This is a genomic window from Alteromonas sp. ABH4_454, assembly GCF_056311775.1.
Genome location: NZ_CM149972.1, coordinates 1,211,101 through 1,268,771 on the forward strand (window position 1 = coordinate 1,211,101; position 57,671 = coordinate 1,268,771).

The 57,671-nt window shown below is 44.8% G+C and carries 46 protein-coding genes and 2 pseudogenes (2 of these 48 only partly in view); 21 read left to right on the forward strand and 27 right to left on the reverse strand.

Annotated features, from left to right (window positions below):
• Positions 1–4, reverse strand: the 5' portion of a protein-coding gene (locus tag ACYX4W_RS05305) for a hypothetical protein (RefSeq protein WP_269918149.1). Its footprint begins 281 nt before the window's first position; only the first 4 of its 285 coding nucleotides appear in the window; its start codon is at positions 2–4; its stop codon lies beyond the left edge, outside the window.
• A 375-nt stretch (positions 5–379) separates the two neighbouring features.
• The gene (locus tag ACYX4W_RS05310) at positions 380–1,303 is read right to left on the reverse strand and encodes a DUF808 domain-containing protein (protein WP_476074909.1); all 924 of its coding nucleotides are present in this window, start codon (positions 1,301–1,303) and stop codon (positions 380–382) included.
• Positions 1,304–1,469: 166 nt separating this feature from the next.
• Between ACYX4W_RS05310 and ACYX4W_RS05315 the strand changes: the two genes are divergently transcribed.
• A complete protein-coding gene (locus ACYX4W_RS05315; protein WP_476074910.1) occupies positions 1,470–2,210 on the forward strand; it encodes a helix-turn-helix domain-containing protein in 741 nt (246 codons plus the stop codon).
• Positions 2,211–2,285: 75 nt separating this feature from the next.
• Here ACYX4W_RS05315 and ACYX4W_RS05320 read toward each other — a convergent pair whose 3' ends face one another.
• Positions 2,286–3,140 (reverse strand): hypothetical protein, encoded by an 855-nt coding sequence (locus ACYX4W_RS05320; protein WP_476074911.1) that lies wholly within the window; start codon positions 3,138–3,140, stop codon positions 2,286–2,288.
• A 242-nt stretch (positions 3,141–3,382) separates the two neighbouring features.
• On the opposite strand from ACYX4W_RS05320, the gene glnK reads away from it, so the two are divergent.
• From glnK to ACYX4W_RS05340, 4 genes are all read left to right on the forward strand, one after another.
• Complete coding sequence (gene glnK / locus ACYX4W_RS05325) at positions 3,383–3,721, forward strand: P-II family nitrogen regulator (RefSeq protein ID WP_012516988.1); 339 nt, start codon at positions 3,383–3,385, stop codon at positions 3,719–3,721.
• 32 nt (positions 3,722–3,753) lie between these two features.
• Entirely contained in the window at positions 3,754–5,001 is a 1,248-nt protein-coding gene (locus ACYX4W_RS05330) for an ammonium transporter family protein (RefSeq protein ID WP_476055168.1), read from the forward strand.
• Between the two features lie 283 nt (positions 5,002–5,284).
• Positions 5,285–6,976, forward strand: a complete 1,692-nt coding sequence (gene ggt / locus ACYX4W_RS05335) for a gamma-glutamyltransferase (protein ID WP_476074912.1) — start codon at positions 5,285–5,287, stop codon at positions 6,974–6,976.
• A 182-nt stretch (positions 6,977–7,158) separates the two neighbouring features.
• Positions 7,159–8,085 carry a Dyp-type peroxidase gene (locus tag ACYX4W_RS05340; RefSeq protein ID WP_474809115.1) on the forward strand — a complete coding sequence of 309 codons (927 nt, stop codon included), beginning with the start codon at positions 7,159–7,161 and terminating at the stop codon, positions 8,083–8,085.
• 85 nt (positions 8,086–8,170) lie between these two features.
• On the opposite strand, the gene ACYX4W_RS05345 is transcribed toward ACYX4W_RS05340, so the two are convergent.
• The 4 genes from ACYX4W_RS05345 to ACYX4W_RS05360 all read right to left on the reverse strand — a co-directional run bounded on the left by ACYX4W_RS05345 (position 8,171) and on the right by ACYX4W_RS05360 (position 12,516).
• On the reverse strand, positions 8,171–9,247 hold the full coding sequence (locus ACYX4W_RS05345; protein ID WP_474809113.1) for an adenylate/guanylate cyclase domain-containing protein: 1,077 nt from the start codon (positions 9,245–9,247) through the stop codon (positions 8,171–8,173).
• Between the two features lie 166 nt (positions 9,248–9,413).
• Complete coding sequence (gene hemL, locus ACYX4W_RS05350; RefSeq protein WP_476074913.1) at positions 9,414–10,694, reverse strand: glutamate-1-semialdehyde 2,1-aminomutase; 1,281 nt, start codon at positions 10,692–10,694, stop codon at positions 9,414–9,416.
• 4 nt (positions 10,695–10,698) lie between these two features.
• Positions 10,699–11,712: an aspartate carbamoyltransferase gene (locus ACYX4W_RS05355; RefSeq protein WP_474809341.1), complete on the reverse strand. Its 1,014-nt coding sequence runs from the start codon at positions 11,710–11,712 to the stop codon at positions 10,699–10,701.
• A 150-nt stretch (positions 11,713–11,862) separates the two neighbouring features.
• Positions 11,863–12,516, reverse strand: coding sequence for a TetR/AcrR family transcriptional regulator (locus ACYX4W_RS05360; protein ID WP_476055163.1), 654 nt, complete (start codon positions 12,514–12,516; stop codon positions 11,863–11,865).
• A 129-nt stretch (positions 12,517–12,645) separates the two neighbouring features.
• Between ACYX4W_RS05360 and ACYX4W_RS05365 the strand changes: the two genes are divergently transcribed.
• From ACYX4W_RS05365 to ACYX4W_RS05375, 3 genes and pseudogenes are all read left to right on the forward strand, one after another.
• Complete coding sequence (locus tag ACYX4W_RS05365) at positions 12,646–13,785, forward strand: efflux RND transporter periplasmic adaptor subunit (RefSeq protein ID WP_476074914.1); 1,140 nt, start codon at positions 12,646–12,648, stop codon at positions 13,783–13,785.
• Positions 13,785–16,932: pseudogene (locus tag ACYX4W_RS05370) on the forward strand (efflux RND transporter permease subunit). The gene ACYX4W_RS05365 and the pseudogene ACYX4W_RS05370 overlap by 1 nt, the downstream one beginning before the upstream one ends.
• A gap of 164 nt (positions 16,933–17,096) precedes the next feature.
• Positions 17,097–17,804: a DUF2982 domain-containing protein gene (locus ACYX4W_RS05375; protein WP_476074915.1), complete on the forward strand. Its 708-nt coding sequence runs from the start codon at positions 17,097–17,099 to the stop codon at positions 17,802–17,804.
• A 29-nt stretch (positions 17,805–17,833) separates the two neighbouring features.
• On the opposite strand, the gene ACYX4W_RS05380 is transcribed toward ACYX4W_RS05375, so the two are convergent.
• Positions 17,834–20,953, reverse strand: a complete 3,120-nt coding sequence (locus tag ACYX4W_RS05380) for a hybrid sensor histidine kinase/response regulator (protein ID WP_476074916.1) — start codon at positions 20,951–20,953, stop codon at positions 17,834–17,836.
• Positions 20,954–21,312: 359 nt separating this feature from the next.
• Between ACYX4W_RS05380 and parC the strand changes: the two genes are divergently transcribed.
• From parC to ACYX4W_RS05395, 3 genes are all read left to right on the forward strand, one after another.
• On the forward strand, positions 21,313–23,598 hold the full coding sequence (gene parC / locus ACYX4W_RS05385; RefSeq protein ID WP_476074917.1) for a DNA topoisomerase IV subunit A: 2,286 nt from the start codon (positions 21,313–21,315) through the stop codon (positions 23,596–23,598).
• Between the two features lie 63 nt (positions 23,599–23,661).
• Positions 23,662–24,093 carry a heme NO-binding domain-containing protein gene (locus tag ACYX4W_RS05390; RefSeq protein WP_476074918.1) on the forward strand — a complete coding sequence of 144 codons (432 nt, stop codon included), beginning with the start codon at positions 23,662–23,664 and terminating at the stop codon, positions 24,091–24,093.
• 120 nt (positions 24,094–24,213) lie between these two features.
• On the forward strand, positions 24,214–26,382 hold the full coding sequence (locus ACYX4W_RS05395; RefSeq protein ID WP_476074919.1) for a putative bifunctional diguanylate cyclase/phosphodiesterase: 2,169 nt from the start codon (positions 24,214–24,216) through the stop codon (positions 26,380–26,382).
• A 63-nt stretch (positions 26,383–26,445) separates the two neighbouring features.
• Here the strand turns inward: ACYX4W_RS05395 and ACYX4W_RS05400 are convergent, their stop codons facing one another.
• From ACYX4W_RS05400 to rpe, 8 genes are all read right to left on the reverse strand, one after another.
• Positions 26,446–27,252 carry a 2-oxoadipate dioxygenase/decarboxylase family protein gene (locus ACYX4W_RS05400; protein WP_476074920.1) on the reverse strand — a complete coding sequence of 269 codons (807 nt, stop codon included), beginning with the start codon at positions 27,250–27,252 and terminating at the stop codon, positions 26,446–26,448.
• A 115-nt stretch (positions 27,253–27,367) separates the two neighbouring features.
• Positions 27,368–28,837, reverse strand: coding sequence for a succinylglutamate-semialdehyde dehydrogenase (gene astD, locus ACYX4W_RS05405; protein WP_476074921.1), 1,470 nt, complete (start codon positions 28,835–28,837; stop codon positions 27,368–27,370).
• Between the two features lie 13 nt (positions 28,838–28,850).
• Positions 28,851–29,888, reverse strand: a complete 1,038-nt coding sequence (astA, locus tag ACYX4W_RS05410) for an arginine N-succinyltransferase (protein WP_474809096.1) — start codon at positions 29,886–29,888, stop codon at positions 28,851–28,853.
• Positions 29,889–29,908: 20 nt separating this feature from the next.
• Positions 29,909–31,117: an aspartate aminotransferase family protein gene (locus ACYX4W_RS05415; RefSeq protein ID WP_179982152.1), complete on the reverse strand. Its 1,209-nt coding sequence runs from the start codon at positions 31,115–31,117 to the stop codon at positions 29,909–29,911.
• Positions 31,118–31,635: 518 nt separating this feature from the next.
• Positions 31,636–32,802, reverse strand: a complete 1,167-nt coding sequence (locus tag ACYX4W_RS05420) for an HDOD domain-containing protein (RefSeq protein ID WP_476074922.1) — start codon at positions 32,800–32,802, stop codon at positions 31,636–31,638.
• Between the two features lie 292 nt (positions 32,803–33,094).
• On the reverse strand, positions 33,095–33,679 hold the full coding sequence (locus ACYX4W_RS05425; RefSeq protein WP_474809094.1) for an anthranilate synthase component II: 585 nt from the start codon (positions 33,677–33,679) through the stop codon (positions 33,095–33,097).
• A gap of 92 nt (positions 33,680–33,771) precedes the next feature.
• Positions 33,772–34,779 carry a tryptophan--tRNA ligase gene (trpS, locus tag ACYX4W_RS05430; protein WP_179982153.1) on the reverse strand — a complete coding sequence of 336 codons (1,008 nt, stop codon included), beginning with the start codon at positions 34,777–34,779 and terminating at the stop codon, positions 33,772–33,774.
• Positions 34,780–34,816: 37 nt separating this feature from the next.
• Positions 34,817–35,494 (reverse strand): ribulose-phosphate 3-epimerase, encoded by a 678-nt coding sequence (gene rpe / locus ACYX4W_RS05435; RefSeq protein WP_269918168.1) that lies wholly within the window; start codon positions 35,492–35,494, stop codon positions 34,817–34,819.
• A 397-nt stretch (positions 35,495–35,891) separates the two neighbouring features.
• On the opposite strand from rpe, the gene ACYX4W_RS05440 reads away from it, so the two are divergent.
• From ACYX4W_RS05440 to ACYX4W_RS05450, 3 genes are all read left to right on the forward strand, one after another.
• Entirely contained in the window at positions 35,892–36,620 is a 729-nt protein-coding gene (locus ACYX4W_RS05440; protein WP_476074923.1) for a TorF family putative porin, read from the forward strand.
• A gap of 175 nt (positions 36,621–36,795) precedes the next feature.
• Positions 36,796–37,104 (forward strand): hypothetical protein, encoded by a 309-nt coding sequence (locus ACYX4W_RS05445; RefSeq protein WP_039217648.1) that lies wholly within the window; start codon positions 36,796–36,798, stop codon positions 37,102–37,104.
• A 9-nt stretch (positions 37,105–37,113) separates the two neighbouring features.
• Complete coding sequence (locus ACYX4W_RS05450; RefSeq protein WP_474809090.1) at positions 37,114–37,311, forward strand: DUF2970 domain-containing protein; 198 nt, start codon at positions 37,114–37,116, stop codon at positions 37,309–37,311.
• A gap of 75 nt (positions 37,312–37,386) precedes the next feature.
• On the opposite strand, the gene ACYX4W_RS05455 is transcribed toward ACYX4W_RS05450, so the two are convergent.
• The 9 genes and pseudogenes from ACYX4W_RS05455 to pilM all read right to left on the reverse strand — a co-directional run bounded on the left by ACYX4W_RS05455 (position 37,387) and on the right by pilM (position 46,571).
• Positions 37,387–38,271 carry a Dam family site-specific DNA-(adenine-N6)-methyltransferase gene (locus ACYX4W_RS05455; protein ID WP_474853322.1) on the reverse strand — a complete coding sequence of 295 codons (885 nt, stop codon included), beginning with the start codon at positions 38,269–38,271 and terminating at the stop codon, positions 37,387–37,389.
• A gap of 227 nt (positions 38,272–38,498) precedes the next feature.
• A complete protein-coding gene (locus ACYX4W_RS05460; RefSeq protein WP_476074924.1) occupies positions 38,499–40,016 on the reverse strand; it encodes an SPOR domain-containing protein in 1,518 nt (505 codons plus the stop codon).
• Positions 40,017–40,137: 121 nt separating this feature from the next.
• Positions 40,138–41,205 (reverse strand): 3-dehydroquinate synthase, encoded by a 1,068-nt coding sequence (gene aroB / locus ACYX4W_RS05465; RefSeq protein WP_474809085.1) that lies wholly within the window; start codon positions 41,203–41,205, stop codon positions 40,138–40,140.
• Between the two features lie 30 nt (positions 41,206–41,235).
• Complete coding sequence (gene aroK / locus ACYX4W_RS05470; protein ID WP_118490478.1) at positions 41,236–41,751, reverse strand: shikimate kinase AroK; 516 nt, start codon at positions 41,749–41,751, stop codon at positions 41,236–41,238.
• 269 nt (positions 41,752–42,020) lie between these two features.
• Positions 42,021–43,796: a type IV pilus secretin PilQ gene (locus tag ACYX4W_RS05475; protein WP_476074925.1), complete on the reverse strand. Its 1,776-nt coding sequence runs from the start codon at positions 43,794–43,796 to the stop codon at positions 42,021–42,023.
• A gap of 2 nt (positions 43,797–43,798) precedes the next feature.
• Positions 43,799–44,326 (reverse strand): pilus assembly protein PilP, encoded by a 528-nt coding sequence (locus ACYX4W_RS05480; RefSeq protein WP_474853330.1) that lies wholly within the window; start codon positions 44,324–44,326, stop codon positions 43,799–43,801.
• Positions 44,323–44,935, reverse strand: a pseudogene (locus ACYX4W_RS05485) (type IV pilus inner membrane component PilO). Before ACYX4W_RS05485 ends, ACYX4W_RS05480 begins: the two are co-directional and overlap by 4 nt.
• Positions 44,932–45,516, reverse strand: coding sequence for a PilN domain-containing protein (locus tag ACYX4W_RS05490; protein WP_474853334.1), 585 nt, complete (start codon positions 45,514–45,516; stop codon positions 44,932–44,934). The pseudogene ACYX4W_RS05485 and the gene ACYX4W_RS05490 overlap by 4 nt, the downstream one beginning before the upstream one ends.
• Entirely contained in the window at positions 45,504–46,571 is a 1,068-nt protein-coding gene (gene pilM, locus ACYX4W_RS05495; RefSeq protein WP_476074926.1) for a type IV pilus assembly protein PilM, read from the reverse strand. Before pilM ends, ACYX4W_RS05490 begins: the two co-directional genes overlap by 13 nt.
• Positions 46,572–46,707: 136 nt before the next feature.
• Between pilM and ACYX4W_RS05500 the strand changes: the two genes are divergently transcribed.
• From ACYX4W_RS05500 to yghU, 4 genes are all read left to right on the forward strand, one after another.
• Entirely contained in the window at positions 46,708–49,371 is a 2,664-nt protein-coding gene (locus ACYX4W_RS05500) for a penicillin-binding protein 1A (protein ID WP_476074927.1), read from the forward strand.
• Positions 49,372–49,449: 78 nt separating this feature from the next.
• On the forward strand, positions 49,450–51,141 hold the full coding sequence (locus ACYX4W_RS05505; RefSeq protein WP_474809073.1) for an NAD-dependent malic enzyme: 1,692 nt from the start codon (positions 49,450–49,452) through the stop codon (positions 51,139–51,141).
• Positions 51,142–51,449: 308 nt separating this feature from the next.
• Positions 51,450–51,707 (forward strand): hypothetical protein, encoded by a 258-nt coding sequence (locus ACYX4W_RS05510; protein WP_476074928.1) that lies wholly within the window; start codon positions 51,450–51,452, stop codon positions 51,705–51,707.
• A 279-nt stretch (positions 51,708–51,986) separates the two neighbouring features.
• A complete protein-coding gene (gene yghU, locus ACYX4W_RS05515; protein ID WP_476074929.1) occupies positions 51,987–52,844 on the forward strand; it encodes a glutathione-dependent disulfide-bond oxidoreductase in 858 nt (285 codons plus the stop codon).
• Positions 52,845–52,880: 36 nt separating this feature from the next.
• Here yghU and ACYX4W_RS05520 read toward each other — a convergent pair whose 3' ends face one another.
• Complete coding sequence (locus ACYX4W_RS05520; RefSeq protein ID WP_476074930.1) at positions 52,881–53,408, reverse strand: hypothetical protein; 528 nt, start codon at positions 53,406–53,408, stop codon at positions 52,881–52,883.
• 509 nt (positions 53,409–53,917) lie between these two features.
• Between ACYX4W_RS05520 and ACYX4W_RS05525 the strand changes: the two genes are divergently transcribed.
• The gene (locus tag ACYX4W_RS05525) at positions 53,918–55,393 is read left to right on the forward strand and encodes a catalase (RefSeq protein WP_476074931.1); all 1,476 of its coding nucleotides are present in this window, start codon (positions 53,918–53,920) and stop codon (positions 55,391–55,393) included.
• 51 nt (positions 55,394–55,444) lie between these two features.
• On the opposite strand, the gene ACYX4W_RS05530 is transcribed toward ACYX4W_RS05525, so the two are convergent.
• Positions 55,445–56,023, reverse strand: coding sequence for a TetR/AcrR family transcriptional regulator (locus ACYX4W_RS05530; protein WP_476074932.1), 579 nt, complete (start codon positions 56,021–56,023; stop codon positions 55,445–55,447).
• Positions 56,024–56,147: 124 nt separating this feature from the next.
• Between ACYX4W_RS05530 and ACYX4W_RS05535 the strand changes: the two genes are divergently transcribed.
• Together ACYX4W_RS05535 and ACYX4W_RS05540 are read left to right on the forward strand one after the other, a co-directional pair.
• On the forward strand, positions 56,148–57,563 hold the full coding sequence (locus ACYX4W_RS05535; RefSeq protein WP_476074933.1) for an NAD(P)-binding protein: 1,416 nt from the start codon (positions 56,148–56,150) through the stop codon (positions 57,561–57,563).
• A gap of 16 nt (positions 57,564–57,579) precedes the next feature.
• Positions 57,580–57,671: the 5' end (the start) of a DUF2855 family protein gene (locus ACYX4W_RS05540; protein ID WP_476074934.1), read on the forward strand. 1,021 nt of this gene lie beyond the right edge of the window; only the first 92 of its 1,113 coding nucleotides appear in the window; it begins with the start codon at positions 57,580–57,582; its stop codon lies beyond the right edge, outside the window.

Consider the following 57,671-nt stretch of genomic DNA (forward strand, 5'->3'; position numbering starts at 1 on the left):
ACATAGTAATCTCCTAAAAAAGTAAGTTAGACACTGCACTTGAACATACTGCGTGGCAGCTATCATGTTGCTAAAGGTTTCGATAATAAGTCGTTATCAATTAACAATTAGTTTATAGCGAGGGATGTGCCAACTCGTTAAAATTGATTATGTTATTGAAATTGTTGAGCTTTAATTTTATTGGGGAAATGAGCGAAAAGTTGATTTATTACAAAAACACTAAAATTTAGTGCTTTTCATATGGGGGTGGTCAAAATGACTAATGCAGCGTTTTTGATATTCGCGCAGCGACACTGGTTACTCTAAAATAGGTCAAAAAAGAGGGGCGCTAGTCCATAAAAAAGAACAGCGCCGCCAATGTATAAAAGAGAGAATAGGTCTAGGACGTTTTACTTCTAAACTGTGAAACCATTGTCACTACTAGCGCAATGATCACACCAGCAGCAATACCAACAACACCATCAGCAAGTATAGACATAACCAGCGATGCGTCTGGGATAAGCGCGATAAACCAGTCGGTAAAAATATGTAAAAAGCCTATGCTGTGAGTAAGAATTCCGCCGCCCACTAAGAACATGGCCACCGTACCTACTACCGCAAGGGTTTTCATTAGTGCGGGCGCGGCAACCAGCAATGCTCTGCCGACAAATCGTTGGAGGGTGTTCATTGAACCTGTTAGTGACTTGCGAAGCATGTAAAGGCCCACATCGTCCATTTTAACTAAGCCAGCGACTAGTCCATATACGCCAAGGGTAATCGCTAAGCTTAGTGCCACTAACACGCCAATTTGCGTTGTAAGCGTGGCATCTGTCACGGTACCTAACGCGATAACAATGATTTCAGCGGAGAGTATGAAGTCCGTGCGTATAGCGCCTTTGATTTTATCTTTCTCAAAAGCTACCATGTCAACATCTTCGTGGGTGAGCGCTTCTATTCTGGCTTCTCGTGTTTTTTCTTCATCTTCGTGGGGAAGATATTTGTGCAGGAGTTTTTCTGCACCTTCAAAACATAAATATAATCCGCCCAGTACCAAAAGGACGGTTATAAGTGAGGGCACAAAAGCACTGATGGCTAATGCCGCAGGAACCAATATCGCTTTATTAATAAGAGAGCCTTTTGCTACTGCCCATACAACAGGTAGCTCTCGGTCTGCTTTAACCCCTTGGACTTGGTCGGCATTTACCGCTAAATCATCTCCTAAAACCCCCGCTGTTTTTTGCGCAGCAACTTTTGACATGGTAGCGATGTCATCCATTAGCGTTGCAATATCATCAAGTAGGGCAAGTAAGTTAGCTGCGGCCACAGTGATTTTCCTTGTATTCGTTGTTATTAAGTGTGCTGTTTTTGTGTTTCACTAACATAGCAAATCGGCAATCGATAAGTAGTTGCGGCATACAAAGAATACGCGCAGGGTCTTACCTTTGGCAACTTATGAATAGTACGACTTCGGATAAAAGGTTGAAATCAGTGTGAGTAACGATAGCGAAATAAATCAAGAGACAGCACTTCCCTCACTTTCAATTCGTTCTTATACCAGAAAAGCACGCAGTCACGCACACCCTTTTTATCAGTTAGTATTGCCTGTAAATGGGCATATAGAAATAGCGCAAGACTGTTTTACTGGCAGCGTAGGTGTAGGTGAGGGAGTGTGTATAGCGCCGCTCGAAGTACATAGTTTTAGTGCAAACGAAAATGCAAAGTTTGTGGTCGCCGACTTACTTTCAGTACCAGAGCAGTTAAAAGACAAACGAAGCCCTATCTTTCAGGTTAATACCGCCCTTCAAGCTTTCTTAAGCTTTGTCGAAGTGCAATTAACGAATTACGCGTTTTACGGACAGGATGAAATGACCGCGTTATTTCAGGTGTTACTGGCGAAAAGCGAGGCGGGCGGGGGAACAGACAAGCGGATCACCCAAGTAATAAGCCATATACATAGTGACTTAGGGGCATCGCATTCGTTGCAGTTGCTTTCAGAGATGGCCTGTATGGGAACCACACAGTTCAAAACTCGGTTTAAACAAACCACTGGTCTTAGCTTACGTGATTACCTAGTGAAGATAAGGATGGAGAAAGCCAAAGCACTGCTTAGAAACACCGATACGCCTATGTCGAGCATAGCTCAATCAACGGGGTATGAAGATGTTGCTGCATTCAGCCGCCGATTCAAAGCCTATTTCGGGCAACCACCAAAGTCTTTTAAAAGAAAGTAATCACGCCTTGCTAAAGGGGGACACTAGTCGGCTACGGACTATCGCAAAAAAGAGCACGGCAAAAATCAATACGCGCTAGTTTCGCTCTTCATCTTTGAGCAGTTTATTCACTCTCGCATCTATAAAACGTTTGTGATCGTCCATTTTGGTGCATTTTAAAGTGCCTCCGGCAAAACCGCTTAATATCGCCAAGGTTTTATTGGTCGTACTGCTACAGTTTACTTGTTTTGACGGGCGTCTATTTTCACTAGCTTGCATTTCTTGTGTACTTGGCCCGCTTAATATAGGGCTATCTTTTCGTTCTTGGAAATTCCTTGCTGCTTGCTCTGCGTCTTCAGCTACTTTTTCACTGTTGTATTTTTCAAAATAAAGCGCAGCGCCATCTTTGACCGATAAATTTAACGAACCCGCGCGACGATTTGCATCTTTTGAAAGAGTCGGCGTTGGTTGCGTAGTAATTGGCTTATTTTCTACCTGGGCTTGCTGTATTTCGGGCTCAGCAACTTTCTGCTGCTTTGCTTCAGGAATTTCAGAAATTTTAGTTTTACTATCAGGTGCTTCGGTGGATTGAGTGACATCAGACTTCAGTTCAATTTCTTGCCTTTTAGCGGAAGCATCGACTGCTTTAGTGTCTTCTAATTCGGCTTGGATTGAGGGGCGCGGAGTTGGAGGGTAGTATAGTCTGGCACTAATCTCAGGTGTTCGCTCTGAAACATTTACACGAGCTTTTTGATTATCAATACTCAATTGAGAAAGTAAGACAACCAAAATCACCCCAAATACGTGAACACCACATGAAACTAATAGCGGTCGCCACGCCGCTTTTTTGGCAACGGAGTGGTGCTCTGTACTGCGTTCTGGCGCAAAGAAAGAAGGCGTGATAGTTGTCATAGTAAACAACAGACCATTCACGCTATCGAATAGTTCCATGCTAATTTCATCGCACTTATTAGTCACCTTACCTCAGCAATTTTCTCGACCGCTTCATAATTGGGCATTTTTTAACGGGTGCACCATAAATGTGCATTATTTTTGTGCATGATCATCTTCCTTGTAAGTATATATCTGATTTATATGAAGAAACATTTGTGGCATGGCTCTTGGTTTATCTTCCCATAGTTGGAAACACGACCATAAATCACAGAATAACCAAAACAAACTGGGAGCAACTCATGAAACTAGTCACAGCGATCATCAAGCCGTTCAAGCTAGATGATGTTCGTGAAGCCATTTCAGAAATCGGTATCGACGGCTTGACCGTGACCGAAGTGAAGGGCTTTGGACGTCAAAAAGGACACACTGAACTTTACCGTGGAGCGGAATATCAGGTGGATTTTCTACCTAAAGTCAAACTGGAAATTGCTGTTCAGGATGATCAAGTAGAGCGCCTGGTAGAAGCCATCGTTGGCGCTGCCAAAACAGGCAAAATTGGAGACGGCAAGGTGTTTGTTTACGACCTTGAGCACGCCGTTCGTATTCGAACTGGTGAGTCGGATAGCGACGCGCTGTAAGCCACAACGATATATTTGCGGAGAAAACCATAATGGAAATCACTTTTGAACTTGGGTATGCGCTAGATACCTTTTATTTTCTAATCTGCGGTGCACTGGTTATGTGGATGGCTGCAGGTTTTGCGATGCTTGAAGCTGGTCTTGTTCGAGCGAAAAACACCACAGAAATTCTAACTAAAAACGTGGCACTATTTGCAATTGCTTGCACCATGTACATGATTTGCGGCTACGGCATTATGTATGGCGGCGGCGACTGGGGTCCTTTCTTAAGCGGTATCATGGCTGATGGCGCAACAGGTGTCGCTGAAGAGCCAGCAACATATGCACCTTCTGCTGACTTCTTCTTCCAAGTAGTATTTGTTGCAACAGCAATGTCTATCGTATCTGGTGCGGTTGCTGAGCGTATGAAGCTTTGGGCATTCCTAGCATTCGCAGTTGTTATGACAGGTTTTATCTACCCAATGGAAGGTGCTTGGACGTGGGGCGGCGAAGCGGTATTCGGTATGTATACGCTTGGCGACCTAGGTTTCTCTGACTTTGCTGGCTCTGGTATTGTTCACATGGCCGGCGCGGCTGCGGCGCTTGCTGGTGTGCTTGTACTTGGTGCGCGTAAAGGTAAATACACTGCAGACGGCAAAGTAAATGCTATCCCTGGTGCTAACCTGCCGCTGGCAACATTAGGTACATTCATCCTTTGGATGGGTTGGTTTGGTTTTAACGGTGGTTCAGTACTGGCTACTGCAACTGTTGAAAGTGCAAACTCAGTAGCAATCGTATTTATGAACACGAATGCTGCAGCTGCGGGTGGTGCAATTGCTGCACTTATCGTTGCACGTATTCTATTCGGTAAAGCTGACCTAACTATGGTACTTAACGGTGCGCTTGCGGGTCTTGTTGCTATCACTGCAGAGCCATCTACACCAACGCCTCTTCAAGCGACTCTATTTGGTGGCCTAGGCGGTATCCTAGTAGTGCTTAGCATTGTTGCACTAGATAAACTTAAGATTGACGATCCAGTGGGCGCAATTTCAGTTCACGGTGTGGTTGGTCTACTAGGTCTAATCCTTGTACCTTTCACAAATGACGGTTCAAGCATCTCTGGTCAGCTAATTGGCGCCGCGACTATCTTTGTATGGGTATTTGTCGTGAGCCTAGTGGTATGGCTAGTGATTAAAGCGGTAATGGGTGTACGTGTGAGCGAAGAAGAAGAGTTCGACGGCGTAGACATGAGCGAATGCGGTCTGGAAGCATACCCAGACTTTACAAGCGGCCGCTCGTAAGAGAGTCTTGATTAGGCAAATGAAATAACAATAATAATGCCTTGTTACTTCGTTTAAGCCCCGCAGTTGCGGGGCTTTTTTCGTTTAAAGTCATGTGCTTTTTAGTTGCTATAAGACTAAGGAAAAGGCCCTAGGCGTAATGTGACAATAACGCTACACTATGTTTTCAGGGGCTTAGGTTTTCAGGGGCTTAGGTTTTCAGGGGCTTAGGTTTTCAAGAGCTTAGGTTTTAAAAGGCTTAGGCTAGATTTATCAACGGCAACGTTTTTGTAAAAGGATAGTTATGACTGTAAGTGTGCGACTACTACCTTTGATATTGGCTTTTTTCAGTATCAATTGTTTGGGCTATGACAGAATAACGGGGCAACCCTTTGCAAGTCGCTCAGAAGTTATTGCGAAGAACGGCATGGCGGCCACTAGCCAACCATTAGCCACGCAAGTGGCGTTGGATATTTTAAAACAAGGTGGTAGCGCGGTTGACGCAGCCATTGCGGCCAACGCCATGTTGGGGTTGGTTGAGCCAACAGGTAGCGGTATTGGCGGCGACTTATTTGCCATTGTGTGGGATGCAAAAGAAGAAAAGCTGGTAGGTTTAAATGCCTCTGGCCGATCACCACGACAGCTAACCAAAAAGGTCTTTGCTGAGCGCGGTCTTCATCAAATACCCAAATTTGGTCCTCTGCCCGTATCTGTCCCTGGTGCTGTAGACGGTTGGTTCGCGCTACACGAGAAATTTGGCAAACTGCCTATGTCAGCGTTGCTCACGCCATCTATCAAATATGCCCGTGAAGGCTTTCCGGTTTCCGAGGTCATTGCTTACTACTGGCAGATGAATCAAGAACGAATTGGCCATTACGATGGCTTTGCAGAGACCTTTCTTATCAATGGTAAGGTACCGCAGAAGGGGGACATTTTTAAAAACCCCGGGTTAGCCGTGACCTATGAAAAAATAGCAACTGGGGGGCGTGATGCCTTTTATAAAGGGGATATCGCCCGTACTATCGATGCTTATATGAAGTCTCAAGGGGGCTTTTTGTCATACCAGGATTTATCTTCACATACCTCTGAGTGGGTAGAGCCTGTTTCCGCTAACTATCGCGGCTACGATGTATGGGAGCTTCCGCCAAACGGACAAGGCATAGCGGCACTACAGATTCTTAATGTGCTAGAACGTTACGATATCGAAGGAATGGGGTTTAACTCAGCTGACTACATCCATACCTTTGTGGAAGCCAAAAAGCTTGCCTTTGAAGATCGCGCTAAGTTCTATGCGGATCCGGATTTTAATGAGATTCCCGTCGATTGGCTGATTTCGAAAGAATATGCTGCTGAGCGGCAAAAGCTGATTGACAACGAACGCGCAGCAAATCGTGTTGATGCAGGTATTTATGAAGGAGATACCATTTACCTTACCGTTGCTGATAAAGAGGGCAACATGGTGTCTTTGATTCAAAGCAACTACCGCGGCATGGGATCAGGAATGACACCGCCTGGACTGGGTTTTATTCTCCAAAACAGAGGTGAGATGTTTACCCTTGAAGAAGGGCACTTTAACGAATATCGCCCAGGAAAGCGTCCATTTCACACTATTATTCCTGCTTTCGTAACAAGAAACGGCAATCCCGTGATGAGCTTTGGGGTGATGGGCGGAGGGACACAGCCGCAAATGCACGCACAAATTATTGTAAACATTCTCGACTTTGGTATGAATTTACAAGAAGCGGGAGATGCGCCTCGCATACTGCACAGTGGTTCAAGTAGCCCAACTGGGGCGCTTATGACTGATGGCGGCTATGTGAGCTTAGAGTCTGGCTTTAGTGAAACCGTTCAACGAGAACTCATGGAGCGAGGGCATAAGCTGCAGCGCGTTGTAGGCGCATTTGGTGGTTACCAAGCCATTGCTTGGGATGAGCAAAAAGGTGTCTATTTTGGCGCATCAGAAACGCGAAAAGATGGACAAGCAGCGGGCTATTAAGCACACTAGAGTAAATAATAAGCGATTGATTATCTGCTCAATAAAACTTAGCTTCACTTGAAAAGGTTTTTAAGTTTGAAGTAGTTGCTACAATTGATAAAAAGGTTCGCAATACAAAGCGTGACGAATGTTCGTCAGCAGCGAAGCGTCATAGTAAAACGTTAATAACAAAAAGAGCGGCAATGACACAACCACAAAAAGGTCTCTGCGCTGAGCCTAACTTACATGCACAGTATTTGTTACTGAACGTAATTGACGATGATAGCCAAGCCGTGCGCGCAAAATTGTCTCGCGTGCTGGATATTTTTGAGCACTTCGAGAATGAGCATTACGAGGCTATGGTTACAGGGGTAGTAGCCATAGGTACGGGTTATTGGGCAGAAGTCTATCCGGGTTTGATACCCGTTGAACTTGCCCCCTTTCCCGATATGCAGTGTGAAGACCGAAGTGCGCCCACCATGCCCTGTGATCTCTTTATTCAAATACGTGCTGATAGGTTAGATATCTGCCACGCCGTTGGCATTGAAGTGATGGACCTATTGCGTATTCATGTAGAGCTTGTTGAACAGATAAGAGGGTTTAGATATTTAGATGGGCGTGACCTCAATGGGTATCTTTATGGCGCGGATAACCCTCGTGGTATGAAGCGCAGAAAAGTGGGGGTTATCGGGGAAGATGACCCTGATTTTAGCGGTGGCAGCTATGTTCACGTTCAGCGTTATCGCCATGATTTAAGGCGCTGGAACAGCCTCTCAAGCCGCCAGCAAGAGCAGGTTATGGGTACAACGCAAGAGCACAACTTAGTCAGTAGTGAGCAGTCAGAGTCGTCACACAATGTAAGAGCAAGTACGGTCGCCCCAGATGGCGACGAGCCAAGACTAATAAAGCAAGGCATGCCTTACGGCGATATGATATCTCAGGGGTTATTCTTTGTAAGTTGTAGTGCGAGCGCGCGGCCTTTTAAACAAATGCTGCATAGCCAGATATACGGCAACGGTGAAGGCGACTACGACCGCTGGCTAGACTTCACCAGTGCCGAAACAGGTGCTGCTTTCTTCGCACCCTCGGTGACCTTTATTCGGCAACAAGCGAAGCTTTCGGAAAACTGAGAGTGTTGAATTAATGCTACTGTTCACAAGAGAAGGGAATGCTCCAACAGGTATTAATCGTTTTGAAGCGTTAGAACGATTAATGCTAGAGAACCAAAGCGCCGTCCCAGTCAGTAGCAAGATCTAAGTTTTTGTAGATACGGCACACATCTAAGTGGTGATGTACAAGTGAGTCATTGGGGCTTATGGCTAGGGCCGTTTCAAAGTATGCAATAGATTCGTCCCATTGCTGATTGATTCTACACGCCAGACCCGCCGCTATTTTCGTTTGCACCGCAAGCTTCTTCTCTTGTTCTTTTTCTGGCAGGTGGCTGAGAATTTCATATATCTCGATAGGCGATTTTCGTCCTTTAACTCTGACCCAGTCAAGTAAGCGGGTTCTAAGGGAGTCGTTAGGGCCGATAATTTGTAGCACCTGAGCGCTTACAATAATATCTGCTTGGTATTTAGGCGTTAGGGCTTCTAGTCGGGAGGCGATATTTACACTATCGCCTATAACCGTGGTATCCATTCTATCCTCCGAGCCAACGGTTCCCATAATGACTTGGCCGAAATGAATACCTATCCCCATATTTATGGCTTCGTAGTCGCAGTTTTTCCGGTGCCCGTTATAAATCGTTAATGCTTTACGTAAATCCAACGCTGCTTGTACCGCATCTAACGCTTTTTCTTTGGGCGTGCCGCCTTGATGGTCGAATAGCGCCATGATGCCATCGCCCATAAACTTGTCGATAAAGCCTCGGTTTTGGTGAATAGGGTCATTCATTCGCGTGAAATACGAATTTAGAAAATTCATCAGTTCTTGCGGGGTAATACGCTCAGAAAAACCTGCAAAGCCACGAATATCACAAAACATGATGGCAACATCGTTTTCAGCAGCATAGCCCAGTTCCAATGAATCTACATCGGTGGTAGCCATATGTTCAACGAACTGACGGGGTACAAATTTCTGAAAAGTTTGGGTAAGTTTTGAGGCTTCATCAGCAGCGGCCTGAAACCGGGCTTCGTCTGCAGCCTGCAGTGTTGCTTCATACTTACTCGAATTGCGGGATAGGGCTTTTCTCAGTCGATATTTGAAGCGCCTGCTTCGCCTGACATAAAGAATACTTATAACAGTGCTATAAACAGTAAGTGCAACAAGCGCGCTTATTTGCCAGTCCATTGTTAATCACACCTTTTAATTTCCTACAGAAAAACAGCAAAAATGCGGTCAATAATCATGCTGCCAAGAAAGTATAAAGGATAATTCGGCGTTAACACATTACTTTTAATTACATTTACAAAAAGTGTTAGCGCCGATTTTTAATTAACGGTAAGGGGCAATTAACTTATAGGGTTGAGAACACTTTATCTGCCGCAGTCAAAGTTTTTTCAATGACCTCAGCATCGTGTGCTTTCGAGACAAAACCTGCTTCATAGGAAGCGGGAGCCAAATAAACACCTTGTTCTAACATACCGTGATAAAACTTATTGAATTGCTCGGTATTACAGTTAATCGCCTGCTTGTAGTTAGTGACTTTCTCTACGTCTGTAAAGAATATCCCAAACATACTGCCAGCAATATTAGTAGTTAGACTAATATTGTGTTTGTCAGCTAGCGCCTGAAATCCATCGACGAGTTTTTGTGTATTCTCAAAGATAGAATCGTAAAGACCAGGCTGTTTGATTTGGGTTAACGCAGCAAGTCCTGCCGCCATAGCAACAGGGTTACCCGAAAGTGTACCGGCTTGGTAGATAGGGCCGGTTGGGGCAATATGAGTAATGATGTCGCGGCGACCACCGAAACAGCCCACAGGCATACCACCACCGATAACTTTACCCAAGCAAGTTAGGTCTGGTTTTACGTTGTAGCGTTCCTGTGCACCGCCACGAGAAACGCGGAACCCTGTCATCACTTCGTCAAATATAAGTACGCTGCCGTACTCATCACAGATAGTGCGAAGCCCTTCAAGGAAGCCTTCTACTGGGGGGATGCAGTTCATGTTGCCAGCGACTGGTTCAACAATAATACACGCAATATCATCGCCGTGAGCTGCAAAAATTTCTTTTACGCTATCTAGATTATTGTATTCAACCGTTAGCGTGTGCTCGGCTACGTTGGAAGGTACGCCCGGAGAGCTAGGCACACCAAGGGTTAATGCGCCAGAGCCTGCTTTTACTAAAAGTGAATCGGCATGACCGTGATAGCAGCCTTCAAACTTAACGATTTTGTTGCGGCTGGTGTAGCCGCGGGCTAGTCGAATGGCTGACATGGTGGCCTCTGTGCCAGAGTTAACCATGCGTACCATTTCCATAGATGGCACCAACTCGCTAACAAGTTCGGCCATGATCACTTCCGCTTCGGTTGGCGCACCGAATGAAAGGCCACTGTATGAAGCTTCAATCACTGCTTCGCGGATTTTTGCATTGTTATGACCTAGTACCATCGGCCCCCAAGACTGGATGTAGTCAATGTATTGCTTACCATCCGCATCCCACATATAAGCGCCATCAGCTTTGGTAATGAAGCGGGGTGTGCCGCCTACCGCTTTGAATGCGCGAACAGGTGAGTTTACGCCACCGGGAATGGTTTTTTGGGCGCGGGTAAATAGGGCTTCAGATTTTTGCATGTAATTACTTACTCTTATTGCTGTACCAAACAACATCGCGCTCATACTTGGTTAGAAGGTTTTCTACACCAAGGGTTAGCGCAAACAGGGCCATTCTTACAAGCACACCATTGTCGGTTTGCCTAAAGATAGCGAGGTTTGGATTAAGGTTTAGATCGTTATCTAATTCGTTGGCTTCCATACGTGAGTCACGAGGAAGTGGATGCATAATAACGGTCTTCGACTGAAAGTGTTTCGTGTAAATCGACTGATTTAAGCGGAACTTACCTCGGTATTTGTTCGCTTCTTCTTGAGAAGGGAAGCGCTCTTCTTGAATACGAGTTTGATAGCATATATCCGCATCCATATTTCCTTCGAGCGTGTCGGTAATAGTAAGCTGGTGTCCAGCATTCTCAATGGCATCAATAACTGGCTGAGGCATAGCCAGCTCTTTCGGCGATATCAGCGTGAAGCGAATATTCTTAAACAGGCATAATAGGCGTGATAAAGAGTGTACTGTTCGACCGTATCGCAGATCGCCAATCATTGCGATATGTAATCCATCAATACCGTGACCGTTGTACTCAAGCTCACGCTTAATGGTAAATAGGTCTAAAAGTGCTTGGGTGGGGTGTTCGTTTGCGCCGTCTCCCCCATTAATTACAGGCACTCGACTACCTTCTGCAAACTCAGCGACGGAGCCGGCTGCAGGGTGTCGCATGGCTATAATATCAGAATAGCCGCTTAGCACGCGGGCGGTATCATAAAGCGATTCGCCTTTAGCAAGTGCAGAGCTAGACATGCCAGTAGTTTCTCTTACTTCACCGCCTAAAAGATTAAAAGCGGTACCAAAGCTCACGCGGGTACGCGTACTTGGTTCGAAGAAAAGATTTCCGAGAATAGCGCCGTCTAGTACGGTAGTGCGCTTTTGCCGCTTCGCATAAGGCTTCATGGAATTGGCGACTGAGAAGACTTTCTCAATCGCCTCGCGATCAAATTGATTAACCGAAAGAATGTGGTTACCGGTAAAGTCAGACATGCGCTTCTCAATCATCAACGAAAACGCCGCTAGTTTATAATACCGCTGGGGTTAAGTCATTAGCGCAAGGTTAATCTTACCTAACGTTTTTCTCGGTTTGACCAATTGGTAAAATAGCACTTGCGCTGTCTGAAATGGCTAGGATAATTTTCAGCTTTTACCACTTTGCTGCGTGTAATGAGTAAAAAGCAGCAGAATTTTCTCAGCGGCACTGTCAACGTGGGCTGTGATTTCGGCGTCTTCTAGCGGAGACTGTATGCCGCATAACATCATGGTGTGGTATTCGCCTTTAAGTAGAGCGCAATAATCCACGGCTAGCTGCTGCGCAACATCAGCGCTTAAGCTACCTTGTCCAAATTTTTCTATCACTGTGCTAAGTGTGGCGAGCGACGCTTCAGGACCTGCTTGATAAAACAAGGTGGCTACGTGTGGGCTATTTACCGCTTCGGCGATAATTACGCGAAATATGGCGATAGCTTCAGGGTCTTGTAACAGGCGTACAAACTGACACCCCACTTTTTGCAAGCATTCAAACAGTGAAAGCGAGCCTAAGGAGGCGTCGATAAGCTGCTGAGTGTCGAGTTGATACGAGCGACATTTTGAAGAGATAGCGGCTTTAAACAGAGCATCTTTGCTCTCGAAATGAGAGTAAACCGTTTGTTTAGACACTCCTGAGGCCTTAGCCACGGTGTCCATTGACGTACTAGCAAACCCTTCTTTTAAAAACAAGCAAGACGCGGCGTGCAATATAAGATGATATTTCTCTTCACTTTTGGGACGGCCTTGCTTTTTGATGTTAGCCACGTACGTTCTCACTTTATAGCAGAATATTTAAATATCAAACTGGACGGTCTAGTATTTATATACTAGCATAGCACAATAAGTATGCAAATATAGCCTAAAGCACACGCCCAATTGGTTAAAGGAACCGTTATGACTGCTGCAAATACACCGTCTAAAAGTGGCAAATTCACGTTACTTATTTCAATTGCCGTTTTTACAGCAGCACTGGTGGTATTACTGATGACTGCTGGTTTGGGGAACGCAACGCAAACGCCAGAGGCAAGACTACCCGTTGCTGTTTCAACAGGTACGGTCACCATTCAATCAGGCTTTGAAACGCCTATTAACGTATTTGGTTTAGTTGAATCACCTAAGGCCACATCTTTATCTTTTGATGTCGCTGGTCAAGTTACCCGAATGCTTGTTGAAGAAGGGGATGTAGTCAGTCAAGGCGATATTCTTGCTCATCAAGATCTGCAGCGTCTAAATGCAAGGAAGCGAGAGCTACAAGCAGCGCTTGAGCGAGCAAACGCTGACCTTGCACTTGCTAAAGTCAACAGTGATAGGACCACCTCATTGGTGGAGAGAAAGCTAGAGTCAGCACAACGACTAGACGAAGCAAAAGCGAACTTAAATGTAGCGAAAGCGCAGGTTAGCGAAATGCAGGCCGCGCTCGAATCTCTCAATGTAGAGATCGCAAAAACTACACTCGTTTCGCCTTTTGATGGTGTTGTTAATCGCCGATTTTTTGATGAAGGCAGTGTGGTGAGTGCAGGAAGCCCTGTATTTGGCATTACGAGTATCGACAACTACCAAGCGCGTTTTGCGGTACCTGCTGATGTCGTAGAGCAGTTTGATGTTAATGAACCTGTGCTTGTGCGTATTGGCGATATCGATGTTGCCGGGACGGTATCTCAGCGGCTTCCAGTACGTAACGTGCAGACTCGAACCGTAGATATTCTGGTCACACTTAATAGTAACGAACAGGTTCGTCCTGGCGATATGGCAATTCTGTCTGCCTTCCGCTCCCATTCTGAAACAGGCGCTTGGCTTCCTGTAAACGCGCTAAGTAATGGCCTAAGAGGCTTATGGAGGGTTTTTGTTTTATCCAGTGAGTCAAACGCCACCATAGAAGCGCGCGTTGTCGAGGTGGTGTACACAGATGGAAATAAAGCGTTCGTTCGCGGCGCTCTCAAAAATGGCGATGTCTATGTTAATGAGGGCACCCATAAATTAGCGCCGGGGCAAATGGTAGCTATACCTAGCCAACAACATTCTGGGGCGCGTTAATGACGTCATTTAACTTCGATACTGATAAATCCTACCCGTGGTACACGCTCTTTTACCGACGGGGCCATTTGCTGGTTTTAAGTCTATTGATTTTGATTACCGCAGGGTTATCGGCTTTGGGCTCATTACCGCGAATAGAAGACCCTCGAATTGATACAAGAAATGCGCTAATTATCACCCAGTATCCCGGCGCATCAGACCGAGCGAGTTGAAGCCTTAGTCAGCGACGTACTTGAAGACAGGTTAAGGGAGATATTTGAGATTAAGGAAGTGAAATCTACCTCTCGTGCTGGGATTTCTATCATATTAATTGAAACACAGGACTGGATAGACAACACCAGTAACGAGCAGCTATTTAGCGAGATCCGCGATGCAATAGGTGCTGCCGCTGAGTCATTTCCAGAAGGTGCAATGGCGCCAATATTCGATGAAAAACGCGGCGCGACTGCTTTCACCTTGTTGCTTTCTGTACGTGCCGACCATTTTAATAATACACCTATTACACTTACCGCTCGTTTGGCTCAGGAACTTACCGACCGACTTCGCAATGTTAACGGTACTGAGTTAGTGCGTGTATACGGCGCACCGCAGGAGGAAATTAGTGTCAATATAGACCCTATTAAGCTTGCTGCTACAGGCCTTACATTGCAGCAGGTAAGCAATACAATCAGTCGCGCTGATCCCAAATTGCCTGCAGGTATGTTGAATACCGAACAAAGTAACCTGCGCTTTACGGTGGGAGAGGGCTTAAATGGTGTAAACATGATAGCGTCTATTCCTCTTGTTAATGAACAAGGGCGCTATTTGAGAGTCGAAGATGTTGCGTCGGTAGAACGCAGTTACACCACTCCACGAGGCGAAATAGCCTTTTTAAATGGTGAAGAGTCTATCTTTGTAGCCGCCCGCATGCAGCCCTCATTGCGTTCTGATGTATGGACAAAAAATGCATTAGCAGTGGTAGAGCAGTTTAATAAAGATTTCAGCGGAACCTTAACCGCTACGGTGGCATTTGAGCAAAATGAATATACTGCCACGCGCCTTGCCGACCTATCGATGAATTTATTGATGGGGTGTGCGGTTGTCATGATGGTTATTCTACTTTTCATGGGGTTTCGCGCAGCATGGATTGTGGGGTTAGCATTACCATTGTGCGCCGCTTTTGCGTTGTTTTCATTGAGCTTTTACAACGAGCAAATACACCAAATGTCAATCTTCGGAATGATTATCGCCATCGGCCTGCTTATTGATAACGCTATCGTAATTACCGATGAAATACGCATTAACTTACAAGACCCTAACCTAACGCGGGTAGGAGCTATGGCAAAAAGTGTGTCTCACTTATTTGCGCCACTTTTAGCTTCAACTCTTACGACTATTCTCGGCTTTATGCCTATCTTTCTTCTTGATGGAAATATAGGTGATTTCGTAGGGCCAATAGCGATAAGCGTGGTCATGGCGCTCATTGGCTCTTTGTTTATTTCACTGACTATTATTGCCGCGCTAGCCGCACGATTTTTACCAAAGCACGACAATGCATCCCAAGGTAAAGCCGTATCCAATTCGTGGTGGAAAGTGGGTCTTCAAGCGCCGCAGTTAAGCCTAGCTTTTAAAAGGCAGTTAGGTCGTTGGGTCAAACAGCCCATTCTCGTGCTACCGGTTGTTGCCATACTTTGCCTGTCTGGCTTTGTGCTGTCTTCGACATTGGCCAATGTGTTCTTCCCAAGCGCAGATAGAGACCAGTTTGAAGTTTATCTGTGGACGAAAGAAGGAAGCAGCATTGACAACACTACCCACTACGTTAAAGAAATTGATGCCGCTATTCGCTCCGAGCAAGGTGTAAAGCAGGTTAGCTGGTTGGTGGGCGGCTCTGCCCCTTCGGTGTATTACAATCAAATGATGACTCGCGATAACATGCCTTATTTTGCTAATGCCGTGGTTTCTACCCACACGGTAGATGAAGCGGTAGCGCTGGTGGGTGAGTTACAACATTCTCTCGATAGCGAATATCCTGAGGTACAAATTGTAGTACGAGCATTTGGGCAAGGTCCGCCAATTGCCGCGCCGGTAGAAGTCGAAATATTTGGCCCAGATCTTAATATACTGAATGACCTAGGCGATAAAGTTCGTATGTTGATGTCACAAGTTGACGGCATATCTCAGTCCATCACCAGTATCTCTATGGGCGAGCCCGAACTTAAAATCAATGCCGATAGCGATAACTTATCTTACCTTGGCTTAACCCTTTCTGAGCTTGCTAATCAAATGCAGGTTAATTTCTCGGGGATCACCGGTGGCTCGGTACTGGAGAGCACAGAAGAAATTCCGGTTAGGGTAAGGCTGGATGAGGCCTACAGACAAAACGTAACGGGTGTGGATGCTATGCCCATACCTTTAGCCGGTGACAATGCAATCTCGTGGTCACCACTGGCGGCGGTTACTAATTTAACGCTACAGCCTGCAACTAGCAGCATTACCCGTGTTGACGGAGAAAGGCTTAACCGCATTCAGGCGTTTTTACTGCCAGGTGTGCCGGCAATTGATGCCAGTAATCAGTTAAGAGACTTGCTTGAAAGCCAACTTGAACTGCCCGAGGGCTATAGAATTCACTTGGCGGGCGATGCAGATGAACAGCAGCAAGCGCTAGGCAAGCTTGCCACTTATGCGCCTGTTTTATTGGTTTTAATGATAACCACGCTCATATTGACGTTCACAAGTCTGCGTATGGCCGGAGTTATCGCACTTGTCGCGATACTTTCAGTGGGACTAGGAATGTTTAGTTTGTGGATTTCAGGCTTGCCAGTAGGATTCAACCCTCTACTTGGCTGTGCAGGGCTTATTGGTGTTGCAATTAACGGTTCGATAGTGGTCATTGCTGCAATCAATGCTAATCCCAAAGCAAAGCAAGGCGATACCAAGGCCATTGTTGAAGAAACCATGAGTTGTAGCCGCCACATACTCTCGACAACCTTTACAACGGTAGGCGGTTTAATTCCACTGTTGTTATTTAGCGAGGGAAGCTTCTGGCCGCCATTGGCTGTTGTGCTCGCAGGTGGAGTTGGTTTTTCGGTTATCTTGTCGTTAGTATTTACGCCAACTATAGTGGCGGCATTTCAACGATATCGTTATAGAAACCACACATTAGCTTGATTTTGCGGTTAAACTATCCCTTTCTAATGAGCGTATAATAAGGGTGTATCAGCGTATGCGAAAATCTCATCCAATATTGCGCTGGTGGCAGACTGACTGCGTGAAATGTAAACGGGTCAGACTCTATATCGTTTGGGCCATAATTATGTTGGTGGTGTACTTGTATGTCTGGCACTAGTGTTGAACCTATCTATATCCGAGCTGCGTCAAAAAGTAACGGCATCACTAGCCTGGTATTGGGTTGTGTAGGACTTTTCGTCGCAGCCTTGTGGCTGGCCTTTTTGCCAGATTGGTTGTTTTTAGCCGGTATTTTTCTGACAAGTGCGGCACTAGTGTGTTTGCTAGTGGGTTATTTTAAGGTACGCGAGCCAGACTTCAGCTTAGAAATAGCCAGAGATTACATCACCTATCGCCACCGCCTCGGCAGTTGGCGAATTCACTGGGACAACCTCCAGCGTGCAGATTGTCCACGTGTGCGCCATGGGTTAGATCACGTTCCCTTAGAAACAGTCGGCTTCAAAATAAAAAGCTACACTGATTTTTTAAATACAATATCACCTAGGCTTGCTACACACTTACTGATGGAGCAGCGACCTCTGCTAATGCAAAATACCGACGAAAACTGCGCGTCGGGAAGTTGTTACGAACAATCAATGTTTGACGATAAGCAATACGTTATGGAAGACGGTACTATCATTAAAGGAATAAAAGCCATGTTAGCTCATCGTATGGTAGAGCTTCGAAAACGGCTCGGTTTTGATATTTTTATAGCCAGCTCAGAATTAGATAGAGACGCTAGCGAATTTGCTAGGTTAATTGCTGAATGTCAGCAATCACGGAAGTTTTTCCAAAAGGAAAACGCCACGCAATAACCAGTGCTATATGCGTGGCCAATAATTTGTTATACGCTAGGCTTACTCTCCCGTAACACTTTCTCTGCTTCAGCGATAAGTGCAGGTAAATGCTCATCAACAAGTTTATGCTGGCCTAATTTGAGCGCGCTTTCAGTATCATTCGCCAGATGTTGCATGCGCGGCAAGCCAGTATAACAACATGCTCCATGAAGCTTGTGTACCTCGGTTTTTAGCTCGTTATAATCTTTTTCTTCCCACAGCGTTGAAAGTAATTCAATGGTTTCTGGGAGCAGCTCTATAAAGCCGTCTAACATTTCTTTCGCGGTGTCTTGGTTTTGATTGGCACGTTTTAGCGCAAGCTGCCAGTCAACTGAGGGAAGCTCTATTTCCCCTGGTTCAATGCTGTGGCACCAGGATTTAATTAGGTTAATAAGTAATTCTACTTCGATAGGCTTAGGAAGATAATCATCCATACCTGATGCGAGTAATCGCTCCTGTTCTTCCTTAAATGCGTGAGCGGTGACAGCGATAATAGGCGTACCCATATTTACAGGAGATTTACGAATTTCCCTAGTTGCTTGTACACCATCCATCCCAGGCATCTGAACGTCCATTAAAATCAGGTCGAACTCTTGTGTCTGACACTGATTTACCGCATCTTGCCCGCTAATAGTTGTAATGAGTTCTACAGGTGAATGGTCAAGCCATGTATGCAGAAGTTTCAGGTTCATTTCCATGTCATCAACAGCCAATATTTTCACGCTAGGCAAACTGCTGATCTTCTCTTGCATGGCATTTTTCGCAGGCGTAGCGTGCTGGTTTACCAAGCTATCTAACTTAGTCAAGGTTATTGGCATACGTATCTGAGAATGGAAATGCTGCGATAGGCTTGGATATTGAGCGTACGGCTCGGGGCCAGAGTACCAGAGAATTCGTTTTGTGGCTGGAAACTGTACAAATCGGCTTAGGTAAGTATCACGCAATGCCATTTTGCTTACCGGTACCGTTGCCATGAAGAAGTCATATTGACCGTTTAGCGTAGCTAAATAGTCTAACGATTCCACTGAGGTGACCTTGGCACCCAATATAGACAACATATTAGCGCTAGAGCGGCGGGTTGCGGGAATGGGGTCGAAAATAACCACGTTTTTATCTTTCCAGTCTTCGCTGCTCGTCAATGAATACTTTTGGCTAAGCTGATTCATACGAAGAGAGACGCTAAACGTAGAGCCCTGGCCCAGCACACTCTTAAGCGAAAGGTCTCCGTTCATCAGGCGAACGAGTTCCCTGCTAATAACAAGGCCTAAGCCTGTACCTTGGTAATTTCGATTTAGTGCATCGTCTACCTGTGAAAACGCGCTGAAGAGCTTTTTCCTGTCTTGACGACTAATACCAATTCCCGTGTCTTCAACGACAATATTTAATTCGTGGATACCGTGCGGAAGCGAGCGCCCGCTTGCTGAGAATGTAATGGCTCCACTAGAGGTAAACTTAAGCGCGTTACTGAGTAAGTTGTTTAGCACTTGCTTGATGCGAAATACATCACCAATAAGTTTTTCAGGCAGCGGATTTAAGTCGAAAACAAATTCAATGCGTTTGCTGTGCGAAGATTTAGCCATAATGGTGACCATCTCTTCGAGCAGTTTATTAGGTGAAAAAGGTTGGTTGTTTATTTGAAGTTTGCCCGCTTCAATTTTTGAAAAGTCGAGTACGTCGTTAACAATCGTGAGCAGGTTTTCAGCTGCAGTATTAACGATCCGAACCTGCTCTTGTTGGTCCGTAGGTAGCAATGCGTTATTAAGTTCTTTGCTAAACCCCAATATTGCATTTAGGGGCGTGCGTATCTCATGACTCATGTTTGCAAGGAATTGAGATTTTACGTTACTGGCCTTGATGGCGTCTTTTCGCGCAATGTCTAAGCGTGCATTTTGCTCTTCAATAAGCTCAACATTATTGCGTAAATCATCGGTTGCTTGTTCTACTTCACTTTCAAGCTGGCTTCGACTTTTCTCCATGAGTGCAAAAGAAAAAAGTCCAGCTTCTAGGAAAACGCCAACTTGGAAGCAGTAGGTAGTAAAGTCGTTTGAGGGCAGCACACCGATAAGGCTTAACATGCCAATAATGGCACCAGTAGCAAGCATACCCCATGCAAAAATAAAGTAGCGTGCGGGTCTGAAATTATTGAGGAAGGCCTCCACCCCTGCGTAGATGTAGCTCAAAATCGCTACCAGCCCTACGCCATATACCAGGTTGTTCTTCCAGATAGAGGGAAGAAGATCGACAAAGCACACGAGTCCAGTGAGCGCTTGGCACACCAATAATAAGTTTATAATAGGATGAGCAGTGGGCGAGTGCTTTTCGGTTTCTAAGAAGGTCATGGTAAACAAGCCTGAACTGATACCGATAATGACGAATATCAATTCCGAATGACCGACTAGCCAAGACGGAATACCTTGAGTAAATAAGAGGTGTGTATGACCGCCCCACACGAATTGCCATAATATTACCGCTAATATGTATCCAACATAAGCAACCAGGCTTTTCTCTTTTACGCCGAAAAATAAGGCCAAATTATAGATGGCAAGTATGAGTAAGCCACCGTAAAAAAAGCCCCAGAGCAAACTGTCCATTTGGAAATAACTGCTGTGTAAAGGCTCAGCTTGTATACGAAGTGGAGCGATGAGGCTTGATGAATGACTCTCAATGCGTATGTAAAGGTCAACGGGGTCGCTGTTAGCGAGTTCAACTCGAAAGGTAGGAACGCGAAAACGCTGCTCTTTTTGCGCCTTACCTTGATGACTTTGACTAATCACCTTTCCATTTTGTACTAAATAGAAATCAACGTTATCGAGCTGACTAAAGTTTATTGAAAATACCCAGTTCTTGTCGTTTGAAACATTGGCAACGGATGTTAGCAACCACATACCATTATTGCGAAAACCAAAGTTAGGGTTTCCGTGAGGATGCATAAGAAAGTCATTTCGTCTTCTTGATACATCCCCAATGGTAAGCTGGTAATCGGTTTCGAATAGAAAGTACAGCGAGTCTGATAAATCTAGCGTACTATGTTCGTCAAATAGCTGCTCGATATGTTGCGCTTGGGAACAAGAAGGCCAGAAGCTAGCTAGCAAAATAAATAGGAAAGAAAGTGCGCGAAAGGTTGCCATATTATTCTGTACTTTAACTACCATTTAAATAAGGGTTTTATTATTTTTAAGGCGAATGTTGAACGCAAAATTCAGCCCAATCTATTTAAACACTCTATTTGCAGAATAACAAAGCAAACAATTAGCACGTTGATAGCATTTAGAGTGCAGGGATTTTTGCTAAATAGCTAAGACTGTGGGGCATAGGCTATTTGAAAAATGATGACAATTGTTTTCAAAGATTGCACACAAATGCGGTTTACCCCACAATAGCGTAAACGCTCGCGTACATTCAGTAAGTAGTGCGCTACAACACAACTAGAATGGCGGCCTTTCTATTACGAGCGCATTGGTATTAATAACAAAACGAAAAAACTATCATGAGTGACGAGATCATCATTAATCGCGATGGGGTAGAGCAACTTCCTCTTCGACGTTTCACCGAAGACGCTTATCTAAACTATTCCATGTACGTCATCATGGACCGTGCTCTTCCGCATATTTCCGATGGTTTAAAGCCGGTACAGCGACGTATTATTTATGCGATGTCCGATTTAGGCTTAAGCGCGAATGCAAAATATAAAAAGTCTGCCAGAACCGTAGGTGATGTACTTGGTAAATTTCACCCACATGGTGACTCTGCCTGCTACGAAGCCATGGTGCTTATGGCGCAGCCTTTCTCATATCGCTATCCCTTGGTTGACGGTCAAGGGAACTGGGGCGCACCAGATGATCCTAAATCGTTTGCAGCCATGCGTTATACCGAAGCTAAGCTTTCACGATTCTCGGAAGTGCTTTTAAATGAGCTTGGTCAAGGCACGGTAGATTGGGTGCCCAACTTCGACGGAACGTTAGAAGAGCCAAGTGTACTACCTGCTCGTTTACCGCATATACTGCTTAACGGTGTGACAGGTATTGCAGTAGGGATGGCCACTGATATTCCCCCTCACAATGTAAGAGAGTTGGCTAACGCTTGCGCTATGTTGCTGGACAACAGTAAAGCTGAGCTTAGCGACGTCCTAGAACATGTTAATGGGCCAGACTACCCAACTGAAGCCGAAATTATTACGCCAAAAGCCGATATTAAAAAGCTTTACGAGACTGGGCGTGGCTCAATAAAAATGCGTGCTGTCTACGGCGAAGAGAATGGGGATGTGGTCATTACTGCTCTACCTCATCAGGCGTCTGGTGCCAAGATCCTGGAGCAAATAGCTTCGCAAATGCAGGCGAAAAAGCTGCCAATGGTAAGTGACCTTCGCGATGAATCGGACCATGAAAATCCAACTCGCTTAGTTATTACTCCTCGTTCAAATCGCATTGACGTTACCCAATTAATGCAGCATTTGTTTGCAACTACCGACCTTGAGAAAAATTACCGCGTTAACCTGAACATGATAGGCCTAGACGGTCGCCCTCAGGTTAAAGACTTGCGTACTATTTTATCCGAGTGGTTGCAGTATCGAAAAGATACAGTGACACGACGTTTGCAGTATCGCTTAGATAAAGTATTGGCGCGTCTACATATTTTAGAAGGTTTGTTAATTGCGTTTTTAAATATCGATGAAGTTATCGAAATTATACGTACTTATGACAAACCCAAGCCAGAGCTGATGTCGCGTTTTGGTTTAAGTGATAAACAGGCCGAAGCCATTTTAGAGCTGAAACTTCGCCACTTAGCCAAATTAGAAGAAATGAAAATTAAGGGCGAGCAGGACGAGTTAGCTGCCGAGCGTGACAAGCTACAGCAACTGCTTGGCTCAGACCGTCGCCTTAAAACCCTCATTAAAAAAGAAATCCTTGCTGACGCTGAGAAATACGGTGACGACAGGCGTTCACCTATTGTCGAGCGTAGCGAGGCTAAAGCGCTGTCTGAAAAAGAGTTAGTGCCTGCGGAATCAGTTACAGTTGTACTTTCAGAAAAAGGCTGGGCACGTTGTGCGAAAGGTCACGATATCGATGCGGAAGGTTTAAGTTACAAAGCGGGTGATGCCTACTTATCCAGCGCTGAAGGCAAAAGTAATCAGCCTGCCGTATTTATGGATAGCTCAGGGCGAACATTCTCGTGCGACGCTCACGGGCTTCCCTCTGCACGAAGTCAAGGCGAGCCTTTAACCGGGCGCTTTAGTATTGTTGGTGGGGAATCCTTCCAGCACGTGATTATGGCGCAAGACGAGAGTAAGTTCTTGGTGGGTTCTGATGCGGGCTATGGCTTCGTCGGCACATTCAAAGATATGGTTAGCAAGAATAAAGCGGGTAAAGCCTACTTGTCATTGCCTACAGCAGCGAAAGTAATGAAACCAATGCCAGTGACTAACCCTGACTCTGATTGGTGTTTAAGTATTTCTAACGAAGGGCGTATGCTTATGTTCCCGCTTCGCGACTTGCCAAGTTTAGGCAAAGGAAAAGGAAATAAGCTGATCAATATTCCTTCAGCAAAATCACAGTCTCGTGAAGAGTATGTCAAAGTGCTGACCGTTGTGCCTGATGGCGCGGCCATTAAGGTTGGAGCAGGGAAGCGCAATATGACGTTAAGCGCTGAAGACCTTACCCACTATCAGGGGGAAAGGGGCCGTAGGGGGAATAAATTGCCTCGCGGTTTACAGCGGGTGGATAGCGTAGAAGTAGTGCTACCAAATAATAACGAAGCACCTGAAGATTTGTCATAAAGTTTAAGTTGTTCTTATGCTTAGGTGAACTACACTCATTAAAGGAATGAATGAGGAATTTACATGTTAGGCATAGTTTTTACATCGTTAATCGATATGCTCGAGGAGAAGGTTTCTCCTGAGTTCGCTGATGATGTCATCATGGAAGCTGGGTTAGAGAACGACGGAGCTTATACCGCAGTGGGTTATTACCCGTTTGAACAGATGCAACGCCTGGTAGGTGTGCTGGTAGAGAGAACGGGTAAATCTGCTAACGAACTCTTATACGATTTTGGTTTTTATTTATTCGGTAAGTTAGGGGCCGTACACGGTGACGTATTAGCCAATACCAATAACATGCTAGACATGTTGGAGCACTTGGACGGCGATATCCATGTCCAGGTTAAAAAGCTTTATCCTGACGCAGACCTCCCGCGTTTTAAGGTGCTGTCACGCACAGACACCTCCATGCGCCTACAATATTACTCTGAAAGAGAGTTATATCCCCTAAGCTGAGGGCTTGATGGACGCCGCAGCAGCCTATTACAACTGCAAACTTGAAAGGGAAACCCATCAACTAGAAACGCCTCACACATACGAATTTAGCATATCTCTTGTTGTTTAACGGGGGATGTAATGTCCAACGATACATCCATTGGCAAATCCGTTAATAACGACGCTTTAGCTTTAATTGAGCGTCGTTTAAAGCGAGAGCGAAATGCCAGAGAGCAAGCCGAAAGTTTGCTCAGAGAAAAGACCCAAAGCTTATATGCTACTTTGCAAAAGAGCCAACGTGCGCAAAAGGACCTAGAACTTGCCCTTTGGGCTTCGCAAGAGTCATTTTGGAGTTGGGAGGCGCAAAGCGACATAATGGAGATTCGCTCTTTCTCTCTTCACTCACAAAGTGTATCTACGTGGTCGGGCACCTTAATTCAGCTTCTTGAACGGGTCCATGAGGACGATTTGGAAGGGCTTCAGTTTCACTGGACCATGGCACTTCACGGCAATCGCGATCGCGTTGAATTTTCCTTTCGTTTAATGCTAGAAAATAGCTACCAATGGGTAAGGTTACGCGGCCGCGTACTAGAGCGGGGTAGCGCGGGCGAAGCACTGCACATTGTGGGAACTACCAAAGATATCACCCAGCAGCGCAAAGCCGAACAATCTTTCCATCTAATGGCCTCTGCGTTCGCTAGTTCAAGAGAGCCTATGTTAGTCCTCTCTCCCGACCTTATTATTACAGAGTGTAATGATGCCTTTATCCATTTACTTGGTATGTCAGTAAAAGAGCAATGTGTAGGGGTGAATTTCAATCAAATATTTATCGCTGAGAAAGTTGATAAAGCGCAATTGGCCATCGATAAGCAAGTTCGATTTGAGTCAAAAATAAAAAACCAAAGCGGCGAAATGAAAGTGGTAGATATTTCTTTGGCTTTGTTCGAAACCTATCAACAAACCTCGACTTATTTAATCGCAACAATGCGCGACATTAGCGATAGAAAGCGCAACGAGGCCAAGCTACGTCAACTCGCCTTGCACGATGAATTGACCGGTCTTTCTAATCGTAACTCGCTACGTGAGTCTATTTCAGTGTTAGTGAAAAAAGTGCAGCCTTTTTCTCTCGTGTTTATCGACCTAGATGGGTTTAAAGCCATAAATGATAATGCGGGGCATGAAAGAGGTGATGCCGAGTTGCAGCGCATGGGAGCATTACTTACCGGTATGTTCGGCCCCATTGGGGAAGTTGGCAGGTGGGGAGGCGATGAGTTTATTGCCGTAGTACCTAACCAAAATATTGAAGAAATTGCCGAGCGCTCACAGGAACTTATTAGCCAAATTGAAGAAGACTCCATTGTTGTAAAAGGGACAGAACTAAGGCTGTCGGCCAGCATTGGTATTGCAGAATTTCCAGAACACAGCAACAACATTGAAGGTTTAGTGCAGTGTGCCGATGCAGCAATGTATCGCGCCAAAGAGCTGGGGAAAGGGCAAACCTTTGTATATGAGCCAGGGCTTTATGAAAGCATGACGCAGCAAGTCAGTATGGTGAACGATTTGCGCAAGGCCGTAGAAAACCACCTTCTTGATTTTTATATTCAGGGTAAATATGACTTAAATGGCGTATTAAAGGGTGGTGAAGTGTTGTGCCGCTGGATCTCTGGACTGCACGGTGTCGTATCGCCAGCAGTGTTTATCCCCATAGCAGAAGAGCACAAGTTAGATAGCGCCATTGGTTTACAAGCGCTAGAGGCTGCCTGTGACTATATTTCGATAATGGAGTCGCAACAAGGCGAAGCTATCCCGCTGTCGGTGAATATTAGTGCTAACCAAATGCTCGACCCGGAATTTCCCGACCAAGCAGCCTCTATTTGCCTGGATAACAATATATCCCCGGAATTTATAGAATTAGAGCTCACTGAGTCGGTGTTTATTCGGGACGAAAAGTCAGCGCTAAGAGCATTAAATACACTTAGAGAGAGTGGTTTTAGATTGTCTTTAGATGATTTTGGCAGTGGCTTCTCATCACTTAGCTACCTGAGGAGTTTTCAGTTTGAGGTGGTCAAGGTAGATAAAAGCTTAATTCAAGGTATTCACCAAGATAGCAAAGCAAACGCGCTTTTTAATGGTCTGATAGCTATGTTGAAGAGCCTGCAAATAGATGTGGTGGCTGAAGGGGTAGAATTAGAGTCTTATCTACCTTTTATGGAGCAAGCAGATATTAAATTAATGCAGGGTTTTTACTTTGACAAACCTATGCCTTATGACCAGTTTCTTGCCAGGCATACTACTGAGCCTAATCGTTAATGTCTTCTGTAAAGCGTAAACAAAAAAAGCCCTAACGGGCTTTTTAATGACTAAGCAAGCGCGTTACTTAGCGTTTGTACTTTCAAAGATTTTATCTGCCGATGCAGCAACAAAGCCTTTATAAAGTTTACCGTCAGGCATTTCATAACGCTGTGCGAATTCGTAAAAGCAGCTTGGAATAGCCACAGTCTCATCGCTAAATACTACGTCAGCACGGTCAGCCATAGTCGACGATTGGGCTAAAAATACGTCTGGACCGCCTTTGATCTCGCCGCCTGAGGTGTTTAGCACAAAGCCTGCTTCTTTAAGCAATGTATTTACGTCGGTCAACTCGTCAGTGCGGGTTAAGTGATTAACACTTACCGTAAAGTGGTTAGCACGAAAGCCCCATGCTGCCATCCACGCCGCGTATTCTGACTCGTTAAGCAGTGTGTCGTACTCTACTTTAGTCACGTCCCAATGCTTACCCGAGTACAAGAAGTTATCTGCATCCACTACAGACTCAGGCATTTGATCAACAAGCTTTTTAATAATTGTTTGAGCTGCCTCAGACAATTCATTTACACGTAGCTCGCTAATAAATACTTTTGGTTTAGTATCGTCAGGGTGCTCAAAGTGCTTTGCAGTCAGCTTTTTAGCTTCAAAGTCATAGTCGCCTTTCGCTTCATAACCCAATGCTAAGAAGTGTGCAGCAAGCTTGTCTAAGCGAGTTTTATCTAAAGCAAAAGTTCTAAAAGCCACATGGTCGTTAACGATATCGTTCGTGTGTTCTTCACCGGCCAAAAGTGCATGGATTTTATGCGCTGAGGGAGTGATGGTTACGTAATCGTCCCACATGTTGCTAAACAACGTATCGATGTTGCTATGCATAATGATAGGGTCCTTTCTGTCGTCGACTATTTCTAAATGAATAGTTCGTATAGGGTTGGTGCTTAATCGGCCGACGCACTCTGCATCGGCCTTTATATCGCTTTAAAAGCTTAGCTTACATCGACAAGCCTGGGCTTAATTTGCCCGGCATAGTGACTTTGTCTAGCTCTACGGAAGCTACTGGGTATGCACAGTAGTCAGCGGCATAAAACGCGCTTGCTCTGTGGTTACCACTATCGCCCACACCGCCAAACGGCGCAGCGCTGCTTGCACCGGTAATAGGTCTGTTCCAGTTTACGATGCCCGCACGTATACGCGCGAAGAAGTAACGATAGTCTTCTTCGTTGTCACCTAGAAGACCTGCTGACAAACCAAAGCTAGTGTTATTCGCTTCCTCAATGGCTGCGTCGAAGTCGCTGTAGCGAATTACTTTAAGTAGTGGACCAAAGTGTTCTTCGTCTGGCAGCGAAGCAAGCATGTCGGTAACGTCAATAATGCCTGGGGTAGCAAAACCTTTGCTTTCGTCTTTTTGTTCAAGGCGAACTAACACGTTACCACCAAGGTCTTCAAGTTCTTGCTGCGCTTTCACCATAAGTGCAGCGGCGTTGCTTGAGATCATAGCACCCATAAACGGCTGGTCTTCAGCATCGTAATCGCCAACTTTAATGTTTTTGGTTACTTCGATTAAGCGAGCAAGGATTACATCACCTTGTGCATCGGCTGGTAAGAATAGACGACGTGCACACGTACAGCGCTGACCTGAAGTTATGAAAGCAGATTGCACGATATCGTGTACTGCCGCATCAACATCAGCCACGTCTTTCACAATAAGTGGGTTGTTACCACCCATTTCAAGTGCCAAGATTTTACCCGGGTGTCCTGCGAACTGCTCGTGAAGGATTTTTCCAGTACGAGAACTACCTGTGAAGAACAGACCATCGATGTCGTTATGCGATGCCAATGCCTTGCCTGTTTCAACCTCACCTTGTACTAGGTTAAGTACGCCCGCTGGCAGGCCAGCAGCGTCCCATAGTTTTACCATTTCTTGTGCAACCATAGGCGTCAAATCGCTTGGCTTAAACACAACCGTGTTTCCTGCAATAAGGGCCGGAACAATGTGTCCGTTTGGCAGGTGACCAGGGAAGTTGTATGGGCCAAATACAGCAACAACGCCGTGAGGCTTGTGGCGAATAAAGGCTTTACCAACAGGCATTGGATTTTCAACGTTACCCGTGCGTTCAAAATAGGCTTTTTCAGAAATGGCAATTTTGCCCATCATGGCGCCAACTTCAGTGGCAGTTTCCCACTCTGGTTTGCCCGTTTCTTTAGCCATAACTTTGGCTAGATGCGCTTTCGCTTCTTCTAGCTTAGTGCCATAAACCTTGATGATTTCTAGACGCTCTTCAACGGTTTTCATGCTCCACGCTACAAGTGCAGCTCGAGCGGCGTTAATTGCGTCATCAATTTGAGCGGCAGTCGCAGACTTACCTTCCCAAATCACTTCGTTTTTTGCAGGGTCAACTGACGTTAAGTCATGACCTTGTCCGGCAACCCATTCACCGTTGATAAAATGTGTATGTAGCATAGTGGGTGTCCTTTTAATCTCTGAATGTAACGGGGGCAAAGCGTACGTGCTCTCCCTCTTTGACATTCAATGCAGCAGCGGCTTGGCGAGATAGCACGGCAACTTGCTTTTCTTCGCTTACCGTCATCTCGGTAGCGACTGCACGAAAATCAGATACTGATGTATTAATGATGTAGTGCGTTTGCCCTTGGGCAGCAGCGCTATCGTCAATCAAAACAGGCAGTTTTAAACTCGACTGAGCCGTGCGGATGTGGCTCAAGTTTGCTTCTACCGTTGGACCTGCGTCGAAAATATCTACGTAGCCGCGGCAAGAAAAGCCTTCTTCTTCTAAAAGCTGAAGTGCAGGACGTGTTTTGTCGTGGACTTCGCCAATGACTTCTTGCGCTTCTTTGCTAAGCAGATTTACGTATATCGGGTACTTCGGCATAAGTTCAGCAATAAACACTTTATTACCAATGCCAGTTAAGTAGTCGGCAGTAGGAAAATCCATAGAGAAGAAATGGGTTTCCAACCACTCCCAAAACGGTGAGCGTCCTTCTTCGTCACTCACACCACGCATTTCAGCAATAACTGTCTCTGAAAAGCGTTCACGGTGCTCCATCATGAACAAGAATCGAACCTTTGAAAGAAAGCGGCCGTTAATGCCGCCACGGGCTTGTTCGCGAAGAAACAGGGTACATATCTCAGTAACGCCGGTGTAATCATTACAAAACGTTAGAATGTCTACCGTATTGTGAATGTTCAGCTCGCGCGAGGCATGCACGACTTTGCTAAGGTGGTAATGATAGAACGCATCATCTATACCAACAGCCGCTTCAATACCTGTTGTTCCCACTACCTGTCCGGTAGTGGTATCTTCCATTACAAACAAGTATGACTCATCGCCAGGTTCAGTTACGTTTGGTTTGTTAAACGCAGTTTCTGCACGATCAATTTTACGCTGCAGCAACTCATCGTTGACAGGTAAAGACGTAAAGCCAATACCTGATTCAACGGCGATTTCTTTAAGCGCGTTATAGTCGGCCTTCGTGATAGGGCGAATGATATTCATGTTCGCTACTCGTGTTGTAATTATTCGGCGTTTACAACGGCAGCAACGGCGCGTTCAAAACGTGCAAGACCTTCTTTAATGTCTTCATCAGGAATAACCAGTGAAGGTGCAAAACGAATAACGTTCATGCCAGCAACAAGACACATAAGGTTCTCTTTAGTTGCAGCCATCATGAAGTCGCGTGCACGGCCTTGGTATTTCTCATTCAATGCACAACCTAACAACATGCCTTGACCACGTACTTCTTCAAATACGTTGTACTTGTCATTGATAGCGCCAAGTAATTCGCGGAAAAGGGCTTCTTTCTTAAGCACGCCTTCAAGCACTTCTGGCTGGTTCACGATATCTAACGCTTTTTCCGCAACCGCACAGGCCAGTGGGTTACCGCCGTAAGTACTACCGTGGGTACCTGGCTTAAGATGTGCTGCAATATCATTCGTTGTTAGCATGGCGCCAATTGGGAAGCCGCCACCAAGTGACTTAGCGGTAGTTAAGATATCTGGTGTTACGCCAAGACCCATATATGCGTAAAGGTGACCGGTACGACCCACGCCCGATTGTACCTCATCGAAAATTAGCAGAGCATTGTGCTTGTCACATAGCTCACGAACGCCTTTTACGAAATCTGCATCAGGTGGAATGATACCGCCTTCCCCTTGAAGCGGCTCCATCATTACTGCACAAGTTTTATCTGAAATTAGTGCTTCAAAGGCAGCTAGGTCATTGTAGTCACAGTGATCAACCGCGCCTGGCTTAGGACCAAAACCATCAGAGTAAGCCGCTTGACCACCTACCGTTACGGTAAAGAAGGTACGACCATGGAAACCTTTATTAAAAGCAATGATTTGATTCTTGTCTTCACCGTGCTTATCAAGTGCCCAGCGACGTGCAAGCTTTAGTGCCGCTTCGTTAGCTTCCGCACCAGAGTTGGCAAAGTAAACTTTGTCAGAGAAAGTTGCATCGTTAAGCTTTTTAGCAAGGCGAAGCGCAGGTTCGTTAGTAAATACGTTGCTTAGATGCCAAAGCTTGCTGCCTTGTTCGTTAAGTGCTTTTACTAGCTCAGGGTGGCAGTGACCTAAAACGTTTACTGCAATACCACCTGCAAAGTCGATGTACTCAGCTCCATCTTGATCCCATACGCGTGAACCTTCACCTCGAACAGGTACCATACCTGCTGGGTTATAGTTAGGAACCATTACATCATCAAATGTAGCGCGAGTTACGTTCATCTTTGTTACCTCTGCATTGGGCGCCAATCGCCTGCTTGTCTAATCAATGCGCACGTTTCATACGTGCTGCGTGAGTCGATAAGCACTAATTTGGCGCATAAAAACTAATCGGATTTGATTTACAGTATGCCATTTTTTTTAACATTTGTCTTCTATGCAAAGGGCTGCAGCCCTTTATTTATAAGGACTGTGGCTTAATTTGCAGGAAAAGTGAATAACTATTAACTACTGGGCTATATCATTAAGTAATAATCAATTTTTACGTTAAGAAAAGCGCCGCGTGGTGGTTTTGAGGTGCTTTAACAGAATAAAAGGGAGTAATGCGCCGCGACAAACTTGCCTGTTTACCCGTGCTGAAAACAGGCAAAGTACTGAGGTACGGCCGATATTTTTGAGTATCAGACATCAAGTACGAAAAAAGTGCATAACCAATGCATGAATATCCATAAAATATTTCACGTTTAGTGCACTATTTTGCGTGATTGGTGTTCTAAATGAGTAGGGTGTAGCTAAAAGCTTTAGTAACTATCTTCATTTTTCACCAACGGAAGGGTGAAGATATCCGTGCTTTTAAGTGCCTCAAGTGCACCCGCAGGGTATTTTTGTTCAGCGAAAAGTGGTTTTACTTCTTTAATGTCGACAAGCTTTAACTGATGCAACATGCGTATTTGCGTATAAGCACGTGCTTGGTACAGTATTTTGCTCAAGGTCTTGGCCTGCGCAGGCTGTTTATCAGCACATGCACGCATTGGCTGTGCAATTGGCAGGCGGGTAAAGTGCATCCACTCCAAAATATCTGCGCTTATTGCATCAGCAAATTCTTGCTGTAAGGCAATAAGGTGATTTGCTGATGGCGCAATTTTTAGCAAAGCCTCGTGCCGTTTTTGTTCTTTATCTTTTTGACACTCTTGCAGCAGGTGCAGCTGAATTTTATCAAACAGCTTAAAGTAAAGCCGCGTCACGGCGCAACGGCCTAAGTTACTTACCATTGCCAACACGTAGGCTTGATTTTTATTCAGGTCGCTTAATGTAGCAAGGCGCTTAGCGGTCAGCGCAATGCCCGTAGAGTACTGCGTTAGTTTTTGTTTTATCAACGGGTATGGATCGGTAATTTGAGGCATGGCACGCTTCAATATCAACGAGGGGATTAGCGTACGCAAGTTTTCGATACCTAAAAAGCTTAAAGCGGTACGTAAGGTTTCAACAACAATAATACGTCCCCGCGAGTCTTTTCGCCTAAATCTGGGCGTATTTACTACTACAATAAGTTCGTCATAGAGCCACGGCATAGTGGCGACTATAGGCTCGAGCTTTGACACTGAGCATGCTTTGACAGATAAGGCATCTAATAGCTCACCAATGTTTTCAGGCAAATTAAGCACTTTCTGAACGAGTTCATCGGTATAGCTGAGTTGTTCAGTAAGTTCACCAAGCAAAATCTCGTGAAGGTGGTGGCTAACCGATTCTAAATAAGAGGCTTCTGTTTTTTCCTGTAGGCGTTTGTTTTCAATTGCGACTTTTTCAACGTGAAGTAAAAGCCTACGTGCGTCCCCCTGTTCTGACTGTTCGAAGCTGACTTGGCCCACCTTACGCTTTCCTAGCATTTCAAGCACACGCTCGGGTGATACGATCATATTTTCAAATCGATCATCTATCGTCGGCGGTGTGGTTGCCCCCATGGTCATATTAAAAGCACTCCTGCTCATAACTTTTTGGTGAACGGCGATATTATCGTACATTAGGGGCCTTTATAACGTTAGCTACGGTAATGATGAAAATGTAGCTACCACTTAAAAGCACAGTTAGCACCCTGCAATGATTGATATCGCTTATGTAGTTTTCAACATAACGCTCAGTTAGCGCTTGGCTAAACTTGATTATGAAAAGTTAAACGAAAAATCAGTGAATTGCGAATTTTAACGGCCTTCAAGCGCAACCTTTTACACTATGTAGGGTATCGGCAATACGCCTGTAGACTTAAACCTTTTTATGATGAAGAAAAGCTTCAAGCACGCTGTGACCGTGTTCGGTAAGTAATGATTCAGGGTGATACTGAACACCCCATATAGGGTAGCGATTATGGGAAACTGCCATAATTTCTTTTGTACCCGCCGCTGTCTCACACCAAGCATCGACGCGTAGTGATGGCGGTAAAGATTCAGGGCTTAACACCAGTGAATGGTAGCGGGTTACATTAAAGGTGTTTGGTAGCCCTTCAAATAGCCCTGTGTTGTGATGGGACAATGCTGAAACTTTACCGTGTTTTATTTCTTGGGCGCCTACCACTTCTGCACCAAAAACTTGTCCTATGGCTTGATGACCTAAGCAAACGCCCATTATGGGAATTTCACCGGCAAAATGCTCTATCGCAGATAAACTGATACCCGCTTCGTTAGGCGTGCAAGGGCCTGGCGAGATAACAAGCTGAGAAGGTGCTAAGCGCGATATATCGTCAAGGTTGAGGGCGTTGTTTCGCACTACTTCAACGTCAGCACCAAGTTCTGTGAAATACCTAGCAAGGTTATGAGTGAACGAATCGAAGTTATCAATTAACAGCAACACAGCAGTGTTAATCCTTGATATATCTATAAAACAACGGTTAGAACATGAAGCGCTTTATTAACGCTTCATGTCTTTTACGTACAGTATTTAAGTTACGGCTTTGGAATAAAACCCACTGCTTTGTAAACTTTGGCCAGCGTCTCTGCTGCGCGGGCTGATGCTTTTTCTGCACCTTGGCGCATAACGTCGTCTAAGTACGCTCTATCCGCACGAATTTCAGCATAGCGGGTTTGGATAGGCTCTAGTAAAGATACCACCGCATCTGCAACATCACCCTTTAAGTGGCCGTACATTTTATCTGTATATTCAGGCTCAAGCTCTTTTACTGTTTTACCCGTTGCTAATGAAAGCAGGGTAAGTAGATTAGATACACCTGGTTTCTCGGCTGGATTGAAGTAAATATTGGCCTGTTCGTCAGAGTCGGTTACCGCGCGTTTAATCTTCTTAGCTAGCTTCTTAGGATCTTCTAACAGACCAATGAAGTTATTGGGGTTGTTATCTGACTTAGACATTTTCTTTTCTGGTTCTTGCAGGCTCATGATACGAGCACCGAACTCTGGAATATAAGGGTCAGGTAAACGGAATACGTCGCCATATAAGTTATTCACGCGGGTAGCAATGTCCCGTGTTAACTCAAGGTGTTGCTTTTGATCTTCACCCACAGGGACTTTATCCGCTTGATAAAGCAAAATATCAGCTGCTTGAAGAACAGGGTAGCTGTACAAGCCCACATTGATGTTGTTCTCGTTTTTCGCAGACTTATCTTTAAACTGCGTCATGCGGTTTAGCTCGCCCATTTGAGCATAGCAATTTAATACCCACGACAGCTGCGCATGTTCAGGCACATGTGATTGCAAAAATAGCGTGCTCTTTTGCGGGTCAATACCGCAAGCTAGATAAAGAGAAAGGCCGTCTAGACAGGCTTCGGCAAGCTGCTTTGGATCCTGTCTTACGGTGATCGCATGCAAATCGACAATCATGTATAAGCAGTCGTGATCGTCCTGCATGGAAACCCACTGTTTAAGTGCACCCATATAGTTGCCAAGGGTAAGTTGTCCTGAAGGCTGGCAGCCACTTAATACAACGGGTTTATTACTCATTTCTATTTACCTGTAATACGTTAAATTCTGTTAAAAACTAAGCTTTAGACAACGACGAAAGTTCATCGCGCATTTGCGCAATCACATCGCTGTAATCGGGTTGGGAGAAAATGGCCGAACCAGCCACAAACATATCTGCACCAGCTTCTGCTATTGCGCGAATGTTATCGACTTTTACGCCACCGTCAATTTCAATTCGAATATCATAGCCGCTTTCTAGTACACGCTGCTTCACCGCACGTACCTTATCTAGGGTACTGGGGATAAACTTCTGGCCGCCAAACCCAGGATTCACCGACATAATAAGGATATGGTGTAGTTTATCCATAACATGATCTAGGTAGTGTAGCGGCGTAGCCGGATTAAATACCAAACCGGGTTTGCAGCCTGCATCAATAATGAGCTGAAGAGAGCGGTCTATATGTTCAGACGCTTCTGGGTGAAAGCTTATGTAGCTTGCGCCCGCGTTAGCGAATTTCTCAATAAGGTCATCTACTGGCTTTACCATAAGGTGAACATCAATCGGCGCGGTTATACCGTATTTTCTCAATGCTTCGCAAATCATTGGCCCAAACGTAAGGTTTGGCACATAGTGGTTATCCATCACATCGAAATGCACCACATCGGCGCCTGCGTCTAATACTTTTTCTACGTCTTCACCAAGTCTGGCGAAGTCGGCAGAGAGTATTGATGGGGCAATTAAAAAGGGTTTCATTACGTGTCCTTCAAGTCAAAAACAATAAGGTGCGTTGCCACTTACGATATAAGGTTGCGAAAGTTTACCCAAAACCATGCTTTTTTACTATGTAAAGGGCACATCAAGGATGATTTGACATAAATTTAAGACAGACAACGGTAAAGCGTGTCGCTGCCCAATTTTGGTGAGACTGCGTTTTATTGGTGCGTTTTTAAGCGGTCTTCCCACTGAGTAAATTTCGGGAGTATTAAGTGTTTATTGTTTAAGTTATTACATATCAATAGTTTATGATTTTTTCGGCAAGCTTTTTTAATGAACCATAAATGGGCATCAACTTTGCGTTATCCAGTCCAAAAAGAAAACACAGACAGAAAAAACGAATTACAACAAGTTTGAATTTGACTGGAGAACACACATGAAAACATCTACAAAAAGAACCCTACTTGCCGCTGCTATTTCTTCAGCGTGTCTACTAACTGCAATGCCTAGCTATGCTGAAGGCGAGTTTACTGCCAATGCTAGTGCAACCAGCAACTACATTTGGCGTGGTCTAACACAGACAACTAACGAAGCTGCTGTACAGGGCGGTATCGACTACGCACACGAAAGCGGCTTCTATGCAGGTACGTGGGCGTCTAACGTGAATTACGGTGCAGGTGACGTATATTCATACGAGCACGATATGTATTTTGGTTTTGCTGGCGAGTCTGACGGCATTGCGTATGATTTTGGTTACCTTTATTACAACTATGATGATGAAGCGAACTTCGACTTCGCAGAATTATACGGCTCGGTAGGTATGGGTGGTTTAAGCCTTACCGTTTACTTGCTAGCTCACACTGAAGCTGATGAAGGCGAAGAGCAGGACTTTGGTTTTGCGCAAGCGTCTTATACGACTGTTGGCTACACCACTGAAATTTTAAATGGCACTGAACTTGGTTTCCACGTTGGTTATCACGAAGGTGATTTCGCTGAAGCGTTTAACGGCGTAGAAGGTTACATGGACTACGGTATTTCAATCGCAAAAGACGGATTTAGCTTTGCAATTACAGGCACTGATCTTGATGATATGGGCGGTGACGACGAATATGATAACGATGCAGTTAAATTTACTGTAGCTTATTCAGTAGATTTCGAGCTTTAAAGATTAATCTAAGAGGCCTAAGGATAGGCCTCTTAACCTAAACGTTGAGTAGTAAAAGCCTAATGTATTTGCATTAGGCTTTTCAATTTAAAACGCAACGCATTTTTAACTTGTTCGTTACTTGCTTTTGATTATAATGAGATTAAATTTTAAACGAGTGTAAGGGGTATTCAGGATGAAAGTTCTTCCTTTTTTTGCGATTTGCGGAGCCGTCGCCCTAGTTAGCGTGGCCGTTACAAACCCGCCAAGCTCACGCTCGTCTGTTTGTGAATTTCAGCCTGTTACCGAGTTTAATCCAAAGCTTCCTGCAAGCCACATTCAAAACCAATGCGCCCGTCATCAAGAGGGAGTTGAAGAGGTTAGCTGGCTGTCATGGATAGCAGGAAAATCACCGTCCTTTCAATTTCACTTTTTAGATTTACTAGAGTTGCTTCACAGCGACGATGGTAATCGGGATTTCACTTCACCTTCAAACGACTCTTAAGGGGATATTATGCAATCTGGTACTGGTTTTTGGTCAGTTCTAGGTAGTGTAGTGGCAAGTTTGTTTGGTGTTCAAAGCCATAAAAATTATGAACGTGACTTTACTAAAGGTACCTTTATCAGCTTTGCTGTTATAGGCGTTATTTTAGTCGTGGTATTTGTCGTATCACTCTTCATGTTTGTAAAGTGGTATACAGGCTACGGCTGATAACCCCCTCACACTGAGTAAAAGCGCTTCATCGCTTCAAATCGCTGTTTTTTTTAAGCTTTCATCTCGCAATAACTATTTAGCAGAAGAGGGCTGAGCTACTTTTTTCTTGCGTGTTTTTCGCTTGGGAACAACTTTCACGGGAGGGAAATAAGCCAATATTTCATCTACTGGCTGTCGCTTCGCGCCATTTTGACTAATCGAGCGTTTAACTGACAGCATGCTAAAGTCTGCGCCTTGATATAAAGCACGAGTTAGCGGTAAATCGTGGTTCGATATCAAAACCGGTATACCGCGTTTTTTAGAAGCTCGGGTGGCCAATTCTGCCAGTTTTTCTTGGGATTCTTGCCCAAAACTTCGCGCCGCATAACTGGTGAAGGCTGCTGTCTTGCTAATAGGTGCGTATGGAGGATCGCAATAAATAACATTGCCTCGCCTAGCCCTTGAAAAAACCTTCTCAAACGGTAGGCAGGTAAAAGTGGCCTTTTGTGATTTTTCAGAAAACACAAACATTTCGTCTTCTGGAAAGTAGGGCTTTTTGTACCGGCCAAAAGGCACATTAAAACGACCTTGAAGACTATATCGACACAAACCGTTGTAGCCGTGGCGGTTCAAATAGAGAAAAAGAATAGCGCGATAGTATTCGTCTTGCGTGCCGTTGAACTCTTCACGCAGGTCATAGTACATCTTCTCTTCATTGCGGCTCCCGTCAAAAAACGCACGCGCATCGTTAATAAGCGCATCGGGTTGCGCTTTTAAGAAGTTGTATAAGTTAATGAGGTCAGGGTTGATGTCATTAAGCAGGTAGCGTTTGTATTGCGTATTCAGAAATACAGATCCAGCACCAACAAACGGTTCTATGAGTTTGTTAGCTTGCGGTAATCTGGCCTGAATGTGCTCAACCAAGCTGTACTTGCCACCGGCCCACTTTAAAAAGGCACGGTTCTTTTTCTGCATCATGCTTAAACGTTACTACCTAGACGGAATGAAGACGGTGGTTTTTCCTTGCGCCGCCGTTCCAAGGGAAAGGGTCGTCTTTATACTTTTATGCTGATCAGTATCAGATATCACCACGCTAAAGGTAGATTGTAACTTTCATCAGTAAAACGGACAACCAGCAAGTGTCGCAAGAGTGGAATTTAGCTAAATTATCAGAACTAATTAGGTGCTTTTGACTTTGAATCGGCTTAATTTTGCGCTTTATCTATTTCAGCTAGGATCTGACTACCTCGCTTTATAAACGCATTTTGTCTGCCTGGATATTCAGGTAACGCTGCGCGAGTTTGCTGTGCTTGTGATAGTGAGGGATAAACTTCTCGGAACACAACCACAAACCAATCGCCGCCGTAGCGTTTAGTTTTATAAATGTGGGTTTGCTCTACAAGATTGTTGTCACGCAAGAACGCATTGAGCACCGATTCGCTTTTCATGGCTAACATTTGAATGGCGTAATCGTTAGCGTCAATCCATTGGTTTGCTTGCAGTGATGTTTGGTTCACATTTTCGTTTCTTAGCGCCGTATCAGTGCTTTGCGTGTTCGTTAGTGCTGTTTGTGTATTCTCTGCAGCCGTTTGCTCAGTACTTTCACCTCGACTAGCCTCGACAGAGGAAGAGTTACTGCTTTGCGCCCTTGAAGTAATACTACTATTGTCGCCTTCTGTTTCAGACAAAGAACCTGCATCAGGTAATGAGGATACTGCGCTTTCCCAGTCGGTAATTAGCGAGTCATTCTCTGCTATTTCGTTTTCCACTGGCTTATCAAGGGTTGATTGACCGGTTAGCTCAGGTGGTGCACTTGGTGTCGAGACAATTTCCACATTACCGGTTTGTGCGCTTACGTCACTTTGCATTTCAGCAACGGTGACTTCTCTGCTTTTTTTCTCGCCGGTATTGAGGCTTTCGTCACCATCGCCGTCAGCAATTAGCTTGTTATAGGCTGAACCTGGTTCAACCTGATTTTCCTTAGTTTCAACAGTTTGCTGGCTAATAGGAGAGAAAATTGATGCGAGCTTTTCACCGTACTGCCAATAAATAAGGCCAGAGAATGTGGCTAGAAACACCAGAACTACACCAGCATAAAACCATTTTGTTTTTAGCGGGTTAGTGAATGTCTTAGTATTTTCACGCTGTCTATTTTCTAAATGAGCCTGAAACGCTTCTCTTCGGGAAGCTATCATTTTATCGAGATCTGACTCGTAATTAGGCTGCTCGCTAATCACAGACTGGCTGCTAATAATAAGCGGTGTTTCAGTATTTTTAGCTGGAAGCCATTGTTTAGCGCGCTCAGCCCATGCGTTATTTGCAAATAAAAGCACATTTAAATGCTGTTTGTTTCCAGCAAATCGACTTTGTAATACCAAATCCCACAGTTCTTGTAACAGTGCATCAGGAAGGTTATGGGCTTGGGTGATAGCAATTAGAATTGGGCCTTCGTGGCTATTCAAATCAGAAAGTAACTCATTGAGGGGACGAACAAAGCTTCCCACTACTTGACCGAGCAACTGCCGACAAAGCTGTCTACGATAGTCAGAAGGGTCCATATTATCTTGCGCGGTCAAATACGCAATTTCGGTATCGTCGTGCTGTTGAAAGACAAAGGCTTCAAGGGTTTTTTGTTGTTGAGCAATAGACTCACCGCTGACAAAGATCAGCTGAGAGGAATAGTTAACCAGATATTCCAAACGTTCATGCAGTTCACTTTGCATGGGAGTTTGCCCTTATTCAACGTTGCTTTAAAACTAGTCTAGCAACGGACCTTATTCTCAGCTTCCCAAATCTCGGGAATAATGAAAGGGCACGCTGCCAGTTTGTCGTGAACGCGATTGATTAAGAGAGAATGTCAGTAAGGATGGCGTCGGTGACGTCTTTAGTAACAACCGCTTTGCCAATGCCTTGAGGAAGTACAAATCGAATACTGCCGGCTTCCACTTTCTTATCGCGCTTCATGTGCTTAACATAGTCGTCTTTCGTCATGCTACTAGGCCCTGCAATAGGCAGTGCAAAAGCTTCAAATAGCGCTGTCACGCGTCGTGTTTCTGACGCTTCAAACCATGTTAATGCTTCAGCAGCTTTACAAGCAATTATAGTACCAGCGGCTACCGCTTCGCCGTGTAGCCAGTTACCATAGCCTTGTTCGGCTTCAATGGCGTGACCGAAGGTATGGCCAAGATTAAGAATGGCGCGTAAGCCACCTTCCCGTTCGTCTTTCGCAACAACGTCTGCTTTTATTTCGCAGCAGCGAGAAATGGCGTAAGTAAGGATTTCAGTATCAAGTGACTTAAGTGCATTAACGTTTTCTTCAAGCCACGTAAAAAACGGGGCGTCGTAAATAATGCCGTATTTAATAACTTCTGCCATACCAGCAGCGAATTCTCTTGGGGGGAGTGTTGCCAGCGAGTCGGTATCGATAGCAACATAAACAGGTTGGTAGAACGCACCAATCATGTTTTTACCTAGAGGGTGGTTTACCGCTGTTTTCCCGCCTACCGAGGAATCAACTTGGGAAAGCAGGGTAGTGGGCACTTGAATAAAAGGTACACCGCGTTGGTAAGTCGCTGCAACGAAGCCTGTGAGGTCTCCTATCACACCACCGCCAAGGGCAATCAGCGTTGTATCTCTTGCTGCATTAAGCTCGAGAAGACGGGTCATGACCACTTCGAACTGTTCTAAATTCTTATACTGTTCGCCGTCTGGCAGAATAATGGTTTCAACTTGAACGTCACCACATGCTGCTTTAGCGGTTTCTAAGTAAAGGGGCGCAACGGTCTCGTTTGTTACGATAACCGCCAGCGGGCCTTTTATGTAGGCACTAAAAAGGCCGGGTTGCGAAAGCAGCCCAGCCTCTATCTGTATAGGATAGCTACGTTCTCCAAGTTCCACAGTTAAGGTTGACATTGGCGTAGCACCTCCTATTACATATTTAATTTATAGACCGATTTTACTGATAATTTGATTTGCTACAGCACGCGCACTTTGGTCGTCTGTATCAACAATGTAATCAGCTACTTCTTCGTAAAGCGGGTTGCGCATTTCTGCAAGATCGCGAAGAACTTGTTCTGGATCTTCGTTTTGTAGCAAAGGACGACGTTTGTCGCGTTGTGTACGTGCAACTTGCTTATCGATTGTGGTTTGAAGGTAAACAACAATGCCGCGAGCAGATAAACGATTACGCACCGCTTTAGTTACAATAGAACCGCCGCCAGTGGCAAGTACAATACCTTGCTTATCTGTCAAATCGTTAATGACGTTCTCTTCACGATTGCGGAAACCGTCTTCGCCTTCTAAGTCGAAGATCCAAGCGATATCTGCACCTGTACGGCGCTCAATTTCCTGATCCGAATCAAAAAAATCTAGGTGAAGTTCGTCTGCCAGATGTCTACCGATGGTACTTTTGCCAGCACCCATTGGGCCAACTAAAAAGATATTACGTTTTTCAGCCATATTTGCTTATATCACAACTTAATCATGTTAGGGGCAGTGCACTGTTGCCTTACCAGCCTACCCATTGACTCGTGCCTATTTAGTGTCCAATAAGCACCACTCCTTAAACCTCGCTTAAATTTCGAGGCGGGGATTATCTCAGTTTCATGCAAGGCGATGCAAGTTTTGTTACTAACAAATAGCGTATACCTGTAAATTTAGTTACAAAAAAAGCCTTAAAACAAAAAAAGCGCATTAAAATGCGCGTTTTTTGGGAGGTGAAATTTTACTTATGGCCTTTCAGTTACAATTTTAGGTGTAACAAAGATAAGTAGTTCTCGCTTCTGTTGAAGCTGCGAGGTATTTCTAAATAAAGCGCCTATAAAAGGTAAATCACCAAATAAAGGTACCTTTGATACGCCGTCTGAACTGGTCTGTTGGAAAATTCCGCCAAGTACGATAGTTTCACCATTTTCTACCAATACCTGGGTTTTGATTTCTTGGGTATCTATGGCTACCGCATCACCGGTTGATGTAGACACAGTCTCACCGCGGGTGTCTTGGGTTACAACTAAATCCAAAATTATGCGATTGTCTGGCGTAATGTGCGGAGTAACTTTAAGCGATAGGACGGCCTTTTTGAATTCTACCGATGTTGCACCGCTCGACGTTGCTTGAACATAAGGAATTTCCGTACCTTGTTCAATATACGCTTCGTGCTGATTAGCCACGGTAATACGAGGGCTTGCAATAATTTCACCCTTGTTCTCTGATTCCAGCGCAGAAAGTTCAAGATCGAGAATGGTACCGTCTACTAAACTTGCAATTTGAAAGCCGATACTTCCCGCTGCGCTGGTCACTGGAAGGTTCACATTAAGACGGTTATCAATGCTAGGCACCACCCCTCCGGCAATGGTATCGGCCGCTTCAAGGGTGCCTGATACGCCGTTATCATCCTGGCGGTCGCTGAAGCCCCACCGAACGCCTAACTGCTCGTCAACATCATCAAGTACAGTAACCATGCGACTCTCTATCAGCACTTGCTTCACGGGAATATCTAAAGCATTGATGGTTTTTCTAGCTTCATCAATAGACGCTAAGGTATCGCGAATAAGTAATGTATTGGTTCGTTCATCCACGGTAACGCCGCCACGATCGGAAAGAATTCCACCTTCGGTAGATTTCAATATAGTGGCTAACGCTGTGGCTTTAGCATAGTTAACCGAAATATTTACCGTATGTAGTGGGGCTAAATCCGACACTTGTTTCTTAGACTGAAGCGCTTGTGTTTCGCGTGCAGATAATTCTTCGGCAGGCGCAATCAACAAGATATTGCCCTCTAAACGCTTGTCTAAGCCTTTAACGCGTAAAATCATATCTAGCGCCTGATCCCACGGCACGCCAGATAAGCTAATAGTGACGTTGCCTGATACGGTGTCAGTCGTTACAAGGTTAAAACCGTTTACCTGCGCGATAATTTGTAGAACCTGCCTTACAGGAACATCTTGAAAGTCTAATGAAATCGGGTCGCCTGTGTATTGTTTCTCTGCGCCCAACGCTTCTTGTTGCTCGATGTCCATCGGCGAAATTGCTACGCGCAGTACACTGTCTTTTACCGAATTTTTAACGGTAACTTGGCCAGAGTAGTTAATCTCAATACGTGCATCATTTTCATCTTCAAAGGTTTCGATGGTTGAAACAACAGTGCCAAAATCGGCCACGCTAAGCTCAACGAGTTGATCTTCAGCTAAAGCGGTATTGGTGAGCGTAAGAGACACTTTTCCCTGCGATTCAATAAGCTGCACTTTGGGAGCTTTACCAACGAACTCCACTAAGGTTACTGCCGTACTATTGGGCGCTTGGGTAAAGTCTATATTCGTAACCGTAGTAGTGGGAGCCGTTTCATTTTGCTTTGCGTTGGGATCTACCAGTAGGGGCTCTTGTGCTTTGACGGGGTGAGACACCAAAAAAGTAAATGAGAATATTGCAGCGACAGCAAAAGCCAGCCAATACCATCTAGGTGCTCTTCGAGTGAGAGACTTATTAAAAATGTATCGTTCGGCCATGCTTACTCTCCCGCCTTCGATGCTGTAGTCATTGTTGTTGTTTTCCTTTGCCAGCAGCCTGCACCATCAGGTAATAATTGTTCAATAGTAATTGAGTCGGTGCTAATTTGCATAATTTTGCCATAAAACAGCCCGATACGACTCCCTACTTTAGCTTTATGTAACGCGCCATCGTTACTTTTTAATAATGCCCACTTTTCCCCCTTAACGGCAAAGTTGCCAGCAAGTGCAAGGGCATCTACACCATAAGCCTCCAATGCTTCCTTAGTGCGTTGAAAGTTGGGTTGTAGACAGTTTTCTACCCTTGCTTTAGCTACCGGCGCCGTATTTTTTCGCGGACGGTCGAAAGGGCTTCTAAGCGTACTTGCAGTATAGCTAAATGGAGGGTGTGTTTTGAATTCTGGGTAGGGTTCTATTTGAGGCTGTGCGCGCTCCTTAACACTTTGTGTGTAGGCCTGAAGATCGTCAAGCTTAGGCGAACAGCCTGTTATAAGTAATACGATTAAAAGAGATAAAAGCGAACGAATCATTGTTCATCTCCTTCAATATCTGAAGCATTTTCAGAGCGATAGGTTTTAGCTTGTAATTTAAGAGATAAACCGCCTACTTCGCGCTTAATATCAAAGTCGTGTAGCGTAACAATACGAGGTAAGTCGGCCACTTTAGACACGAATTCGCCGAAGTTATGATAACCTCCGCTTACTTCCATTTCGATAGGAAGCTCGGTGTAGAATTCCTTTGGTACTTCTTGTTGCCAGTTAAGTAGTTCAAACGTTAGCCCAGTCTGACGTACCCACGTACGTGATGTCATCAAGCAGGCCTGGCGTTTCGTTACTGGTTGGCAGACTTTTCAGCATGGAAGAGAAGTCTTCTTTTATCTTTGCAAGTTGTTCCTCATACGCTTCTAAATTAGCCGCAATGCGATATTTAGCCTCAAACTGCAGTTTCAGCTCTTGCTCCTTTAGCTCGGCGGCATCCATAATCGGTAGTTTAGGGCTTACCAAGGTGTAGTAGCTTATTGCACCTACCAATATGGCAAGAAACGCAGCGACAACTATGCGGACTTCGTTCGGCCAAATTGCGATTTGTTCAAAGTCGAGTTCGTTGAGTTCTTTTAGTTTCGAGACATCAAACTTCATGATTCCTTCGCCTCACTACTTACGATTTCTAAGGGAGCAACGTTCGGGTTTATCGAAAAAGTAAGCGTAAAGTTGCTAATCGCTCTAGCCGCGCTGCTGTCAGATTTTATGGTAGAAAGCTCTGCGCCCACGAATACTTTTGAATTATCTAGTGCGCGCATAAAATCTGATAAGCGGTTGTTTGAGTCGCTAATCCCTTCTATCGTGATGATGTTATTGGTTCTTGTCATAGATTCGAAAGCCACACCTTGGGGGACCAGCTTGGCAAGCTCATCAAATACAATAGGGGCGACGTTACGGTTTGCTTGTAGTTGCTCAATGAGTGCCATACGCTGCTCAACCGCACTTTTTCTTTCTTTTACTTTTTTAATCTCACCAATTTGCGCATCAAGCACGGCTATTTCACGTTCAAGGTATTGGTTACGCGAGTTTTGATTATTAATCTGCTGGTCGATAGCTTGACCAATAAACCAAAAAATTAAGCCCACAATAGCAGCAACCGCAACTAGGCCTGCCAAGTATTGTTGCTTTTGATGTTGGCGCTGCTTTTCTCGCCAAGGCAGTAAATTTACATGTGCCATGGCGTAAAGCTCCGGCTCGCCAGACCCGCTGCTATTGCAAGCTGAGGTGCAATTTTACTAAGTCGTGCAGTATCTAGTTTTGGGTTTATAGTCATATTACTAAATGGGTTGAAGCAATCTACTTCAAGGCCTAAGTCTTGTTTCAGAATGTCTACCAGTGGTTCGATGGTCGCTGCGCCACCACTTAACAGAATTTTCTTTGGTCGCTCAGCATGCAAGGTGCTCATGTACATCTGAAGAGCGCGGTTAATATTCTGCTGAAGGTTAGCTGCAAAAATGGGAAGGGTGTCTTCTACCCAATTGCCTGAAAGCGTCCCGTCTAGTAACTGGCGTTCTGCTACCTCGCGCTCCACCATATGAATAGCGCTAATATCATTGACCAGTTGGTTTAGCCCAAATGCGTGCTCTTTTGTGTAAATCACATCACCATTTTTAATCACGCATATTTGAAGTAGTGAGGCGCCAACATTTATACAGCAAAGTGGCTCATCTTCAGCTTGCGGAGTGTGGAAAAAATCCAATGCATTGCCAATAGCGTAATTTTCCATATCGACAATTTTAGGCTCGAAGTTAGCCTCTCTTGCTAGCAACAACCTACTGTCGACGAGATCTTTATGAGCGGCCGTTAATAAAACATTGACCTTACCAGTGTGAGTCGTGCTTGGCCCCATTTCTTCAAAATCTAAATAGACTTCCTCAAGGGGGTAGGGAATAAGACTGTCTGCTTCTATTTCAATTTGATTTTCAAGGTCGTAATCGTTTTGCTCAGGTTCCATATAGACTATTTTGCTAATAACAGACGTGCCCGCCACCGCGACATTCGCCAGCTTTAACTTCGTTTTTAACGATTTACGGATTTTTTTCAGCGCAACGCTAACCGATTCATAATCTTTAATATCTCGCTCTGAAAAAGCGATCTTTGAGATGGGTTCGCAGGCATACCCTTGAAGGACGAACCCGTCTTTTGATTGTTCTAGCCACACCGCTTTTATTTGACGCGTGCCTATGTCTAAGCCCACAATGGGCGGCAGCTTTTTTTTGAACAGCGATTTCATTTACAAGTGTCCAGTTTCAAAGGTAGTTGCTCTAAAGTACAATATTACTCTATTAGTATTGTGCGTATGGTTCTACAGATAACACATACGTATAGAATATACGTCATTTCAACAAAATGTCTTGGTATCCGTTACAGTGAAGTACATTAAACCACTTTTTTTATTTAGCTTTCTATCAGGCCTTCTTGGTTTTGCAGCACTGGTAGGTATTTACTTTTATATCAAACCTGACCTACCAAGTGTTACTGTACTTAAGGATGTACAACTGCAAACCCCTATGCAGATATACACTAAAGATGGAAAACTTATTTCACAATATGGAGTTAAACGGCGGATCCCGGTAAAACTTGAGGAAGTTCCGCAAGAATTAATTGACGCCATACTGGCTACTGAAGATAGCCGCTTTTACGAACATCACGGCATTGACCCCATTGGTATTGTGCGCGCTGCAGTAAGTCTAGTACTTACGGGCGAAAAGCGTCAGGGCGCAAGTACATTAACCATGCAGTTAGCAAGAGGGTTCTTTCTTAGCCGTGAAAAGACCTACGTTCGAAAAATAAAAGAAATTTTCATTGCGCTGCATATGGAGCAAGAACTTTCCAAACAAGAAATATTAGAGCTGTATCTAAACAAAATTGAGTTAGGGCACAGGGCGTTTGGATTTGGTGCTGCTGCTCAGGTGTATTATGGCAAACCGCTAGACGAACTTTCTTTAGCGCAAATTGCCACTATTGCTGGTCTGCCCAAAGCCCCCTCGGTACTTAACCCTGTAAGCGGCCCAGAGCGTTCGGTTGAGCGTCGACGTGTTGTACTTCTTCGAATGTTAGATGAAGAATACATAACTAAAGCCCAGTTCGATGAAGCGGCTAATGCGCCGGTTACAGCTAAAAAACACGGAGCCGAGATAGAAGTTGATGCGCCATATTTAGCAGATACCATTTACAATGAAATGGTCGAAATTTATGGGAAAGAAGAAGCGGAAACGGGCGGTTACCAAGTTTACGCTACAGCAACGTCTGACCTGCAACTTGCGGCACAACGCGCAGTGGTGAGAAACCTTCATGATTACGATGAGCGTCATGGGTATAAAGGCCCGTTGGGGTACTTATGGGATATTCCTAAGCAAGAAGGTAAGGATGACGTCATTCCCCAGCTTTCCTTAAGCTTTGACGTAAGTAATAAAACAACACGAGAAGAGTGGGACAACGAATCACTCATGCGTGTGCTTGAAGAAATTCCTCATATCAAACCCTTATTACCGTCTGTAGTTACCAAGGTAAATGATCAGTCAATCGATGTGCTTGCCGTTGATGGAAGAACCATTACGGTAGAGTGGGACGGCCTCGATTGGGCTAGACGCTACATTACGGATTTTAGGCAGGGAAGTGACCCTAAAACCGCCTCAGATGTAACCCAAGAAGGCGCAGTAATTTACATTAGGCAGCAAGAAGGGCAGTGGCGTATTTCGCAAATTCCAGAAGTAAGCGGTGCCTTTATTGCGCTTAATCCTCAAAATGGCGCTGTTGAAGTTGTAGTTGGCGGCTATAGCTTTTACCAAAGTCAATTTAATAGGGCGACCCAGGCAAAACGACAGGTGGGTTCGAATATAAAGCCTTTTGTTTATTCAGCAGCAATAGACAGTGGTTACACACTCGCGTCAATTATAAACGATGCGCCTATAAACCAATGGAATGCTGCTACCGGCGTTGCTTGGCGACCGCAAAATTCACCAGCAGAGTACGATGGCCCAATAAGGATGCGCAAAGCCTTGGGCAAATCTAAAAACGTGGTATCGGTTCGTTTACTTCGTGGTGTTGGTCTAAGAGAAACGGCAGATTATTTAACCCGATTTGGTTTTAATAAAGACGACATTCCATTAGATGAAACCGTATCTCTTGGCTCGAGTTCACACACCCCACTTGAAGTCGTAAGAGGTATGTCGGTCATCGCGAACGGCGGTTACTTAGTAAACCCTCATTTCATTAGCAAGGTGCTTGACGAAAACGGCGATGAACTTTGGAAAGCAAACCCTGTGTGGGCATGTAATCGTTGCGAAAACCAAAGCGAGCAAGAAATGCTGCCTGAAGACGAAGAAGCGGATATTGAAGCCTTGCTAGCCGCTGAGTTAAACCAAGATATCTTACTAGGTGACGCCGACCTTGATGAAAACACTGAAAAAGCGATAGCGCCTCAGGTCATTACGGCTCAAAATGCTTTCTTAGTTTCAGAGATGATGCGTACGGCTGTTCGAGCAAATGGAAATTGGAGCAAAAAGACTTATTGGTTAGGCACAGGTTGGCGTGCTCGCAATATTCTGCAGCGCACCGATATTGCTGGTAAAACAGGCACAACGAACGATTCACGAGATACCTGGTTCAGTGGTTTCCATAAAGATTTGGTGGCAACGACCTGGGTTGGGTTTGACAATATGGGCCGTCAACTGGGACGTGCCACACGTAATCAAAATTTGATTAATAAGGACCCTGAGAAGTTCAACTGGATTGGTAACGCTTTGATTGGTATCGAAGATGGCGCGAAAGCGGCGGAGCCTGCATGGATAAGATTTATGCAGCACGCCCTTGAAAATAAACCGCATACGCCTATGCCCGTACCAGAGAATATAGTGCGTGTTCGCATTGATCGTACCAGTGGAAAGTTGACCAGACGTACAGACCATACGACACTATTCGAATATTTCCTGCAAGGTACGGAACCAACCACTTACGTTCGCGATGACGAAGTGTTAGATCCAGCCACGCAGGACAAGACAACTGCGCCAGAGCCAGAAGAAATATTCTAATTATAAAAAAGCACGCTGTGTGCGTGCTGCTTTAGGCGAAGGCGATGTATTTGCCCTGAACTCATTATCGGAAAACCAATGTCAGAAGATTCACAGCGATATCTTTATATTCCTCATGCCGGCCCATCTTTGCTGGAAACCCCCCTACTGAATAAAGGCAGTGCGTTCACAGCACGTGAGCGTGCGGCCTTTAACTTAACTGGTCTAGTGCCTCCACGGTATGAAACGATTGAAGAGCAGGTTGAGCGTGCTTATATGCAATACAGCAGCTTTGACGAAGCACTAAACAAGCATATTTATCTGCGCGCTATTCAAGATAACAACGAAACCTTGTTTTATCGTCTGATTCAAAAGCACATTGATGAAATGATGCCTATCATCTACACCCCAACTGTAGGTGATGCATGCGAACAGTTTTCTGACATTTATCGCAGTTCACGCGGCTTGTTTGTGTCTTATGAAGAACGTCATCAGCTAGATGACATCGTTCGCAATGCGACAAAGCGCAAAGTGAAAGTGATTGTTGTGACTGACGGTGAGCGCATTCTAGGCTTGGGTGACCAAGGTATAGGTGGTATGGGCATTCCTATCGGAAAGCTATCGCTTTACACCGCTTGCGGGGGAATTAGCCCTGCGTACACTTTACCAGTGATGTTAGACGTTGGTACTAACAACGAAAAACTGCTTAATGACCCTATGTACATGGGCGCGCGCCACCCGCGTATAGGGCAGGAAGAGTACGACGAATTTGTTGATATGTTCATCAATGCGGTGAAGCGACGCTGGCCTGACGTGATGATTCAATTTGAAGATTTTGCACAGCCAAATGCTATGCCGCTATTAAACCGCTATCGCAACGACGTGTGCTGTTTTAACGACGATATTCAAGGCACCGCTGCAGTTACTCTTGGTACTATTCTGGCGGCGTGTAAAACCAAGCAGCAAAAGCTAAGAGACATGAAAGTTGTGTTCGTTGGGGCGGGCTCTGCGGGCTGTGGTATTGCTGAAATGCTAATTCAGCAAATGGTATTTGAAGGCCTTACTGACGAACAAGCGCGTAAGCAAGTGTTTATGATTGACCGTTTTGGTTTGGTAACTGAAGGCATGGAAGGTTTGCGCGACTTTCAACAAAAACTTCAGCAGAAGAATGCCGATTTGGCAGATTGGACATTCAGCGGTGACTACGCCTCTTTGTTAGATGTGATGCACTGCGCGAAACCAGACGTACTTATTGGTGTTTCAGGTCAGCCAGGTCTATTCACTGAGCAAGTTATCCGTGCCATGAAGCAAGGTTGTGAACTGCCGATTATCTTCCCGTTAAGCAACCCTTCTCGCCAGGTTGAAGCGCGTCCAGAGCAAGTAATTGAATGGACCGAAGGTGAGGTTATTATTGCAACCGGGAGCCCGTTTAAGCCTGTTGAGTACAATGGCAACGTCATCCCTATTGCTCAGTGTAATAACTCTTATATTTTCCCTGGTATTGGTCTTGGTGTTGTTGCATCAAAAGCGAAGTTAATTAGCGATGAAATGCTAATGGCAGCAAGTAATGCTCTGGCGGCAGCGTCGCCATTAGTCAACACCGGACAAGGTTCATTATTGCCACCACTTGCAGCTATCGCGGAAATTAGCCGTGAGATCGCTTTTGAAGTAGGAAAAGTAGCGATGGAGCAGGGGCTAGCCTTGGAAATGTCTGACGACGCACTGCGCGCCAGCATTGAGCGAAACTTCTGGAAAGCTGAATATCGCCCTTATAAGCGGGTAAGCATTTAATCTGAACAAAACTTCAAAAAAGCAGGTAAAACCTGCTTTTTTTGTGCCTGTAGATTAGGTTTTCTTTATTACTTCTCTATCATTAGCAGAAATAACCAAACCTAATTCGTTCGCTTTTTATCCATCTCGCGGAGCAATCGTAAACCAATGTAAAATGGTGTTGCCTATGCGCAACATTTCCTTCATTTCTCTGACTCTTTTTACTACCTTGGTGTTATTAAATTATTGATATTTATTGATTAATTTCAATTGGCATGATGATTGATACTCTTCTTATTAGTTACAACAAGGAGCAAGAGGTGTTATTGATGACAACGTTAAAAAACAAGGCAAGTCCTTTCTGTACGCGACTTATTAAGCGCTCATTCTCTACATCGTTAGTTATGGCAGCTCTTGCAACAATTTCTGCTTGTGATGCAACTAACGTTGATGTTGTAGCACATGATGAAAAGGCTACGGAAAAAGCTATAGAACCTACTTCAGAAAGCCCAGTAGATGAACAAAGTGAAATGTTTGTTTATTTGGATGAATCCGACCTAATTGACGCCTACTACAAGGTTAAGTAACTCGAAATTATACGTTTACATGCTATCGATGTAGCCACCGTTTCTGCCGATTAATTTTATTGGTGGGTATCGATTAGTTCCAGTTTGCGGGCAATGGACTGCTCGCCTTTTATTATTAAAGCCGTGCTTTGTATCTCTGCAAAGTGCGGCATTTTTATGTCAGTAACCGTATATCCCCGTTTATTAGTCGACAGTGATGAGCTATAAGTCTTTAAAAGCTGTTCTTAATAGCTATGTATTGCAGTAACTTAACCAATAAAGAAACTATAAGGATTTGCTATGTCGACAGAAAATAACTACACACCGCCAGAAGTTTGGACTCAGGCTGAAGATGATGGTAACAAGTGGGCTAGTATTAACCGTCCTGTGTCTGGCGCTTCCCACGAAAAGGATCGTCCGAGTGGCGAACATGGTTTGCAGCTTTATTCGTTAGCCACGCCCAACGGTCAGAAAGTGACTATCATGCTAGAAGAGCTGTTGGCAGCAGGTGTAAGTGAAGCAGAGTACGACGCTTGGCTTATAAATATTGGTGAGGGCGAGCAGTTTTCTTCAGGGTTTGTTGACGTGAACCCTAATAGTAAAATTCCCGCAATGGTCGATACTACAACGGCGCCAGAAACGAAGCTTTTTGAATCCGGTTCAATTTTGGTTTACCTCGCAGAAAAGTTCGGTAAGTTTATTCCCCAAGATGCCCATGCTAAAGCCGAGTGTTTCAACTGGCTGTTCTGGCAGGTAGGTTCGGCGCCATACTTAGGTGGCGGCTTCGGGCACTTCTATAGCTATGCACCTTACCCAATGGAATATCCTATCAATCGCTTTACTATGGAAACTAAGCGCCAGCTAGACGTGCTAGATAAGCACTTAGCAAATAATGAGTTTATGGCGGGAAGTGAATACAGCATTGCAGATATGGCTATATGGCCATGGTACGGCAATTTAGTGCTTGGCAACCTATACGACGCAGCAACGTTTCTTCAAGTACATGAGTACACCAACTTGGTACGATGGGCTAAACAGCTAGAGAAACGAGAAGGCGTCAAACGAGGTCGTATTGTCAACAAAACCTGGGGCGATGACGGCCAGCTAGCAAACCGCCACAGCGCAAAAGATATCGACGACGCCCTCGCCAACACCTAAATAATGGGGTCAGAGTCTGGACTCTGACCCCAATTTTTAAATGAGCTCTGCCACACTCTTTAGATAGGCTTGTTGGAGTGGTGTGAAATCCCACTCATTCAGGGCCTCATTAAATTCAAAGTTGCCCACACGGCCTCGCCAGCGTTCGTTAGGCGCTGCAGACCAGTTTTTCATATACACTAACTTTCCATGCAGGCAGTGTAACACTTCAAGTTTTGGCGATTCTGCCGCACTGTAAGTTACATGCTCAGAGACAATAGCGCCTTCTTCACAGTCTTGGTCAAAAAATACAAAACCCCGGTACCCTCCCTTTTCGGTAATGGTAATGAGTGATGCATATTCTTTACTCTCGGACACTTTTCTCAGCGCCGGCAAATAGCCATCAACTCGCTTAATTTGAAGCCCTTTTGATTTGTTATGCCATTGCCAACCTGAACTGCCCATAAAAGTTAGCTCGTTGTTTTTATTGTTAATACGCCAAAGCGTTTCAAAGGTATTCCAAGACGCAAAGGCAATGATGCACAACATTATAAAACCGGTGATGAATATGAGTGGCTTTGTCATGGCACAAGCCCCTAGTAGATTACGAATGTTTAGTTCTTTGCTACGAAAAAAGCACAATGCTAGACCTTCATTGCAAAAAAGTAATTCGCTTTACCTTATTTCTGTATAGCTTTTTTGACTTCCGTTAACCAACGCTTGAGCCGAAAAAATCCATCGGACCTGTAAGCTTAATAAACTATCCACGATGCCAAACAATAGCGATGAGTAGCTTTCGCTCCTTCCAGTTATACAAAGCTCGCCGACGCTTACCCTCATCGAACGATGTTCCAGCAGCAAAAACGGATATACAAAAAATTCACCTAACGATAAGTGTTTTAGCGTGATTTAAAAACACGATTATCATTATCTATTTTGTTTACTTTAATTGCTTAGATGAATCGGCGATTATCTTTTTAAACGAAAAAGGTGATTAACAAAAACGTTGTTGGTTACTTATGTTATGCCCAGTTTTGGCGAGACAATTAGTAAAGCTAAAAAGAGGGCGAGAAAAGAACTAGAAGGAATTCGCAATGAGTAAGTGTCCATTTTCAGGTACAGCTATAAACCCTACCACGCTAACGTCTAGCAATGGTGCGCCCGTTGCTAATGACAATCAAAGTCGAACCGCGGGTCCTCGCGGCCCCGTTACTTTCGACAACCATTATTTGTTCGAGAAGCTTGCGCACTTTAACCGCGAGCGAATTCCAGAGCGCGTAGTTCACGCCAGAGGTAGCGCAGCGTATGGTACGTTTACGCTAACTAAAAGTCTGTCTGATTATACTATTGCCGACTTTTTACAAAAGGAAGGGCAGAAAACCGATGTGTTTTTGCGATTTTCTACTGTAGGAGGCGGTCAAGACTCAAGCGATTACGCTCGTGACCCTCGTGGTTTTTCGGTGAAGTTTTACACGGAACAGGGTAATTGGGATATGGTGGGAAATAACACACCTGTATTCTTCTTGCGAGACGGCATTAAGTTCCCTGACTTCATACACAGCCAGAAAAAGAACCCACGTACTAACTTGCCAGATCCGCAGGCGGTATATGAGTTTTGGGCAAACAACCCTCAGTCATTACATCAATCAACGATTTTGATGTCTGACCGTGGTATCCCACTTTCCTATCGCCACGTGAATGGCTATAGCTCACATACTTTAAGCTTTTGGAATAACGCAGGAGAGCGCTATTGGGTGAAGTGGCACTTTAAAACTAACCAAGGTATCAAAACGCTCACTAATGAAGAAGCAGCGAAAATGCCTGCCTTTGGTGCGCAACAAGACCTTGTTGAAAGTATTGATAACGGTGATTTTCCAACGTGGACAGTAAACGTGCAGATCATGACCGAAGAGGAAGCTCGTAATTATCATATCAACCCGTTTGACTTGACCAAAGTATGGCCGCACAGCGACTTCCCATTAATTGAAGTAGGACAGTTGGAGTTGAACCGTAATGTTGATAACTACTTTGCAGAAACTGAGCAAGCAGCGTTCGCGCCGAGCAATTTGGTACCGGGTATTGGTGCGTCGCCAGACAGAATGCTTCAAGCACGATTAATTGGATATCAAGATGCACACAGGTATCGCATTGGTGCAAACTACAACCAGATACCGGTAAACGCACCACGTTGTCCAGTACACAATTATCAGCGAGATGGCGCTTTTGCAGGGATTAACCCAGCACTTGCGGGAAGTGGAGCAAACTTCTATCCAAATAACCGTGCTCGCATTGGTGAGCCTGCTGAAATGCCAGGGGTGCAGGAGCCACCGATGCCATTAGAGCAAGATGCATGGTTAGACATTTATGATAACCGTGATGAAGACAACTACTCTCAGGCAGGTGATCTGTACCGCATTATGAGTGAAGACCAAAAGCAGCAGTTGGTAAACAATATCGCTGATGGTTTAAGCCAAGCGACTCAAGATGTTCAAGAAGCCATGTTCGTGCAATACGACCTAGCAGATAGTGACTACGGTGCTCGTGTTAGAAAGGCGGTAGCCAGCAGATAAAGTAAATGGGGTCAGAGTTAATTTTGGAAAATGTACTCTGACCCCGCTTTTTTACTGGGTTGCGACTAGGGCGTAAACGTGCAAACGAATGGCCTGAAGTGCGCGTTCTTTCCAATTGTTCCAAGTAATGCGCTTGCTAATTTCGTGCTGATTTAAGGTAATGTACCCGTGATTTAGCGCCCAAACCTGCATAGCCACATCTTGCTTTTCTTCGACAGACAAATCTTTTTTAATCAACGCCGCGGTAAGCTTAGTTAGCGTGATAAAGGCTTTTTCACCAGCCTCGATAGCTTCATCCGATGGCGTATAGTCTTTCAAATTAGAAGCAAAAATTAGTCGATAATGAGCCGCGTGAGTTTCTGAAAACGTTAAAATACGCTCGCAGCCATTAATCACTTTTTCCGCCGCAGTATTGCCATCCGCCGCCAACATTTCACGCTCTACCAATCCAAAACCTTCAATATAGAGCGCATCTAGGATGCCCTGCTTACCTTTAAAGTGGCTATAAATGCCGATAGTAGACATACCAGCGCCTTCGGCTATAGCACGCACGCTCAGCGCATTTGTACCGCCTTTTAAAAACAGTGCTGAAGCAGCATCTAAGATCTTTTGTCGGGTATCTTTTTTCATTTACACATCATTTACATGTTGCGCAATATAACACCGTTATGTAGAGTGAGTTGATAACGCTGTTATATCTCTTGGTTTAACACTTAACCTGCCTGCCCGCAGGTTATTCATAAGGACACTATATATGAAAACTGAGCAATTAACCTGCGATTATTTGATTGTAGGCGCTGGCGCGGTAGGGATGGCATTCGCCGATGTACTGCTCCACGAAACAAACGCCAACATTTTGATTGTAGATAAAAATGCGAAGCCCGGCGGGCATTGGAACTACGCTTACCCCTTCGTCACCCTACACCAGCCTTCAGCGTTCTATGGTGTGTGCTCAAAAGAGCTTAATCGGGGCGTAATCGACAAGTGCGGAATGAATGAAGGCCTAATGGGGTTAGCTTCAGGGCAAGAAGTTAGCGCGTATTTCGATGCGGTCATGAATGAAACCTTTTTACCTTCAAGTCGTGTGCAGTATTACCCGCTTTGCGAATACAAAGGAAATAAACAGTTTGTATCAACCTTAAATGGCAAGCACTACAACGTCACCGTGAACAAGAAAATTGTTGATGCCACTTATTTAAATACCAATATTCCACTTACCCATACTCCAAGCTTTACTCGCGACAACGATGTTGCATTTACGCCTGTTAATACCGTGGTTGAAAATATCGAAGGCTTTGATAACTACGTGGTGGTCGGTGGTGGTAAAACAGGTATTGATACTTGCCTATGGCTGCTCGAAAACCATGTGGCCCCAAATAACATCCATTGGGTGGTATCGCGAGATGCGTGGTTACTTAACCGTAAAAATACCCAACCCTTGGATGACTTCTTCTTCGACTCTATTGGGGCGCAAGCGAATCAGATGGAAGCTATTGCTGCGTCAACTTCCATTGAAGATATGTTCGACAAATTGGAAGAGCGAGGTGTTTTACTGCGCATTGATAAGGAAGTAAGACCGAGTATGTTCCACGGCGCAACGGTGAGCGAATTAGAGCTAAAAGCTTTACAAACGCTTCCGTCTATCGTTAGGGAAGGTCGGGTTAAGCATATCAGCCGCGATAAACTCCAATTTGAAAATACAACATGGAGTATGCCGGATAACGCCCTTGTTATTGATTGTTCTGCTTCAGCGCTGACTAACTTAGAGATGAAAGCGGTGTTTGATGGCGACACCATCACCCCTCAAACAGTGCGTGCCTATCAACCAGTTTTTAGTGCCGCTCTTATTGCCCACGTTGAGGCGGCCTACAGTGATGAACAACAAAAGCAGATGCTGACACAAGTGGTCCCTCTGCCTAATCGAGACGTCGATTGGTTGCCAATGACAGCCGCCATGTTACGAAATATGCGAATTTGGGGTGAAGACTCGGCGCTTAAAGCGTGGATCTACCATTGCCGGCTGGATGGCTTTTCAAAAATAGTACACGGCGTGGCAAAAGACGATATGCAAAAAATGCAGGTATTAGGGCGTTTGAAAGAAGCAGCGGCACCGGCAATGAAAAAGCTGATGACCTACATACACAGCTTAAAAGCGAGCGGGCAACTTTAAGAGGTTATAAATAACGATGAAACAGTTTCAAATAGACAAAATGAACCCAAACCGCTTTCGGATAATGCAAACAGAAGATAGCCTTGATAGTGCGCAGATAGAGGGAAC

Coding starts and splice junctions, on each gene's coding strand:
- ACYX4W_RS05320 (WP_476074911.1), bottom strand. CDS start 3,140: ATGGAACTATTCGATAGCGTGAATGGTCTGTTGTTTACTATGACAACT.
- glnK (WP_012516988.1), top strand. CDS start 3,383: ATGAAACTAGTCACAGCGATCATCAAGCCGTTCAAGCTAGATGATGTT.
- ACYX4W_RS05330 (WP_476055168.1), top strand. CDS start 3,754: ATGGAAATCACTTTTGAACTTGGGTATGCGCTAGATACCTTTTATTTT.
- ggt (WP_476074912.1), top strand. CDS start 5,285: ATGACTGTAAGTGTGCGACTACTACCTTTGATATTGGCTTTTTTCAGT.
- ACYX4W_RS05340 (WP_474809115.1), top strand. CDS start 7,159: ATGACACAACCACAAAAAGGTCTCTGCGCTGAGCCTAACTTACATGCA.
- ACYX4W_RS05345 (WP_474809113.1), bottom strand. CDS start 9,247: ATGGACTGGCAAATAAGCGCGCTTGTTGCACTTACTGTTTATAGCACT.
- hemL (WP_476074913.1), bottom strand. CDS start 10,694: ATGCAAAAATCTGAAGCCCTATTTACCCGCGCCCAAAAAACCATTCCC.
- ACYX4W_RS05355 (WP_474809341.1), bottom strand. CDS start 11,712: ATGTCTGACTTTACCGGTAACCACATTCTTTCGGTTAATCAATTTGAT.
- ACYX4W_RS05365 (WP_476074914.1), top strand. CDS start 12,646: ATGACTGCTGCAAATACACCGTCTAAAAGTGGCAAATTCACGTTACTT.
- ACYX4W_RS05375 (WP_476074915.1), top strand. CDS start 17,097: ATGTCTGGCACTAGTGTTGAACCTATCTATATCCGAGCTGCGTCAAAA.
- ACYX4W_RS05380 (WP_476074916.1), bottom strand. CDS start 20,953: ATGGCAACCTTTCGCGCACTTTCTTTCCTATTTATTTTGCTAGCTAGC.
- parC (WP_476074917.1), top strand. CDS start 21,313: ATGAGTGACGAGATCATCATTAATCGCGATGGGGTAGAGCAACTTCCT.
- ACYX4W_RS05390 (WP_476074918.1), top strand. CDS start 23,662: ATGTTAGGCATAGTTTTTACATCGTTAATCGATATGCTCGAGGAGAAG.
- ACYX4W_RS05395 (WP_476074919.1), top strand. CDS start 24,214: ATGTCCAACGATACATCCATTGGCAAATCCGTTAATAACGACGCTTTA.
- ACYX4W_RS05400 (WP_476074920.1), bottom strand. CDS start 27,252: ATGCATAGCAACATCGATACGTTGTTTAGCAACATGTGGGACGATTAC.
- astD (WP_476074921.1), bottom strand. CDS start 28,837: ATGCTACATACACATTTTATCAACGGTGAATGGGTTGCCGGACAAGGT.
- astA (WP_474809096.1), bottom strand. CDS start 29,888: ATGAATATCATTCGCCCTATCACGAAGGCCGACTATAACGCGCTTAAA.
- ACYX4W_RS05415 (WP_179982152.1), bottom strand. CDS start 31,117: ATGAACGTAACTCGCGCTACATTTGATGATGTAATGGTTCCTAACTAT.
- ACYX4W_RS05420 (WP_476074922.1), bottom strand. CDS start 32,802: ATGACCATGGGGGCAACCACACCGCCGACGATAGATGATCGATTTGAA.
- trpS (WP_179982153.1), bottom strand. CDS start 34,779: ATGAGTAATAAACCCGTTGTATTAAGTGGCTGCCAGCCTTCAGGACAA.
- rpe (WP_269918168.1), bottom strand. CDS start 35,494: ATGAAACCCTTTTTAATTGCCCCATCAATACTCTCTGCCGACTTCGCC.
- ACYX4W_RS05440 (WP_476074923.1), top strand. CDS start 35,892: ATGAAAACATCTACAAAAAGAACCCTACTTGCCGCTGCTATTTCTTCA.
- ACYX4W_RS05445 (WP_039217648.1), top strand. CDS start 36,796: ATGAAAGTTCTTCCTTTTTTTGCGATTTGCGGAGCCGTCGCCCTAGTT.
- ACYX4W_RS05450 (WP_474809090.1), top strand. CDS start 37,114: ATGCAATCTGGTACTGGTTTTTGGTCAGTTCTAGGTAGTGTAGTGGCA.
- ACYX4W_RS05455 (WP_474853322.1), bottom strand. CDS start 38,271: ATGATGCAGAAAAAGAACCGTGCCTTTTTAAAGTGGGCCGGTGGCAAG.
- ACYX4W_RS05460 (WP_476074924.1), bottom strand. CDS start 40,016: ATGCAAAGTGAACTGCATGAACGTTTGGAATATCTGGTTAACTATTCC.
- aroB (WP_474809085.1), bottom strand. CDS start 41,205: ATGTCAACCTTAACTGTGGAACTTGGAGAACGTAGCTATCCTATACAG.
- aroK (WP_118490478.1), bottom strand. CDS start 41,751: ATGGCTGAAAAACGTAATATCTTTTTAGTTGGCCCAATGGGTGCTGGC.
- ACYX4W_RS05475 (WP_476074925.1), bottom strand. CDS start 43,796: ATGGCCGAACGATACATTTTTAATAAGTCTCTCACTCGAAGAGCACCT.
- ACYX4W_RS05480 (WP_474853330.1), bottom strand. CDS start 44,326: ATGATTCGTTCGCTTTTATCTCTTTTAATCGTATTACTTATAACAGGC.
- ACYX4W_RS05490 (WP_474853334.1), bottom strand. CDS start 45,516: ATGGCACATGTAAATTTACTGCCTTGGCGAGAAAAGCAGCGCCAACAT.
- pilM (WP_476074926.1), bottom strand. CDS start 46,571: ATGAAATCGCTGTTCAAAAAAAAGCTGCCGCCCATTGTGGGCTTAGAC.
- ACYX4W_RS05505 (WP_474809073.1), top strand. CDS start 49,450: ATGTCAGAAGATTCACAGCGATATCTTTATATTCCTCATGCCGGCCCA.
- ACYX4W_RS05510 (WP_476074928.1), top strand. CDS start 51,450: ATGACAACGTTAAAAAACAAGGCAAGTCCTTTCTGTACGCGACTTATT.
- yghU (WP_476074929.1), top strand. CDS start 51,987: ATGTCGACAGAAAATAACTACACACCGCCAGAAGTTTGGACTCAGGCT.
- ACYX4W_RS05520 (WP_476074930.1), bottom strand. CDS start 53,408: ATGACAAAGCCACTCATATTCATCACCGGTTTTATAATGTTGTGCATC.
- ACYX4W_RS05525 (WP_476074931.1), top strand. CDS start 53,918: ATGAGTAAGTGTCCATTTTCAGGTACAGCTATAAACCCTACCACGCTA.
- ACYX4W_RS05530 (WP_476074932.1), bottom strand. CDS start 56,023: ATGAAAAAAGATACCCGACAAAAGATCTTAGATGCTGCTTCAGCACTG.
- ACYX4W_RS05535 (WP_476074933.1), top strand. CDS start 56,148: ATGAAAACTGAGCAATTAACCTGCGATTATTTGATTGTAGGCGCTGGC.